This is a genomic window from Aliterella sp. E5.1, from assembly GCF_057473825.1.
In genome coordinates, this window is record NZ_JBYCCV010000011.1 from 1 (window position 1) to 56,547 (window position 56,547).

The following is a 56,547-nucleotide window of genomic DNA, read 5'->3' on the forward strand; positions in this document are numbered from 1 at the left end:
CAATCGCTAGTTCCGAGAATATCTCAAAAATCCTATCTCTAACTTTGCCAACTAATACCTTTTTTCTACGCTTAGGAATCCAAACTAAATGCACAACGCTTAACCCTACCGCGTGGTTGTAGTGTCGATATTCGTAAGATGTTTTTCGCATAGCCCAAAAGTATTGACGTTGTTTTCGTTGTAGTTTACTTTAAAAATAACTACAAAATAAAAACGATGCAAGTACGCTGGAATTACAAGTTACAACCAAATAAGGGGCAACGAACCCTAATGGCTGAGTGGCTTGTGACCTTGCGGAAACATCGTAACTATTGCCTGAGAGAGCGACAAATCGGGTTTGAATCGAATAATCAAAACTGCGACCAAAGCGTAATGTATGAGTACAAAGCATTCTGCGACATTGATACTCGCATCGAGTACGGTTCTTTTTGTCCGCTAACCTGCCCAGTAGTTAAACATGGGGTAATGTCGGCTTTAGTTTTAACTAAAAAAGATGGCAAATGGCTTACCGTTAGTGGGGTACAGTCTGCTAAAACAACCGAATTAAGGGCGACTAATCCGTTTTATGGTCGTATTAATGCTGATGTTTTGCAAGGCAATTTAGCTAAATTAGATACTGCTTATTCTGGTTTCTTCACCCATAAACGAGGTTTCCCAGCCTTTTGCAAAGCAGCTAACTTTAACAGCTTTCAGTACAAACCAACTCAAGCAAAATTAACAGTTAATCGTACTTCAAACCATAAAAGATGCTACTCGCATATTTATCTTCCTGGATTGGGGAATATGCGATATTTAGACAGCCGTACAATAGCTGAAGATGCCGATATCAGAACCGTTACGGTGTTAAAAGAAGCAGACGGATGGTACATAAGTGTACTGCTTAATCTACCCGAACCCTTGCCAGAAATTGCACCAATTGAAACGGTCACTTCTGCTGTAGGAATCGACGTTGGCATTAACAAACTGATTGCTCTAACAGACGGATCTTTTATTGAAAACCCTTTTCTTGCAACTAATAAAAAGACCCGCCGCCAACTAAGAATTAGACAACGCCGCGTTAACCGTAAAGTAAAAGGTTCTAATAATCGCAAAAAAGCAGGTATTGCTGTTGCTGTTCTTCACAAAAAAATAGCAGGCAAGCGCAACGATTTGGGCTGGAAAGCAGCTAAAAGAGTAGTAGAAACGGCATCGGCTATTGTCCGTGAAGACCTAAATATTAAAGGTATGAAATCACGCTGCAAGCCCAAAAGAATAAAGGGGCGGTTCATGCCTAACGGTCAATCGGCAAAGCGCGGTCTAAATCGGTCTATTTCTGATGCTAGTTGGGGAGAACTGTTTGCAAAAATTGCTTGGTTAGCAACTAAAGTTGGTAAACCTGTATTATCGGTTAACCCAAAACATACATCCCAAGAATGTTCTGATTGCGGTCATATTAGCAAAGCTAATCGAGACGGTGAAAAGTTTGTATGTGAGGAGTGCGGTCATATCGACCATGCCGATACTCAAGCATCAAGAACAATATTGAAACGAGCCAATTTGAAATTCGTCAGCAAAGACGTTAAAAACCTAGGGGCGGACTGTCCCAAAGTTACGCTTGTCAGTTATGATGCCGCCCCAACGGGCAAACGGCATCAGGGCAAGAACTGTATATCTAAGGCATTGCCTGAAAAACAGATATTATTTGAGCCGTTGCAATTGCGACTGTTCAATTAAGAATCCCCGTCTCTTTAGAGCGGGGAGTGTCAATAACATTGCCCTAGGTTCTTAACAACTACCTATCTAAATCGATAGGTGTAAATAAAATTTGCCTAGTGTTTTTATAGATGCGATCGCCTTTCCTAGCCTTATTGTTAGGCTTGCAACTTTCGTAGGAATGAATACAAAACCCTGACTTAGGTAGCACTTAATCTAGCAGGACGATCAGAGTCTAGCAAATAGTTATACCAAGTTGCGTTCTAAAAAATCATCCTTAATTCAGGAAAAGTGGCTATACCCCAGGAACCCTGCTGCTATGTCGGAGCGCAACTTAGTATTAGCACTAAGTTCTGCGAAGGAGAATATTATGCCTGAAGTTACAACGCCCGCACACAAAACTGGTGACTTTTTTGTAGATTACGAAGAAAAAGTATTTCCCGATGTCAAAGCCGAACCTGGCGAAAAAGCTTTAGTTACATTTCATACTGTCGCCTTTGAAGGCTCGATTGGATTTATAAATTTATTGCAAGCAACCCGCTTGCTGCGTAAGGGATTTGAAACAGCAATTTTGCTCTATGGCCCAGGAGTAACTCTCGGTATTCAACGCGGATTTCCTAAGCTTGGCGATGAACCATTCCCCGGTCAGCAAAATTTTAACAATCAAATTACTAAATTCATCTCCGAAGGTGGCAAAGTTTATGCTTGTCGCTTTGCCTTGCAAGCTTTGTACGGACATGGCGAACCGTCTTTAATTCCTGGGATTCGTCCGATTAACCCCCTCGACGTTCTCGATCTAATTTTGATGCACCGCAAAGATAATGCCTTTATTCTCGACACTTGGACGCTCTAAATAGGAGACATAGTGGATTATTCGCGCACAACCCGAGCCGCCGCCGTCCACGGTGCGGGTTTAAAAGTTTTAGATACCGCCGTTGGGAAGTTGGGTGCTTTGGCTTGTTGGGAACACTACAATCCATTGGCGCGATTTGCTTTAATAGCGCAGCACGAACAAATCCACTGCGCGCAGTTTCCAGGTTCTTTAGTAGGACAAATTTTTACCGACCAAATTGAAGTAACAATTCGCCATCATGGTTTAGACGCGGGCTGCTTTGTCGTCAACGCCACAGGTTTGCTATCAAAAGAACAAGTCGCTCAAATTACCAGCGATGAGAAGCTACAAAAGGTTTTGAGTGGAGGTTGTAATACTGCCATTATTAGCCCTGAAGGCAATCATTTATGTACGCCAATTACCGAAGGAGAAGGCATGGCGATCGCCGATCTAGATTTCTCTCTAATTACAAAGCGCAAGCGGATGATGGACAGTGTAGGTCACTACTCCCGCCCAGAATTACTGCAATTGCAAGTAAATTTGGATACTCAAACAGTAATGAATCCTTCAGATTTACCTGTTAACTTCGAGCAGTATCCCCTAGCTGAACCTGCAAGTCAAAACAAATAGTGAAAAAACTAGATATTATGGAAAAACCGCCTTTACCGCCATTTACGCTCGAAACCGCACTAATCAAAGTTCAAGCGGCTGAAGATGCTTGGAACACTTGCAACCCTCAAAAAGTTGCCTTAGCTTATACAGAAGATTCCCAGTGGCGCAATCGAGATGAATTTTTTAGCGGACGGGAGGCGATCGCTGCTTTTTTACAGCGCAAGTGGGCAAAAGAGTTAGACTATCGGCTCAAAAAAGAACTTTGGAGTTTTACCGACAATCGCATTTCTGTCCGTTTTGAGTATGAATGGCATGATGCTGCTGGCAACTGGTATCGCTCCTATGGCAACGAACAATGGGAATTTGCCGCTAATGGTTTGATGCAAAGGCGAGAAGCTAGTATTAACGATGTTTCGATTCAAGAAGTGCAAAGAAAGTTTCGCGGGCGGAGCGTAAACCCGAATGAATAAACAGCAGTTGATTGTAGAGCTTCAGTCTAAGAGTTTGAAATTAGCCAGCGTTGAAATCGGTGCGGCGGGGCGCATTGGTGGGGCTGGTCCTTCCGATCACCAAAGCTGTAACTTTAGATGATACTACGGTGATGGCTCCTATATTTAACAGTCCCGCAGCAAATTCGCCCTACACAGTTAAAGAACAAAGATTGCAACTAAATGGTGTAGATATTGGTGCGGTTTCTTTTCCCCAAGAGCCTAAATTTTACAGTTTGACTACATCAGACGGCATTCCTTACAAGCAAATTGCTCTATTACACAGTAAGGATGTATTGGCGACAACCGTTTTACAAACTTGTATCCGTTACGGCGATACGTCAACATCTTGTCAGTTTTGCGCGCTCGGGCAATCTTTAGTAGCAGGGAGAACTATCGCCAGAAAAACCCCCGAACAACTTGCAGAAGTAGCCGAATTATTAGCAGGTTTGGGAGATAGCTTAAAGTCGCTGGTAGAAATGAGCGATCGCTTAATTCAAATCGGTGTGTACCCTTTTGTCGTGCCTTTTGTGCCGATTACCGGAACTCCCTTAGCAAACTATCCCACCCCTAGCAGTAAATGGATGTTGGCGCTTTATCAAGAAGTAGGGGAATTGTTACAACGATCGGGGATGTCTGCCACAGACATTAAGGCAGGTTGCGCTAAGTGTGGGGCTTGTTCGGCTATCCAAAGTTTTGCCAGCTAGAAAAGGCGACTAGAAGAAAGCTAATTTTTTATTCATTAACATCTATGTCACATTATCAATTCAAATTAGCAACTACTTCTCAAGAAATTAATGCTTATTTCGCCCTGCGTCGTGCCATCTTTGCTCAAGAACAACAGCTATTTTCCGGTGACGATCGCGATGAAATCGATAAAATTGCATATCCCATCGTGGCAATTTCTCCCCATAACCAAGTAGTCGGTGTAGTGCGAATTTATGAAATAGAACCGGGCTAAATGGTACGGCGGTAGGCTAGGGACGCATCAAGACTACCGTAAAGGCTGGCAAGTGGGGAAAGGATTAATTTATAAAGCCGTAGTTACGGCTAATACTTGGGGTTGCAAACAGCTTCTCGCTACCGTACAACAGCAAAACGTGCGCTTTTTTCAACGTTTGCACTGGCAATCTACTCAAGAAATGACAATTTGCGATCGCCCTCATCATTTAATGCAAGCCGATCTCAATTTTGCTCCTCCTAGCACGGAAGTGCGATCGCTTACATATTTTCAAGCAACTGTTGCCTCCTGATGTTATCTTCCCTTGCAGCGCAACTAAATCAATCCCTCAGTCTTTTGCAAAAGCAAGATATCCAAACCGCCGCTCAAGCCTTGGATAGAGAAGAATGGACTTCTTCTCAAGTTCTGCTTGGAGATGATTGTGCGGCAATCCCTGATGGTGATGGATATCTACTATTAGCCGCCGAAGGTATGTTGCCTTTATTAGTTGATAGCGCTCCCTGGTTTGCAGGCTGGTCGGCAATTATGGTAAATGTCAGCGATATCTATGCTATGGGCGGTACTCTGATCGCTGTTGTTGATACTTTGTGGAGCAATACCCGCGATAACGAAGCTATTTGGGCGGGTATGAAAGCAGCTTCAAAGGCTTACAATATCCCCCTATTGTTGGTGGTCATACCAACTGCCACAGCCTCTATAATGCCTTATCTGTAGCTATTTTAGGACGGGCAAAGCAATTAATATCTAGCTTCAAGGCGCAACCAGGCGATCGCATTCTATTAGCAATAGATTTTCAAGGTACGCCTCACCCTCAATACAACTTTTGGAATGCGGCAACTACGGCTAATCCCGTGCAGCTACGCGAGAATTTGGCTATTTTACCCCAATTAGCCGAAAATGAGTTGTGGGATGCGGGTAAAGATATCAGTATGGGCGGAATTATCGGCACATTATTGATGTTGCTAGAAACTTCTGGCACTGGTGCGGTGCTGAATTTAGATGCAATTCCTTGTCCCCAAGAACTAGCTTTAGATCGTTGGTTGCTGAGTTTTCCTAGCTATGGATTTTTGCTTAGCGTTCGTCCTAATAATGTGGCGGCGGGAAAATCTTGTTTTCACAACCAAAATTTAGTTTGTGCAGAAATAGGACAAATTCAATCAAATTCGCAACTTGTTTTAACTTCGCACCAAGAATCAATTGTATTTTGGGATTTAGCAAAGCAGCCTTTGACAGGTTTTTCCAATAAAAAGGCGCAATAACAATCAAAACTGCCTCCAGTAACAACTTATAGCTTCCTATACCAGCACTCCGCTTTCAAATTCAATGGTCTGACGGTTCTGAATCTCTTTGCTATTCTCCGTCTTCCGTTGTCAAAGACTATTTCACACCCAATACTGACTATGATTTGGAGGATTTTGTGACGCGAAGTCGCGCTGCTTTGACAATTGCTAGCGATCGCGTGGCGAAAAAATATGGCTATCCCACAGGGTTAGCCCTAGGACAATTAGCAGAAATTGAAGCTAAATCTGCAAAATACAAGGCTTTATTGCCGCAAAAAGTCCGATTTATTCAATTTATCGAGTAAATTTTCAGGCAAAGGCGATCGCAAACTCTACCGCCACTGCCAAGTCGCTAGTTTGCTGAGGATAGGCAACAACAGGTCTATCTACCAAAATCAAAGGAATATTCAATTGCTGTGCTACAAGGCGCTTAACGTCTTCACCGCCGGGACTACCAGAGGCTTTAGAGACAATAAGATCGATCTGCCATTGCTGCCAAAGACTGCGCTCTAAATCTGCCGAAATTGGCGGACGCAGACAAATTAGGCGATCGGGGGTAAAACCTGCCTCTAAGGCGGTCTGGAGGGCGATGGGGCTTGGTAAAATTCTGGCAAACAAAGTAGCTTTAGCTTGCCAGGTCTGAAATAATGGCAAAAATCTATAACCAACAGTTAAAAGCACCCTTGCCGCCGTCAAATAATCTCCAGTAAGTAAAGTATCAAAGCTATCTAGTTCAATTACTCCCTCGTTTGGCAAACTGTGAATCGCTGGGCGTTCGTAGCGCAGATAAGGAATTTGCAACTTTTGGCAAATAGAAATCGCCTTGAGGGAAATTTCCACCGCATAAGGGTGAGACGCATCTAAAACCGCCGTAATCTTTTGCTGTTGGACAAACTCCTCCAACTCCTGAGAATTTAAACGTCCTATCCAGACTTGGAGATTAGGAGTATCGGGATAAAGCCTCCGCGCTGAAACGGTAGTTACAGAAACTAAACAAGAAATATTACTATGACAAGAAATCGCTGCGGCTATGACGGCGCTTTCTTGAGTACCGCCAATTAGCCACAGGCGGCAAGCAAATTCTTCAGAACTTGACAATGCTTTTTAGCCTTTGAGCGCCTTTCTAAAATTTTGCCGATAAGATTTACTGTAGGCTAACAGAAAAGGCCATAGTAAAGATAGACGCAATCTATTGGTAAAAGCACCGTTAAAATTAGTGCGCGTAAAACCGTTCCAAAACTTCCATGCGCCGCCACCGTAGACGGCTAGTAAAACTAAAGTAATAAAACTACCCATCTTATTCAACCTCTTGAGAAATGACAAAATAGAAATTGAATCTGCCAATTAGATAATTATACATTTTTGGGATTGTGCCACTCCCTAGTAAGTTACCCGCGATCGCTCATCTGTAGCAATTATTTATAACTGCTTCTATATACCAGTGTATAGGAGCGCGATCGCCAATTGATTTTTGTTTCCTCCCCTGGATGTGTCTTGTGGGAGTATCTTAGAAGCAAAGAAAAATAAGAAAATAGATAATTAAAGTGCGATCGTTAGCTCTAAATTAGCGACGAATTGCCAACACCCAAAGGAGAAATCATGCGTGCAGTATTGATGGCTGGAGGATCGGGGACGCGGCTAAGACCGCTAACTTGTGATTGTCCTAAACCGATGGTGCCGATTTTAAATCGCCCAATTGCCGAACATATCATCAATCTCCTCAAACGACATCAAATAAATGAAGTAATTGCCACTCTCTATTATTTACCCGATGTATTCCGCGATTACTTTGGTGATGGTAGTGATTTTGGCGTACAAATGACTTATGCCGTAGAAGAAGATCAGCCGTTAGGGACGGCTGGCTGCGTAAAAAACATTGCCGACTTTTTAGATCGAACTTTTTTAGTAATTAGCGGCGATAGCATTACCGACTTTGACCTCACCGCCGCGATTGAATTTCACAAGCGCAAAAAATCAAAAGCGACATTAATATTAACTCGCGTCCCTAACCCTATCGAATTTGGGGTAGTAATTACAGATGAAGACTACCGCATTCGTCGCTTTTTAGAAAAACCATCCGCTAGCGAAATTTTTTCTGACACCGTTAATACTGGCACTTATATATTAGAGCCATCCGTCCTAGAATATTTGCCAGCAAATCAAGAGTGTGATTTTTCTAAAGATTTATTTCCCTTACTCTTAGAAAGCGATGAGCCAATGTACGGATACATCGCTCAAGGCTATTGGTGCGATGTCGGTCACTTAGAAGCTTATCGAGAGAGTCAGTACGACGGTTTGCATCGCAAAGTCAAGCTTGACTATGCTTACGAGGAGCAATCTCCCAATCTCTGGATCGGGCAAAATACTTTTATCGATCCCACTGCCAAAATTTCCACTCCCTGCTTAATTGGTGATAACTGCCGAATTGGCGCGCGAGTTCAAATTGATGCGGGAACCGTAATTGGTGACAACGTAACAATTAGTAATGATGCGAATATCAAGCGTCCGATTATTTGGAATGGAGCAATTATCGGCGAAGAAGCAAATTTAAGGGCTTGCGTCATCTCTCGCGGTACGCGCGTAGACCGCCGCGCGCAGGTGCTAGAAGGCGCTGTAGTTGGCTCCTTATCCACTGTAGGAGAAGAAGCTTTAATTAGCCCTGGAGTGCGTGTTTGGCCCAGTAAACAGATAGAATCGGGAGCAACTTTAAATATCAATTTAATTTGGGGTCACACCGCCCAGCGCAATTTATTCGGTCAGCGCGGAGTGCAGGGACTAGCAAATATTGATATTACGCCAGAATTTGCCGTCAAGTTAGGCGCAGCTTACGGTTCGACCTTAAAACCTGGCAGTCAAGTTACAGTATCGCGCGATCAGCGCAGTATGTCGCGGATGGTAACGCGGAGTTTGATTGCGGGTTTAATGTCTGTGGGCGTAAATATTCAAAACTTAGATGCTACAGCTTTACCCATGGCGCGGACAGTAGTATCTACTCTATCGGTAGCTGGCGGGATTCACGTCCGCTTGCATCCCGATCGCCCAGATTCGATCTTAATTGAGTTTATCGATTCTAAGGGCATTAATATTTCCAAGTCCAAAGAAAAGAAAATTGAGGGTTCTTACTTCAAAGAAGACTTGCGGCGGGTGCAAATTCATGAAATTGGTAATGTAACGTATCCAATTCAAATGATCGATACCTACTGCACGGCTTTTGAGAAAAATTTGAATGTAGGAGCAATTCGCCACAGCAATTCCAAGGTAGTTATTGATTACACTTACTCTGTTTCTGGGGCAATATTACCTCAACTTTTAGCCAAGTTTGGCTGCGATGCGGTAGTGCTAAATGCCAGTCTCAAACCCTCTGCTGTCTCTCCATTAGAAAGAGAGCAATTGCTCACCCAGTTGGGTCAGGTGGTAGAGGTACTAAAAGCTAGCTTTGGGGTGCAGGTGTCAGCCAATGGAGAACAATTAATTTTAGTTGATGAGTCGGGGATGCCTATTCGTGGTGAAATACTCACAGCCCTAATGGTAAATACAATTTTGACGGCTCATCCCAGGGGGACAGTCGTAGTACCAATTCATGCTTCTAGTGCGGTAGAACAAATTGCTCGTCGCCATGATGGTAAAGTAATTCGAACCAAAGCCAACCCCACAGCATTGATGGAAGAATGTCAAAACGATCCCAATGTAGTAATGGGGGGAAGCGGCGATATTGGCTTTATTTTCCCGCAGTTGCATCCAGGGTTTGATGCCATGTTCTCGATTGCCAAGCTAATTGAGATGCTGACTATCCAAGAGCGGAGTCTTGCTTCGGTGCGGACAGAATTGCCGCGCGTTTATCACAAAACTTACACCGTGCGTTGTCCGTGGACTGTGAAGGGATCGCTGATGCGACATTTGGTAGAAACGCACCCCGCCCAAGAGCTAGAGCTAGTCGATGGAGTCAAAATTATTAATCCTCAAAATGATAACTGGATATTAATTTTGCCGGATGCCAGCGAACCACTGGTACATTTGTACGCTAACAGTAATGATAGAGATTGGGTAGATAAGAGTTTAAGAGAGTACCGCACTCGCGTTCAAACATTCGTCGAACAAGAGCAAGAGGTAAGTACAGAAATCAACACTCAAGAAACTGTAGTGGGATAAGCAAAGGCAGGGAGAGCATTGTCTCTCCTTATTTATCTACTCAAACTCACCAAAAATTTGTTAGGAAGCAAATCTTTATGAATAGTTGCATTTTAATGGCTCAAATTGTTCAAGAACCGCAGTTGCGCTTTACCGCCGACCAAATGGCGATTTCCGAAATGTTGGTAGAGTTTTCCGAGCGCGGTCAAGACACGCCATCAAGACTAAAGGTAGTCGGCTGGGGAAACTTGGCTCAAGAGATTCAAAAATCTTACCATCAAGGCGATCGCGTAATTATTGAAGGACGCTTGACGATGAACAGCGTTCAATTAGATGGCTACAAAGAAAAAAGAGCCGAATTAACAGTACAAAAAATTCATCCCCTCGGTGCGGGGATCGATATGGGTTCTGCCGTCAGCAGCACGGAAGACGCAACCAATTATGAAACGCGATCGCCTGTAGCTGCCGGATCTAGCTATAATCCAACTACGACAAATGCTTACGAAGAAGAAAAAGAAAGTAGTGGCAGTACATTTACTCGCCCCGAACCTCCAGCACCGCAACCAGACTATAGTAGCAACGCTGATGTAGACGATATTCCGTTTTAAAACTTCTGTCAGCTACGCGCGTAGCTGACGGCTCAAAATACAAATATTAGTTAAACGTACAGAAAGCAACGAGAAGCACTGTTAAAATCAGTTAATTTTCTGTTGTGCGCCCAACAATTCCTATGAGTGAAACTGTTTTAGATGTTCGCAATTTGCAAGTTGAATTTATTACAGACGAAAAGGTAATTTCCGCCGCTCAAGGTATCTCCTTTAAGTTGGAACAAGGTCAAACTCTAGGAATTGTCGGCGAATCAGGATCGGGTAAATCCATCACATCTTTAGCATTGATGGGTTTAGTTCCAAGTCCAGGAATAATTAGCGGCGGCGAAATCTGGTTTAAGTCTGAACAAACGCCGAGGATAGATTTATTAAAGCTATCCCAAGAGCAAATGCTGTCCTACCGAGGCGGCAAAATTGCCATGGTGTTTCAAGAGCCAATGAGCGCCCTCAACCCAGTCTACACTTGTGGATTTCAGTTGATAGAAGCTATATTGCGCCATCAAAAAGTATCAAAAAAAGAAGCGCGACGCATAGCATTAGGTTTGCTTCAAGAAGTTAAGTTATTGGCTAGTGACGAAGAATTAGCAGCTCAATTAATTGCGACTAAAGCAGCTTTAGGACAAGATAAACGCAAGTTAGAGCGAGAAATTGCCGAGCAAAAACAAGCCTTACTTGATCGCTATCCCCATCAACTTTCTGGCGGTCAATTGCAAAGAGTAACGATCGCTATGGCAATTTCTTGTAACCCCGCCGTTTTAATTGCCGACGAACCTACTACTGCCTTGGATGTTACGGTACAAGCTACTATTCTTGACTTGCTTCGAGAATTGAGTTCAAGCCGTCAAATGGCGATGATTTTTATTACTCACGATTTGGGATTGGTGGCAGAAATTGCTGACACAATCGCGGTAATGTACCAAGGGCAAATTGTGGAATGTGCAAGTGTGGAATCTGTATTTACTAAACCCCAGCACCCCTACACTAAAGGTTTACTCGCTTGTCGCCCAGACTTGGAAGTGCGATCGCAATATCTGCTCACAGTTGCTGACTTTATGGAAGTTGTAAAGGCAACAAATAGCAATGAGGTGCAAATTAAAGAAAAAAGCCCCTCTCCACCCCCAGAAGTCACCCCAGAGGCATTACAGCAACGTTTAGCCCACCTCTCTGAGCAAAAGCCTTTGCTAGATGTCCGCGACTTGCAAGTAGGTTTTTCTCAAGCTGGGGCATTTGGTCAAACCAAACGCTATGTAATGGCAGTTAAGGGGGTTTCTTTTCAAGTTTACCCTGGGGAAACTTTGGGCTTAGTAGGCGAGTCTGGCTGCGGTAAAACGACCTTGGGACGGACTTTGCTGCGCTTAATTACTCCCATAAGTGGCAGTGTCATGTTTGAAGGGCAAAATGTCGCTGCACTCCGAGGTCATGCTTTGCAAAACCTGCGGCAGGAAATGCAGATTATTTTTCAAAACCCCTTTAGTTCTCTCGATCCCCGCCTAAAAATTGGCGATGCGGTTATTGAGCCATTGGTAATTCATGGTAGGGGATCTAGCGATCTCAATCGACGTAAAATTGCCAAAGAATTATTAGAAAGAGTGGGACTAGATCCTGCTTTAGTAAATCGCTATCCTCACGAATTTTCGGGCGGTCAACGGCAAAGAATTTGTATTGCGCGGGCGTTGGCGCTGCGACCTAAGTTTATCATCTGCGATGAATCGGTTTCGTCCTTAGATGTCTCGGTGCAGGCGCAAGTATTGAACCTACTCAAGGAGTTGCAACAAGAATTTAACTTGACGTACATTTTTATCTCTCACGATTTGAATGTAGTTAAGTTTATGAGCGATCGCATTTTAGTCATGAATCAAGGACAAATTGTCGAGCAGGGGTCGGCTGAAAGTATTTACCGTTCGCCTCAACAAAAATACACTCGCCGCCTGATTGCATCTATTCCTACAGGCAAAAAAATGCGATCGCGCTAAAATTGATTTTAAATTTTCCCTAGCAATTTTAGAGAATTATGGTAATATACTCAAAAAATTAACTCCTCGTTCTGTTCGAGCGGGGAAAATTTAGTTTTAGAAAAAAGTATTACTTGCCAAGCAAGGAAATAAGCCAGCTACACTAATAAACTAAATTGTAACTTTAGTATGAACAATATTGCCTCAGTTTCTCAAGGAGAATTGGCTCAGCGCCGCTTGATTCTGCGCCGCCATAGACGACTAAAACAAATTAAATCAGTGTGGAGAACTTTGGCAATTGGCGGGCTTTTGGGGGGATTAGTTTGGGCTGCAACGCAACCGATTTGGGTAGTGAGAGAATCTAGGCAAATTAATGTTGTGGGGAACAAACTGCTATCAAAGCAAGCAATTCAATCGTTATTAAAAATTTCTTACCCGCAAACTTTATTAGAAATTAAACCTGAAGCTCTAGCTCAATCTTTGGAAACCCAGCCCACAATTGCCGATGCCAGCGTGACGCGCAAGCTATTTCCACCCAGCTTGACAGTGCAAGTTACTGAAAGAATCCCCGTGGCGATCGCTTTAACCAAAAGTTCGACTCCAGGGTTAATCGCCGAAGATGGAGTATGGATACCTCAGCAAAGTTATGCCTCGCCTAATGGTAAGTTCAAAATGCCTAAACTCAAAGTTGTGGGGCAAGTAGAACAGTATCAACCTCATTGGAACCAACTTTACCAAGCTGTGAGCAACCTCAATATTAAAGTCAGCGAAATTGATTGGCAAAATCCCAACAATTTGATTCTAAAAACCGAACTAGGAACCGTACATTTGGGTGCTTATAGCTCGCGCTTAAGCGAGCAACTCCAGGTGTTAGAGCAAATGCGACGACCCTTACCTAAGCAAATAAATCCTCAAGAGATTGCTTATATCGATCTTACCAACCCTGCAAAACCATCCATACAAATGACTTCTAGAACGCCAGCAGAAAAGTCAGCCAAAAAAACCGCTCCCCGCGCCCAATAACCTCCGTTACGAACAAATATCAAACAAAAGTTAAGCCAAATTCTCGTAGGTAGTGTAACCTAGGGACTGTAAAGCATATTGCAGCATTCATGTTAGAAAGTCACCTCAGTATTAGACTTCCAGAAACAGAAATGAAAGTTTTAGAGCAATATTGTCACAACGCCCAAAGAACCAAAACTGATGTGATTCGAGAGTTTATTCGCTCTTTGAGTCAAAAACTATAACAGAGTTCAAAGAACCTCAAAAAAGAAGCAGCCTACTAAAAAATAGCTCGATTGTTGCGGCTAATTGACTCGTTTTGGTTCAAAATTACCTTGTTTGTTATCTAGCAAAACTTTAAGCTAAGGAGTAAATCTCTTGACTCGTGTGTATCATCCTCAAAGCTGCCTAAAACTTGTTTCTATACTCCTAGATTGTTCTCTGTCCTAAAATAATCTGAATGCGCTCAGACAGATTTCTTGAAAGTACCGGGTTGTAGTATCTTAGCCAAATTGCCCAAAGTCGTTTATATAAGTAGTTTGAAAATTGCAATGTCGCTCAATAATAAACAAGGGCTTGCCCATAATAATTCCCAATCACCAGGACAGTCAGCATTTACACTGGCAGTAAATTCTAACAATCCTTTTAACAGCACAGGGCTTCATTTCGGTCACAACGACGACAAGGGAATGCCAGCAACAGACGACGACTTAATTAATAATATTGTCCCCGGTCGAGTAGCTAATATCAAAGTGATTGGTGTTGGTGGTGGCGGTGGCAATGCCGTTAACCGCATGATTGCTAGTAACGTATCGGGAATTGAGTTTTGGTCAATTAACACCGATGCTCAAGCTTTGGTACAGTCTGCCGCCGTCAAGCGCTTGCAAATAGGGCAGAAGCTAACGCGGGGTTTGGGAGCAGGCGGCAACCCAGCAATCGGTCAAAAAGCCGCAGAAGAGTCCCGCGATGAAATTGCGGCAGCCTTAGAAAATGCGGATCTCGTATTTATCACTTCTGGAATGGGCGGCGGTACAGGTACAGGAGCAGCCCCAATCGTTGCAGAAATAGCTAAAGAAATGGGAGCGCTGACTGTGGGAGTCGTGACTCGCCCCTTTGTGTTTGAAGGTCGGCGGCGTACCAGCCAAGCAGAGCAAGGAATTGAGGGGCTAGAAAGCCGAGTAGATACCCTAATTGTCATCCCCAATGACAAATTATTAGCAGTAATTTCGGAACAGACCCCCGTCCAAGAGGCTTTTCAGTTTGCCGATGATGTTTTGCGTCAGGGCGTGCAGGGAATTTCGGACATTATTACCATTCCTGGTTTAGTAAACGTGGACTTCGCCGATGTCCGAGCAATTATGGCAGATGCGGGTTCGGCTTTGATGGGAATTGGCGTAGGATCGGGCAAATCTCGCGCCCAAGAAGCCGCCAACGCAGCGATTTCTTCACCACTATTAGAGTCTTCTATTGAAGGGGCTAGAGGGGTTATTTTTAATATTACTGGTGGCAGTGATTTGACGCTGCACGAAGTCAATGCCGCCGCCGAAAGAATATATGAAGTTGTAGATCCCAATGCCAACATTATCTTTGGGGCTGTGATTGACGATCGCCTGCAAGGAGAAGTTAGGATCACAGTTATAGCTACGGGGTTTACTGGGGAAGTAGTCGCTGCACCACCCAAAGCTGCCAAAGCATCAACAAAAGCAACAGCGCCAGAAACAGCCCCGCCACCCGCAGTCACCTATGAACCCAAAGAAAAAACAGGCTTAGATATTCCTGATTTTCTGCAAAGAAGAAGACCGCCACGCGGCTAGAAACCTAGTTGAGAGGAAGGGAAAATAACTTAAATTTTTCCCAACTTCTGCTGTTCTACCCATTTAATTACTTGTTGTCCCAAATGAGTAGCGTCCAAGCGGTCGATTTCTCTGATCCCTGTGGGACTGGTAACATTGACCTCGGTTAAATAGCCACCAATTACATCAATTCCCACAAAATACAAGCCATCAGCTTGCAGTTGGGGCGCAAGTTCTCTGCAGATTTCTTGCTCTCGCTGCGTAATATTTGTAGTAGCTACAGTCCCTCCGGCTGCCATATTATTGCGAAATTCATTGCCGCTAGAAAGTCGATTGAGAGCGCCAATCGGTTCTCCGTCAAGCAAAATAATCCGCTTGTCTCCTTGCTTGGCGGCGGGTAAAAAGGTCTGTACCATTACTGGAATCCGACCTTGGAGCGTGCTGAGTTCGACGATAGAATTAAAATTGCGATCGCTTGGATCTAAATACAGTATTCCTTCCCCAGCTTTATTACCCAAAGGCTTGAGAATTGCCGCCCCTTTTTCCTGCATGAATTCCCTAATAATTTCTTTCTCTGGGCTAACAATAGTTTCGGGAATCGAATTTGTAAACTGCAAGGCGTACATCTTCTCATTAGCTGCCCTTAGCCCTTGGGGATGATTGACAACTAAGGTTTTGGCTTTATCTATATAGTCCAGAATATACGTAGCGTAAAGGTAAAGGGCATCTACCGGGGGATCGGTACGCATAAAAACAGCATCCATCGTTTCTAGCGGGGCAAAAATGCGATCGCTTAGTTGATACCAAGGGTAATTTACTACCCAATGTTTTTCTACCAGTTCCACTGGTTGCAACTGCACTCGTTCTAATGTCGCCCAAGCTTTGCTTGCCACTACACTTAATAAGTTGGCTTGAGTTACCCAAACTTGATGACCAAGAGATTGCGCGGCTTCCATGAGCGCGACGCTAGTATCGTGACTGGGATCTAGTTTGGCAATGGGATCGATAATAAAAGCAAGTTTTAACACAGCTATTGTCTTGTGATTAGTGGACGGGCAAATTTTATTAGACTTGTCTCTGGAGCAATTAAACCAACTTAAACGGTGTTATTAGCTCCTAGCAATTCGTCAAGCTCGCCTTGAAAGTCCAACTCATACATATCATCGCAACCACCGATATGTTTGTCGTTGATAAATATTTGCGGCACAGACCGTCTGCCATTAGCACGTTTAGCCATTTGGCTTCGTGCTGCTTCATCACCATCAATACTGTATTCTGTAAATTCTGTGCCTTTGCTCTTGAGCAACTGCTTGGCACGAATGCAATAGGGGCAAGTTTTCCAGGTATAGATTTCCACTTTAGTTGCAGCCACGATCGTTACCTCCACGGTGAATAATTTTTAATTTTAAGCCTTCTAAGCCGTCAAAAGCAGGAGTTAGTCTCCCTCTTCATCCAACTTTTGCAGCCCCTGCTGTTGACTGCGGCGCGATGTCCGGCGATATTTTTTTGTTTCTAGCTTGGGTTCATACTGATTTTTGCCACGCTTAGTTTTTAACTTCATACTAGCTTCGGGGTCGCTTGTGCGACCCTGCGCAGTGGCACGAATAGTCGCCTCTGCCAAAAATTCTAAATAATGCTCGTAGCGTTCCCAATCGCCCCGCACCACACAGTTTGGCTCATCTCGGTGCAAGCAGTCGTTAAACTGACAATGGGCAACGGCTAAACGCTCTCTTGCTTCAGGAAAATAATTAACTAATTCCTCCGGCTGACAGTCTAAGTCTGGCTGGTTAAAACCTGGTGTATCGGCAAGCAAGCCCCCACTAGGCAGTTGAAATAGTTCGACGTGGCGCGTAGTATGACGACCTCTACCCAACTTGCCAGAAACTTCTCCTGTCCGCAAGTTAGCATCAGGAATTAAGTAATTAATTAAGCTAGATTTGCCCACCCCCGAAGGTCCGGCAACTACGGTAATTTTATTATCTAGTTGGGCGCGGATTTGTTCAATGGCGGCTTGATGAACGCTAATAAAAACCGGATTGTAGCCCCATTGGTTTAGGCGTAACCGCCAAGAAAGCAACTGTTCGGGGGTCAATAAGTCGCTTTTATTTAGGTACAGGTACACTTCTAAGCCTGTAGTTTCCGCCTTCACCAAAAAACGGCTTAATTGATAAGGTTCGATCTTCGGTTCTTCTAGGGCAAAAACTAAGAGAATTTGCTGGGCATTGGCTACTGGGGGACGATCGAGTTCTGTCTGTCTGGGAAAAACTTGAGATATTGCACCTCTCCCCCCTGCCCAATCTGGTTCGACCACTTCTACGCGATCGCCTACCATTACCTTTTGTCCCATTTTCTTTAACAATGCCCGGCGAGTGCATAGCAACAGCAACGGCATCTCTTGTTCTGGCTGTAACAACTTTACTTGATAGTAATTTGCCTGGACGGCAATTACTGTGCCTATCAAGGGTGAATCAGAGGTTACTTGCCGATCGTCTGGCTTCATGCCGTAGCAAGGGGACGGCGAACCAACAAGCAATAGTAGCTGGCAACGGCGGCTATTTGTTCGACGCTGTAACCTGCCATAGCTAGACTATCGGGGACTTGCTCAATTGGTTCTCCAGGGTCTAGCCATACCTCCAACAATGCCCCTGGGGGCATTTGCTCAAGACGCAGTTTAGTCCGCACAAAGTTGATCGGGCAAGGAGTTCCCCGCAGGTCAAGCTTATCGTCAGCAGCAGGTAAATTACTCATTACTGAAACAACTTGCCAAATAAGCCATCTCTACCGCCTTTCCCCGTGCGATCGCCTTTAATTTTTGCCAATTTCTCTAACAATTCCCGTTCCTCGCTACTCAGTTTTGTCGGAATATCAATTAAAACTGTAACTAAGTGATTTCCTCGACTTACCGGATTGCCCAAACGCGGTACGCCCCTGTCTTCCAGGGTCAAAACTATATTTGGTTGAGTTCCTGGGGCGATCGTTTGTTCCACTGGTCCATCTACGGTATTTATTTCGATTCGAGAACCTAAAATTGCCTGCAAATAGCTAATTTTGATTTCTGACAGAATATTGATGCCGTCGCGCTTAAACTCCGCATCTTCATTAATGAACAAATACACGTATAAGTCCCCTGGCGGTCCGTTGCGCTGACCAGAATCGCCTTCTGAGGAGATGCGCAAGCGCGTACCGTTATCAACTCCCGCCGGAATAGTTATCTTCAACTTTTTAGTTACTTGGTGCGCTCCATTGCCAGAGCAAGTTTCGCATTTATCCTCAATCATCTGTCCCGTACCGTTGCAAGTAGGACAAGCCGATACTTGAGTAAAACTTCCAAAAGGCGTTCTCGTTACGCGGCGCACTTGACCCGACCCCGTACAAGTCGAGCAACTGCGGGGGCGAGTACCGGGTTTTGCTCCCGAACCGCTACAAACTTCGCAAGTTTCTAGGTGCGAGATGCGAATTTCTTTTTCTCCCCCAAATACGGCTTCGCGAAAGTCTAGTTTTAGGTCTAAACGCAGGTCATCGCCGCGCACGGGCCCATTGCGCCGCCGTTGACTTTGCCCCCCAGCGACACCGCCAGCAAAGTTATTAAATAAGTTTTCAAAGATATCTGCAAAACCGCCCACATCGCTGAAGTCTTGAAACCCAACTCCACCAGCACCTGCCGCTACTCCAGCTTCGCCAAAGCGATCGTATCTGTCGCGGGTTTCTGGTTCCGATAAGACTTCATAAGCACGACTAATTTCTTTAAAGCGGTCTTCGGCTCCAGCTTCTTTATTTATATCAGGATGATATTTCCGGGCTAGGCGGCGGTAAGAGGATTTTAGTTCTTCTTTGTCTGCATTACGAGAGACACCCAGAATTTCGTAGTAGTCGCGGGCCATAGAGCGCTGCTTCGTTTATAGATAAAGTTTACGGATGGGGAGCGGAAATCTAATAACGACTAGCAGGATTGCTAGTTAGTTCTATTATTAAATGTAGACAAATTACTGCAAGTACAACAAGCCTAATTTATTCAATTGCCTCATAATCAACGGTTACTGTGTTATCTTCTTCAGCAAAATCTAGATCAAAGTCTCCTTGTGTTGCTGGTACAGAAGTCTTGGGTTGAGCGGTTGTTTCTTTATTGTGCGGTAGAACTGTCGTTTCAATGAAGTCGTGCGCTCCTGAAGAATTAACTTTTTTGTAAACGCTTGTGCCAATTTTCAGCAATAACTGCTGAAAGCTATCTATCTGTTGCTGGACTTTTTCTATAGTAGTTTCTGGGTCGTCAAATAGTCCTTTTAGCTGAGTTATGCTTGCGTCTGCTTGGTCTTTAAACTCTCGATCGATCAAAGTGCCGTTATCTTTTAACGTAGATTGGTAGCTGTAGATCAAATTTTCTGCTTGGTTTCTTAAATCGATTAATTCAATCCGTTTTTTGTCTTGCTCGGCATAGGTTTCTGCTTCTTGGCGCATCCGTTCTATTTCGCTATTACTTAATCCTCCGGTATTTGCGATCCGAATGCTTTGTTCCCGACCCGTCCCCTTATCTTGGGCTGCAACTTTCAATATACCGTTGACATCAATTTCAAAACTTACTTCAATTTGCGGCATTCCACGCGGAGCGGGGGGAATCCCTGCTAAAACAAATCTTCCTAAACTATGGTTGTCTGTTGCCATCGCGCGTTCGCCTTGGAGGACATGAATTTCTACAGAAATTTGCCCGTCGGTAGCGGTAGAAAATATTTGCGCTTTACTGGTCGGAATTGTCCGATTGCGTTCGATAACTTTAGTAAATACTTCTCCCAAAGTTTCAATTCCCAGGGATAAGGGGGTAACATCTAGTAGCAATACATCTTGAACTTCGCCGCCTAAAACTCCTCCTTGAATTGCGGCTCCTAGAGCTACAGCTTCATCTGGATTAACAGATCTATCGCTGGCTTTACCACCAAAGAATTTTTGGAGGGCATTTTGTACTGAAGGAATTCGAGTGGAGCCTCCTACTAATATTACTCGGTCGATGTCTGAGGGGTTGAGTTCGCAGTCTTTAAGAGCCTGTACCATTGGTTCGACAGTTCTTTCTACTAAGTGAGCGACTATTTCCTCAAATTTGGAGCGGCTCAGTTCCATTGCCAAATGCTTTGGACCTGTGGCATCGGCGGTAATAAAGGGTAAGTTAATTGACGTTGCCCCAAGGGTAGAAAGTTCTATTTTGGCTTTTTCTGCAGCTTCCCTGAGTCTCTGGGTTGCCATTTTATCTTGAGACAAGTCAATTTTTTCTTGTTCTTGGAATTGAGAGAGCATCCACAAAACTATACAGTTATCAAAATCATCGCCCCCTAAGTGATTGTTACCGGAGGTAGCTTTGACTTCAAATACTCCATCTCCAAGCTGGAGAATGGAGACATCAAAGGTGCCGCCGCCTAAGTCAAATACCAAAATTTTTTGTTCCTGACCGAGCTTATCCAATCCGTAGGCAAGGGCGGCGGCGGTAGGTTCGTTAACAATTCGCAATACTTCCAATCCAGCAATGGTGCCAGCATCTTTAGTTGCTTGCCTCTGAGCATCGGTAAAATAGGCAGGTACAGTAATGACTGCCCTGTCTACAGTTTCACCCAAAAAAGTCTCCGCATCTTGCTTGAGCTTGTGCAGAATCATCGCCGAGATTTCTTGAGGAGTGTAGTTGCGCCCACGAATTTGCACATCTACCGTATCATCTCTCCCCTTGACACATTTATAAGTTACTCTTTGGCGTTCTGAGGCGGTATCATCCCAGCGCCGACCAATAAAACGCTTGATACTATAAATGGTATTTTCGGCATTGGTCACTGCTTGGCGCTTTGCCAATTGACCAATTAACCGTTCGCTACCCTTGCCAAAGGCTACTACACTAGGGGTAGTGCGTCCGCCTTCGGAATTGGCGATTACTGTTGGTTGACCACCTTCTAAGATGGCAACACAACTATTTGTTGTGCCTAAGTCGATGCCAATGACTTTTCCCATGCTTAGTAGTAGTTATTCTCAAGGGTAGGGGTGGAAAATGGTTTTCACCGATCTTAAAAAATCAGTTAAGTTGTAAAATTATCAATTTTTTAAAGAAGTTTAGCTTTCTTCTTGTGAAGTTGCAGAGTTTTCTTCTGAGATTACCACGGGTTCTATGGGAGCCGCAACTTTAACCATGGCGTGGCGCAAAATGCGATCGCCCAAAAAGTAGCCTCGGACTAATTCCTCCAATACCGTACCTTCTGGTTCAACGCTTGGAGCGCGCATTACAGCTTCGTGGAGACTTGGATCGAATTCCTGCCCCTCTGGACGCATAGGCGCGACTCCTAGGCGTTTGAGACAATCTACCAGTTGTTTGTAAACGCTTTGATAGCTTTTATGGATGCTCATTTCCGCCTCAGTTTGGGGTTTAAGCTGCGACCTTGCCCTTTCAAAATTATCTACAACTGGCAATAGTTCGGTAATTGTGCTGCCTTTGATTTGCTGGTCTAATTCGTCTTTTTCTTTTTGAGAGCGCTTGCGGAAATTGTCAAAATCCGCCACAAGGCGCAGATACTGGCTGGTGCGTTCTTCAATTTGGCTTTTCAGCGCTGCAATTTCCTGGTCCTTTTCCGCCAATAATTGTTGGTAATTATCATTACTTTCCATCGGTGGATTGGCAGAATTTTCGTCTGGGACGATCGTATCGCTGGCTAAGTTAGCAGTTTCTGCTACTTGAGGATTTTCCTCGCTATTAACATCAAAGTTAGAATTCATTGTTTGTGCTGTCGTCTCCATTATTACTTTTGAGACCTCTATTGGATCGCTTTGTTGATTTGGTGGTTTGTTAGTCTGTTTTTCCTCGTCAACTATTATGCACTAATCCTAGATGCTCAAAACTGTGCTTCAAGAGGCATATTTAATTCATTCACTTTCTCTAGGATGCACCAATTAACCCTGAAATAGCAAAGTTTTAAAAATAAGTTGCTTATTTAAGACATTTTGCTGCTATCTAATAGTTAGAAAGTGGCTTTTTAGCGGTGCCTCACGCCTAAATTAACACTCAGCCCAAACGATGCGCGGAAATTTTACTTTTATCTCAAAATTTGCCACTTCCGCCAGCACCCAGCACCCAAAAATTCTCCCGCAACATCTCCACTTAGATTTTTGCCACAAACTGTTTTTGGATAGCAACTCTAACTTAGGGTTTGGGCATAATCTATCTATAGGAACTTTTATCACAAATATTTATGACCTACCCATTATCCCAGCGACGGGCGCTAATCGTTAAAAATGACTTATCTCCTTTTGGCAACAAGGTGGTTGAAGCGGGTTATGCTAACCGCGATCAAGTGCATCAAGCTCTAGCAGAAAGCCGCCAGTCGGGAAAGTCTTTGACAGACGCTCTAGAATCCATAACGGGAAAACAACTGACCCCAGATTTAATTAGACACTATAAGAAACAGCAATTATTTGAACTAAAAATTCTTTACGGAGTTGAATTTCTCGATCCAGAAGTTAGCGAAACTAATATTACGACCGCCGAAAATCTAATCAATACTCTAATTCCTGTTGATGCTTGTCGTCGCTATCGTCTCATTCCACTGGCGCAGAACAATACTTCACCTCCTTCGGTGCTAGTAGCTATGGTAGATCCTGACAACTTAGATGCTCAAGATACCCTAAACCGAATTTTGCGTCCCAAAGGATTGGGTTTACAGAGGATGGTCATCACTCAAGAAGACTTTCAGCAAATTCTCTCCAAATATCTAGATGAGCAAGTTGAAAAACAAAAGCTGATAGATATAGAAAAGTCCGTTGATGTAAAGTCCGAGCTAGAAAATCTTGACTTGCAAGACGCACCTGATGAAGTAGACGCAGATTTAGGTGCTGCTGTACAAGATGCGGCAGCCGCTCCAGTAATTGCGTTAGTCAACAAAATTCTTGTCAAAGCTCTGCAAGAAAATGTTTCTGATATTCACATTGAGCCTCAAGAAGAAAATCTCCGCATTCGGTTTCGTAAAGATGGCGTATTGCGTAAAGCTTTCGAGCCTCTGCCCAAGCAAATTGTTGCCGCCGTTACCGCCCGCTTCAAAATTATTTCTGACTTAGACATTGCCGAACGCCGGATGCCTCAAGATGGACGTATTCGCCGGATGTTTGAAGGAAGGAAAGTAGACTTTCGAGTTAGTACCCTCCCTAGCCGCTACGGGGAAAAAGTCGTACTGCGGATTTTGGATAATACTTCTACTCAACTTGGCTTAGATAAATTAATTAGCGATCCAGTCAGCCTCCAAATTGTCAGAGATATGGCTAGTCGTCCGTTTGGGTTATTGCTAGTTACAGGACCCACAGGTTCGGGCAAGTCTACTACTCTATACTCCGTACTAGCTGAGCGCAACGATCCGGGGGTAAATATTAGTACCGCCGAAGACCCCATTGAGTATTCTTTGCCTGGAATTACCCAAGTACAGGTAATTCGAGAAAAAGGGATGGATTTTGCTTCAATTTTGCGCTCCTTCTTGCGCCAAGATCCTGATGTGATATTAGTGGGCGAAACGCGAGATAAAGAAACAGCTAAAACTGCAATTGAAGCGGCTTTAACCGGACACTTAGTCCTAACTACTCTACATACTAACGATGCCGCCGGAGCCATCTCGCGTTTAGATGAAATGGGTGTAGAACCATTCATGGTATCGGGTTCGCTACTTGGTGTAGTCGCTCAACGTTTGGTGCGGCGTGTTTGTTCGCAGTGCAAGATTGCTTACACGCCAACGGCTGCTGAACTTGCTAGATTTGGGCTATCAACTTCCTCTCAAGAGGTCGCTATTAGTCTCTACAAAGCTAATACTTTACAACCAGAGCAAATTCAGCAAGCTCGAAGTAAGGGTGAACTTTGCTCAAACTGTGGTGGAGTAGGTTACAAAGGACGTTGTGGTGTTTATGAAGTTATGCGGATCACCGAGCGGTTGCAGACTTTGATTACTGAAGGAGCGCCCACCGAGAGGCTCAAAGAAGTTGCCGTAGAGGAAGGAATGGTTACTTTGTTAGCTTATAGCCTCAACTTGGTACGGGAAGGAAGTACAACCTTAGAAGAAGTAGAACGAGTAACCTTTACAGATTCAGGTTTAGAATCTGAACTCAAAGCCAAGCGTAAAAGTTCTTTGGAGTGCCGTACTTGTAACGCTCAGTTACAACAAGAGTGGCTAGATTGTCCTTACTGCATGACCTGTCGTTTTCAAGAATAGGTAGTAGACCTAAGCTTTGAACTAAATAAAAGACGACATTAATATTTCCAGATCTAAATATATCTAAATAGGAGAAAACGCATGGAATACATGATTGAAGACTTAATGGAGCAAGTAGTTGAAAGTGGTGGCTCCGACTTGCATTTATCGGCTGGTTTACCTCCCTATATTCGTGTCAGTGGCAAATTAACTCCGACAGAACACGAACCATTGACCCCAGAACAATGTCAACGTCTGATCTTTAGTATGCTCAACAACACCCAGCGCAAAAACTTAGAGCAAAACTGGGAACTCGATTGCTCTTATGGCGTAAAGGGATTAGCCCGCTTCCGGGTCAACGTGTACAAAGATCGCGGTGCTTATGCGGCTTGTTTGCGGGCGTTATCTTCCAAAATTCCGGCAATGGAATTGTTGAATTTGCCCAACATCGTCCGGGAGATATCCGAGAAGCCCAGAGGACTTGTATTGGTAACTGGACCAACCGGATCGGGTAAAACCACAACTTTAGCTTCAATGATCAATAACATTAATATGACTCGCTCCGAGCATATTTTGACCGTTGAAGATCCGATCGAATTTATCTACGAGCCACTTAAAAGTTTGATTCACCAACGGCAAGTAGGAGAAGATACCAAAAGCTTTGCTAACGCCTTGAGAGCAGCTTTACGAGAAGATCCAGATGTGATTTTAGTCGGAGAGATGCGCGACTTGGAGACTATCCAGTTGGCAATTTCGGCGGCGGAAACTGGTCACTTAGTATTTGGGACTTTACACACAAGTTCTGCCGCCCAAACCGTTGACCGGATGGTAGATGTTTTTCCTCCCGAACAGCAACAACAAATCCGCGTTCAGCTATCTAACTCATTAATTGCCGTATTTAGTCAAACTTTAGTATCTAAGAAAAAGCCCAAACCCAATGAATTCGGACGGGTAATGGCGCAAGAAATTATGATTGTTACTCCAGCTATTTCTAATCTAATTAGGGAAGGCAAAACCGCGCAAATTTACTCAGCAATTCAAACGGGGGGTAAGCTCGGAATGCAAACCTTGGAGAAAGTATTATCAGACTTGTACAAAGCCGGAATTATCTCTTTTGAAGCAGCAATGTCTAAAAGTTCTAAAACTGATGAGTTGCAGCGATTGATTGGCGGAGTATCAGGAACTGTAGCACCGGGGGCAAAACCAGGAATGGCAGGTATGCAGGCTCGTTAGTTTCCTGTAGAGATGTTTGCTAGAGCGTCTCTATCTACTACTACTTTAAAAATCCTCAATTACAAATTATTTGGAGATGGTTATGCCTACCTATGTCGCCCGCGTTCGAGATTCTAAAGGAAATGCTAGAAAAGAAAAAATTGTTGCAGCTTCCCCATTTATAGCCCGTTCCAGCTTGCGAGAAAGAGGTCTCGTAATTCAAGACTTGAAGCAGGCTCAAGAATTTAAACTGAGTGGAGATTTAGACTTAAGTCAGTTTCAAGCAGCTTTAGCAAAGGTTTCTGTTAAGGACAAAGCGATTTTTTCCCGTCAATTTGCGGTGTTGACGAATGCGGGAGTCGCGATCGTTCGGAGCCTTGGCGTACTAGCAGAGCAAGCTCCTAACCCAAAACTAAAAAAAGCTTTAATTGAAATTAGCGAAGATGTGCAGCAGGGGGTAAATCTTTCTGATGCAATGCGCAAGCACCCTCAATGCTTTGATACTTTGTACGTCAGTATGGTGCAAGCAGGCGAGGTTGGTGGTGTACTTGACGAAGTAATGAATCGTTTATCTAAGTTGTTGGAAGATGTTGCTAGACTACAAAATCAAGTCAAATCAGCTTTAGCTTATCCTGTGGCGGTAGGAATTTTAGCTTTGCTGATTTTCCTTGGTATGACTGTATTTCTCATTCCAATTTTTGCGGATATCTTTAAACAATTAGGTGTAGAATTGCCACCATTAACGCAGTTCATGCTTACAGTTAGCGGCATAATTACAAGTTGGAGAGTTTTTATTCCGGTTGTTATATTTATGGGTGGTAGTTTCTTTCTGCAACAATACTATAGAACTCGGTTGGGTAGAGAAACTATAGACCGTCTTTCTTTAAAAGTACCTTTATTTGGCGATCTAATTCAAAAGTCTTCGGTAGCTCGTTTTAGCAGGACTTTTGGAGCTTTGACTCGTTCTGGTGTGCCGATCTTGACTGCGTTAGAAATTGTTCGCGATACTGCTGGAAATCAAGTCATTGCTAATGCCTTGGATGCTTCAAGATTAGAAATTCAACAAGGTGGAATGATTAGTCTGGCTTTAAAGAAAGATGCAGTTTTCCCACCTATGGCAATTCAAATGATTAGTATTGGTGAGGAAACTGGGGAATTAGACCAAATGCTAATGAAAGTTGCGGATTTTTATGAAGATGAAGTAGAACAGTCAGTGAAGGCGCTTACCAGCGTCATCGAACCAATTATGATTGTGGTTTTGGGCGGAATGGTAGGGGTGATTTTGCTGTCGATGTACCTACCAATGTTTAAAGTGTTTGAAACCTTGGGTTAAATCAAAAAAGTTGTGGAGGGCTATTAAAATAATCAATCCATTAGAATTTTTTAGTCTAATGCCCTAGCAGTTCTTTACTAAGCAAATAAAATTTAAGCTCTATTTAGTTTTTGCTCGTAATCCAGTTGCAGTAATTGAACTACCAATAATAATATAGCTAATTTAATTAATATGACGAGTAAAAAATCAGATTACGAACAGTTATTGGCAGAATATAGCAATCCAAGATCTGCGATCGCACTTCTCAAGCAACATCGTCCTTATCTAGAGGCAATTCCTAGTCTTCGTCGCCCAGAAGAAAGCCTAATTACTATCCCTTTCCCGATTGTACGCTTGCGTCAGCCTGCTTCTACCATGTCTGATAAAACTACCGAGGCGAGAATGCTACCTTGTGAAGTAGCAATTTTGATGTGCGATCCGGAGTGGAAAATCAAGACGGGTATTGAGCTTTTTATCTTTATTCATCGTCCTGATGAAGACTTTTCCGATTTACTCCGGCGCTGGCGACAAATTCAAGTTTGGCTAGATAAAGACTATGAATGGGTAATGCCTCCTCGCTACAAACATATCTTTAGTGAAGGGGCTAATGCTATTTATCCTTTGTTTGTTGTCTTTCCAGAAACTCCAGAAAGAATAAAAAAAGGTTTGCAAGGTGCGAATTTGCCCTTTGTGCCTCAAGAAATTATCGCGGATAGGGAAGAAGTAGTTGATTTGTCCAGAGAAAGTCCTACGGTTTAAGTTGGGGCGCACTTATAGCTGCGCCCCAACAATTTTATCTCACAAACTGGGGCATAATTTCCGCCGCCGTAAATAAGCCGTAAATACCCCGGCGTTGCAGTCCGATTCCGGCTTTGAGATAACCAAAAGCAGTACCACAGACGTTTGCTGCCATACTGGTTTCGTCTCCTAGGGTAAAAGTATGAGTAGAAATTTTCCCTTCAAAAGTTCTCCCTGTTACCTGGACATTGGTACTGAGTGGCTTTTTGGGGTTGCGAGTATCGACTACGCCCCCGACAGTCACGCGATCGCGATCGCATATCCCCGCCAATTCCAGCATTATATCGTCGGCGTGTTCCATATTTTCTAATGTCAACACTCCATTCGTCTCATCTAGTAAGGCTTCTACTTGTGCGTCAGTCATTGCTCTTGCGCTTTCGACGCTGTAGCCTGGTAAGTGGGCAATATCTTCTCGAATAGTTGCTCTGTAAGCTTCCCAGTTGGCGATTCCTACACCAAAGGTAATTTTTACACTATGAATTTCGGCGTAGCTTTGGGCGGCTAAGACGGCGGCGGCGGTTAGCAATCCTGGAGTTGCGCCACAGCCTGTTAGATAGGTAATTTGAGCGTCTTGGAAGTCTGATTTTAATGCCAATAGTTGCTCTACAGCGCTCGTGCGTTTGATCGCGTCTACTAATACCCCTTGCCAATGCGATCGCATAAACATTTGGGCGACAGACGCTATAAATGTATTAGGTAAATTGGGCAATGCTAAAAAATAACCATCTACTTCTGACTTTTCGATCAATTCTTGAATGCTTTGGTTACTCAACGTCCCCCCAGCTTCCAAATATCCTACCGAACCATGCGTTGCATAAGCTTCTACACACTTATCTACATTTAATCCCGCAGAAGCGTAAGCATAGCCTTTAAGATCGGCTACGGCTACCAGCAACATCTCGCTTTTGGGAGCAATTAATTTAGCCGCCGCTTGTCCTAATCCACCAAAACCTAACACTCCTACACGCATTGGGGTAGAAGTAGCAAAACTTTTAATATCGGCACTCATGCCTATTACCTACACTAAACGAATTTTAATTATCGTAAACTTTTGCTTGTTTATTTTGCCCCAATACTCGCAAAAATTCCTTTATTTATACCGTTATGGAGCGATCGCTCTAATTGTAAAGTTTTTTACCTCTCTTGACGGCAGCGTATAGTTAAGGGAAACTTACATATAACTAATGCAACCGCTCAGTAATTTATAAGTTTTGTAACTTTTGATTATATATAATTCGATAGATGAAACTTTAAGTTAATAACTGACACATTAGTTATAAGCAATTTTTGCTTAAATTATGTAAAGTTTTAGTACAGTTATCTAATTCTATGCTGTAGGAAATTTAACGATATATGGAAACGTTAGAATTTGTTATTTATCCAGACGGTAGAGTTCAAGAGACAGTTACCGGAATTATTGGCGCTTCTTGTGCAGAAGTTACGGCAGCCATTGAAGCCCAGTTAGGAACAGTAATTGATACTGAGCAAACCTCAGATTTTTTCACGGCGCAAGTTTATCAAACTAATGTTACTACAACTCAAAATGCCTTGAGTCAGTGGTAGTTGATATTTTTTTATCTAGTTTAGGCTCCTTTACTCACAAAAACCATGTCACATTTTAGCCAAATCAAAACTCAAATCCGCAATTTAACCTCCTTACAAGCTGCGCTTACAGACTTAGGCATTAAATGGAAAGCTGAACCTGAGATGGTACGCGGTTATCGCGGACAAAGCCGGGAAGCAGCGATTTCTATCGAACAAGAAAACGGCTACGATGTTGGATTTAGCTGGAATGGCAAAGAATACGAATTAGTGGCTGACTTGCAATATTGGCAACAACCGCTATCAGTTGAAGGATTTTTGCGCCAGGTAACGCAACGTTATGCTTACCATACTGTGGTTAATGAAACAGCAAAACAAGGCTTTCAAATTTCCGAACAACAACAAAATACTGATGGTTCAATTCGCCTCTTAGTACAGCGTTGGAGTAACTAATGGCTGAATTTGGACAAGAGCGCTCGGAAAAAGAACCAGAATTAGGGGGAATTTTTCGGGATAACCCGGATCGTTCGGGTTTAGAACCAGAACTTGGGGGTATAGTCCGGCAAAATGGCGTGTATGTAGATGAAGTTACCTGTATTGGTTGCAAGCATTGCGCCCATGTAGCCCGTAATACCTTTTATATTGAGCCAGATTATGGGCGATCGCGGGTAATTCGCCAAGATGGAGATTCCGAAGAATTAATCCAAGAAGCGATTGATACTTGTCCTGTCGATTGCATTCACTGGTTAGACTATACAAAAGTCAAAAACCTTGAAGAAGAACGCCAGTATCAAGTAATTCCGCTTATTGGGTATCCGGTGGATGAAGCAGTAGTTGCGGCGCATAGGCGACGCAATAAGCAGCAAAAATTAGCTCGCAAGAAAGCAAAATATTAGAGTAATAAAAAAGCGGTTGTTGACTACAGCCGCTTTTTAATAATTATTTTAAAGGATGATTTTGACTCAATAATTTTTCTACATGAGCTTCATCGATTCTAGAGACAATTTTTGTTGCTTCGTGCAAGTCTCTAGTAGTTTTTGCCAACGTAAAAGTTGAGCCGACGCTGAAAGCCAAACCCATGCCCATAAAGCCTTTGACCCAGTTATTTACAGGTAAATTGACAATTCCTACGCTGGTAATAGTGATAGAAAGACCAAAAGCAGCCCAAGTTTGAGCAATCCAAGCATTGCTATCTTTCTGACGACTGTAATTGTGCATATTCATCTAACCTAAGTGAAAGCTACAGAAATTTATATATTATTGATAGCTTGAAAATAATTGCTTGAATTTTGTTGATAGACAGTCGGCAAATTGGCAAATCAAACGTGAAATTGCTAGGTATTTAAGCAAAAGTCAAATTATTGCCGATTATCTGGCGAATTTTGGTACTTAATTGTTGATAAGCATCTCCAGTAAGAACTGGCTGGGTATGATCGAGATTAATAGCTGAAGCAAGATCAATCCACGAGGTGCAACCGCCATATTGGGGTAGATAATCGATAACTTGGGGAGTTGGTAGCTTGTAAGTGCGTAGTAAAAGAATGTAGATAGGTTGACGAGGTTTCCATTTTAAGCGAATTCTTATAAATTGCTCGTTCCAGATATGAAAAGGTAAAAGCGCTTTTACAGTATTTTCTTCACTTACAGGCAAAACATCGGTAATTTCTGCCCAGCTAGATATAGTAACGCGATCGGGATGCCAACCAGAATTTACGGGAGTAACGCGACTTTGGTATTCAGGCTTTAGCAGCGTTGGTTGTTGATGTTCGTAAGTGGGATAAAGGAGAATGCGATCGCGAAGCGGGCGCTCTGCGCCATCGCGCGGTACTTGAAACTTTCCTTGGCTTTCTTTAATACCGCCTTTACGGAGCAGCATAATTGTTTTACCTTGTTCTAAGGCTTCAGTAGCGATCGCCCATTCTTTAAGCGCGTGAGTGATTGAGGACATATTTTAAGATTGGTTCGTTTCTCAGTTTATACTGACGCTGGAAAAGCTCTAATAAAGACAGTTATGTGGCGGTTAATTTTAATTTTAGTATTGTTGCTAACTGCTTGTAGCGGTGCAGGGACAGAACCTAATAGCCAAATAGCTGAAAAAGCGATCGCTTTGCAAACTCGGCTTTTTCAGCAGCAGTTACAGCAAAACGTTAGTAAATTGGATATTTCCCAAGTAAATATTACCCAAAAGCAGCCTCTAAGCATTGACAAATTAATAGGATATCGAATTCAAGGCACTTATGACTTTACAATTAGGCGAAAACTTGGGCGCGGGAGGATTCCTGCGCCAAGGTTTTCAAGATGGCTGCCAAAACAACGACTGAATAAGCAGAAAAACCCCTTTGATATTTATTTGCAGCGCCAAAAAGAAGGTAAAACCTGGCGTTTGGCATTGCCTAGAGTGGCTAAAAATGGCGTTTTTACCTGGCTTACCTATGCGATCAATTGAAAAAATGTTCCCAATAATTAAATGAATCAGCAAAAACCGCAAGTAAATATTATTTTAGGTACGCGCCCCGAAGCGATTAAACTTGCTCCCGTAATTCAAGCATTTCAGCAGGCGAAATCTGTAGACGTGGAGGTGATTTTAACAGGTCAGCATCGGGAAATGGTAGAGCAAGTCATGCAACTATTTGACCTCAAAGCCGATAAAGATTTAGAGATTATGCAGGCGGGACAATCGCTTACAGATATTACCGAACGCACCTTACGCGGCTTAGAAAAGTTATTTGGGCAAAATAAACCAAATTTTGTCATCGTCCAAGGCGATACTACTACAGCTTTTGCGGCGACTTTAGCGGCATTTTATCAACAAATTCCCGTAGGTCATGTTGAAGCAGGATTGCGAACAGACGACTTATTTAATCCCTTTCCAGAAGAAGCCAATCGGCGGTTGATTTCCCAGCTTACGCAGTTGCATTTTGCGCCCACAACTTTAGCTGTCGAAAACTTACAACGTTCGGGAGTAGTAGGGGAAATTCACCATACAGGTAATACGGTTATTGATGCTTTACTCACCGTAGCCAAAGGTCAGCCAGCTTGCGATATTAAAGGCTTGGAATGGTCAAAATACCGCGTTTTACTTGCAACCGTGCATCGGCGAGAAAATTGGGGCGAACCACTCCAGGATATTGCTCAAAGTTTTTTACAATTATTAGAGTTATTTCCCGATACAGCGTTACTTTTGCCTTTGCATCGCAATCCTACCGTCCGCGAACCTTTGCAGCAATTATTAGGTAGTCATCCGCGAGTATTTTTAACCGAACCGTTGGATTATGCCCAATTAGTAGGCGCAATCGGGAATTCGCACCTATTGCTAACTGATTCTGGCGGATTGCAAGAAGAAGCCCCAAGTTTAGGCAAGCCTGTATTAGTATTGCGGGAAACTACCGAACGCCCGGAAGCTGTAACGGCTGGTACAGCAAAGCTTGTAGGCACTAATCCCGATGTCATTGTCTCGGCGGCGAAGGAATTATTAAGCGATGAAGTTGCTTATCAAAAAATGGCGACAGCAATTAATCCTTTTGGTGATGGTCATGCTTCAGAGCGAATTTTACAACTTGTGGAAAATTATTTAGGCAAAATAACCTCTAATTGAGCAAAGCGATCGCGCAGTAAGCCAGACAATGCCCGCAAGCCCCATTCTTCACTGCGTCTGTGTCCAATTGCGACCCAACTAATCCCTGTTTCTTCTAAAGCTGCTTTGGCGCTTTGTCTCAATTGCCCAGTAATGTAGATATTTGCGCCGCGATATTTGGCTTCGCGTACCAGCACATCAGTCATTGCACCGACGACAGTCACCCGCGAAATCTCGCCTGTAGTACCGGGAATTAGCTTATCGTAGCCTTGAAAAACTTGGTTTAGGCGATCGCAATATTTATCAAAACTATCGCTTGCGACTTCTCCTAGCATCCCAATCGCACGCCCTTCTTTTTCGCCTAGCACTTCTAAATTCGACATCCCTAGTACCGTTGCTAGGCGAGGATTGAAACCAAGGGTTAAAGATTCATCAAAAGCCAAATGATAAGCAACTACGCCAATATCAACTGTTTGCAGTTGCCAAGGACGATGTAGAAACAACCCATCTAATCGCTCTTGCTGCACCCAGGCGGCTATTTCTGACCAAGGTTCTAGGGCAATTCCCAAACGGGCGATCACTTTTTCTGAAGGTACATACACACCGTTTTGATCGTTAGTAAAACGATTTGCCCCAAAAAAGTCAGACAAAAACCGGGCAATATCATCTAGATAAATCTTCTTCTCTAAAGAGTACACTTTGTTCTTTTTTTACTGAAACCAACAAATTCATTGGCAGGTTTGCGCCTCCCAATAGGCTAAATTGCCGCACACTAAGGGTAATTAGTGCGTTTATTTATGCTGATGTTTAACTCTGACTTCTATTTAGCTGTAACTAACACTCAAAATTTACTAACTCTATTACAGTTTCCTTTTATGCAAAGGGCGATCGCTGGTGGGGTATTAATGGGACTATTAGGCGGCTTGCTAGGGAGTTTTGTTACCTTGCGTCAGCTATCGTTTTTTAGCCATGCAGTTGGTCATGCGGCTTTGATAGGGGTAGCAATAGGTGTATTGCTGCATATAGAACCAACTTTAATGCTTTTGCCCTTTACTTTAGTATTTGGCTTAGTTGTGCTTTATCTAATTGACCAAACCGATTTAGCCAGTGACAACGTACTGAGTATTGTTTTATCTGGTGCTTTAGCTGTCGGTGTAATCCTAACTAGCTTAATTAAAGGCTATCGTGGTAATTTGATGGCGGTACTATTTGGCGATATTCTTGCCATTAATACTACAGATTTAATTTTGACTGCGATCGTGCTTGTAGGCGCGGCGGTTTTTTTGCTATCTACTCTTAGACAGCAAATATTATTAACTCTCAATCCTGCGGTGGCGCAAGTTCAAGGTATTCCCGTCCAGTTGTATCGTTACTTGTTTGTAGTGCTGCTATCTTTAGCTGTAGCGGTAGCAATTAAAGCTGTAGGAGTGCTGCTAGTCAATGCTTTTTTGGTCATTCCAGCCTCTAGTGCCAAGCTTCTCAGCCACCACTTTACGCGATTTTTGATTTTATCTGTATTTCTTGGGGCAATAAGTAGTATTGCTGGGATGATAGTATCCGGTTTATTTAACTTTGCTTCTGGTCCTAGTATTGTTTTGGTGCAATTTGTGCTATTTTTGGCTATTTTTGGCGTTGCTAAGTTGATAATCAAGACAGCCTAAGTTTTTTTGAGTATATGCTTGCCAAAACAATCTATTTTTGTTAGCTTAATAAAGCACTCAAAACGCAAGTTGCCGTGCGCCGGGATAGCTCAGTTGGTAGAGCAGAGGACTGAAAATCCTCGTGTCCGCAGTTCAAATCTGCGTCCTGGCATTAAGTAAAACCAAGCAATTCAGCTACTTCAAGGGTTTTCAGCCCCTCTTGAAAAGCTTGCTCTATAGTAAATCAGTACTATTATTGGTGCTTTTTGGGTACGTTTGGGTAAGTAATTGGTGTAAAGATGGTGTAAAAGATCTAGAATAGAGGAGTCTTTACACCAAAAGCTCTATGTACTCAAAAACCTCTACAGGCAAAGCATCTAAGGGATCTGTCTCAGTTCTTAGTTCCAATAGTCGGTTGCAGTTACGGTTTAACTATGGTGGCAAGCGCCACTATATCTCTACTGGTTTAGCTGATACACTCGCTAACAGAAAGCTTGCAGAATTTAGGGCTGCGGAGATTGAGAAAGATATTCTATTTGAACGGTTCGATCCAACTCTGGAGAAATATAATCCTAGAAGCGTTCTGAGTACAGTTACACCAATTACACCAATTACACCAAATCAGAAGTTGCAACCAAAGCTCGATGAGCTTTGGGATAAGTACAGTGAGTTTAAGAAGCCTCAAGTAAGTCCCAGTACCTACGCTAAGGACTTTATCAAGCATCGGAATCATATTGCGGCGTTGCCGACTCGCTCGCTAGATGATGCCTCTGCCATTAGAGATTACTTATTATCAACTTTGACCCCTGATGCAGCCAAACGTTGTCTTACCCAAATTAAGGCTTGCTGTAATTGGGCAATGGAAGAAGGGACGATCGCGACGAATCCTTTTGTTTTAATGAAAATTAAACTCCCAAAGGGTCTATCTGAAAAACAGGATGTTAACCCGTTCACTAAGGAAGAGCGAAACTTAATTATCCAGACCTTTGAAGGCGATCGCCATTATTGTTATTACACTAACTATGTCCGCTTCCTTTTCTTTACGGGTTGTAGACCCTCGGAGGCAATTGGTTTAAAGTGGAAGCATATTACTAATAACGTCGTTCAGTTTCGAGAAACTGTTGTAGTTTCAGAAGACGGGTTAGTTCTCAAAGAAGGCTTAAAAACACAAAGAAAACGGGATTTTCCTATTACTTCGGAATTACAGTCGATCTTAGATGAGATTCGACCAGAGATAGTCAATCCTGAATCGTTAGTATTTCCCAGTCCAAAGGGAAAATTTATTGACCATCATAACTTTGCCAACCGTGCCTGGAAATCAGTTTTAACTAAATGCGCTACTCCCTACCGTAAGAGTTATCAGACACGCCATACCTTCATTAGCTTATGTGTAGAAGCACATATTAACAGCACTGCCATTGGTAGATGGACGGGAACATCAGCCAAAATGATTGACAACCACTACGGTGCTACCAACTTTACTAACCTTAGACCACCCAATTTGTCATAAATGATTAACGGTTAGAGAGGTAACGATCGCTCTAAGTTGATCGGAGGCGATCGCCCATAAAAAAGAAAAATATAAACTATCAAGCTGCAACAGTGTATATATTCTTGCCTCGATCTTGGTAGGAATCATATATGTGCTGATAAACGCGATCGCACTTTTGCTCGTAGATTTCGGCAGAGTAAGATTGTGGCAACTGGTCTAATGCCTCCTCGATCGCTAGTTGAACTGCTGCCCTTGACTGTTGCCGTTTGCGCCAGTCCAGCACTAATTTTTCTCGTTTCAAGTTCTCTAGTAATTCTTTGGCAACTTGTTTAACGTCCTTTTCTTCTTGTTTGGTTAGGTTAACTTCTGGTTTGGTTAGGAGATCGAAAATAGCTAATTCTTCTTCGCTTAGGTTTTCCGTGATCGCGCGCTTATCTTCCACTTCCAACTCTTGGGCAAACGTAAGTAGATCGTTGAAGAATAATTCTACATTGCGCGATCCGCTATTGTAGTTTTCGATCATCTGTTGGAACTTCTCTAAGTAGTTAGTCCGACTCTTGTTTAGGCTTACCATGCTTTGCAGTTTGCGGTTGAGAGTACCTTTAAGCTTTTCGGCTTCAGTGCGTTGGTAGCCTGTGGCAAATTTTGCTTTTAGTGCTTCAAAATCAAGCTGGCTGAGGTCGATGTATTGTCCTTGTGAGTCAGGAATAATAAATTCTCCTGCCACGATTGAAGTATCCAATAGTTCCTCTACTTGTGCTTTGACTTCGGAAATATCAACATCGGGGATTTCTGCACGAATTTCTTGGGTTAAGCGGCTAAATAGCGCTTCGGTGGCAGTAAATTCGTTGGCATTTGGATCGGGCAAAATAGCTTTGTAGAGTCGAGTGATATTTCCGGCTAGAGAAAAATAAGTCCGTTTTGAGTCATCGTTGAGTAAAATTGCTTCTACGGCATCTGCCCATAGCTTAGTCCGCGCAAAGGCATCCTGAGTTGATAGGAGTTTGGGTAAGTCAATTCCTTTAGCAGTACAAAAGTCTGTGGCTTCGGCGCTCGCGTCCCTGAGTTGTTCGACTAAGGCAGTTTTAGCTTTAACTGGTGTATCTCCTTCCTGGATGCCTCCACCAGCCGCAGATCCATAAATCGCCAGAGCTTTTTGGAGGTTGCGAAATACGCCGATGTAGTCCACTATTAGCCCGTTTACTTTGTCTTTAAATACTCGGTTTGCCCTAGCTATAGTCTGCATTAGGGTGTGGTTCTGCATCGGCTTGTCTAAATAAATAGTGGAGCAACTAGGCACATCAAACCCCGTCATCCACATCGCACAGACAAATACAATCCGTAGGGGGTGATTTTCATCTCTAAATTTTTCATCAAGTCCTGGTGACTCATTCATCATCCGGTGGCGATGGGGCATGATGTCTAGCCCTTTTTGCTTAAAGTCCTCGGCTTCGTTTTGAGAGGAAGAAATAACCGCCGCCATATCTGTTGATTCCATATAGGCAATTTGGGCGGTTAGTGGCTGCTTATCCGATTCGCTGCTGTTGGACAATTGGACTTTGAGGTTTTCTAGATACTGCTGCCAGTAGTGCTGGACTTTGTTATACATTTTGCCCTAGCTATAGTCTGCATTAGGGTGTGGTTCTGCATCGGCTTGTCTAAATAAATAGTGGAGCAACTAGGCACATCAAACCCCGTCATCCACATCGCACAGACAAATACAATCCGTAGGGGGTGATTTTCATCTCTAAATTTTTCATCAAGTCCTGGTGACTCATTCATCATCCGGTGGCGATGGGGCATGATGTCTAGCCCTTTTTGCTTAAAGTCCTCGGCTTCGTTTTGAGAGGAAGAAATAACCGCCGCCATATCTGTTGATTCCATATAGGCAATTTGGGCGGTTAGTGGCTGCTTATCCGATTCGCTGCTGTTGGACAATTGGACTTTGAGGTTTTCTAGATACTGCTGCCAGTAGTGCTGGACTTTGTTATACATTTTGAGGGCGGTAAAGCGATCAATAGCAACAACCATTGCTTTACCCTGGTAGCCTCTAGCTAGAAAGTGATTTACAATGTCTTCTGCAACTTTTTCTAGGCGATCGCCTCTAGTAATTAAATGATGTTCGCGGCTAAATTCTCGCTGGAGTTTGTTTTCTTGGTCTTCGTCTAGGATGGCTTTCTCGACGATTTGATAAACTTCTTCGTTGAGGTCTTCGTTAGTTAGTTGCAGTTCGGGGATGCGGTTTTCGTAGTAAAGCGGTACAGTTGCCCCATCTTCTATGGATTGCCTAAAGTTGTAGATGCTGATGTAGTCGCCAAATTCTGCTCTTGTCTTTTCTTCTCCGCTCATTAGCGGCGTACCTGTAAAGCCAATAAAGCCAGCATTGGGTAGAGCATTTCTGAGGTTGAGAGCGAAGGTGTCATACTGCGATCGATGGGCTTCATCGGCAATGACAATAATGTCTGAGCGATCGCTTAATTTTGGATAGATATTGCCTTTTTCGGTACGGAATTTCTGAATTAGAGTGAAGATGTGGCGATGGTCTTCTTGTAATAGTTGCTTGAGATGTTCTGCACTATCTGCTTTGACGTTCTTTTCTGGTTCGGTGACGGCTCCAGCGTAGGCAAAATTTTTGTAGATTTGATCGTCTAGGTCTTCGCGGTCGGTAATAATCAAAAATGTCCAATTTCCCAGCAGTTTGCGGAGAACTTTTTGGGAGAAAAACACCATTGAGTAGCTTTTACCACTGCCTTGAGTATGCCAAAAGACCCCTAGTTTGCCTTTGTTTTGGCGAATTTGGCTAACGGCAGTGACGGCGCTATTTACCCCCAAAAACTGGTGATTTTTTGCTACTACTTTAATCGATTTGCCTTTGGCTTCGTAGAAGAAAATGAAGTTTTCGGTAATGTCTAATAAACGATCGCGATCGCAAGTTCCCCGAATCATCGTATCGAGAGAGATAATCCCCTCCTCGCCTTCGCTATTAATCTTTTTCCATTCGGAGAAATGCTCCCACTGAGCGGTTAGGCTGCTAATCCGGCTCTTTCTACCATTGGACAAAATAATAAAGGCGTTGTACCAAAATAGTTGAGGAATACTGCTTTTGTAGTCGGTTAGGTTCTTTTTGTAGGCAAGCTCTAGCCTTTGGTGGTGTGCTTTGAGTTCGATAAAAACTAAGGGTAAACCGTTGATAAAACCGATTAAATCTGCACGTCTAGTGTAAATTTCTCCGGTAATTGAGAATTGGGAAGCCAACAGAAAATCGTTATTATTTGGGGTGTTCCAGTCGATAACTTTGATAGTTGCCTCTAAATCTTCATCGTCATCGGTTTTGAAGCTAACCTTGACTCCACTTTTTAGCAGTTGATAAATTTCTCGATTGGCGTTTGCCAAGCTTAAGGTACTGCGATCGCGCGTTAGTTCGTCAATGGCAAGCTCAATAGCCATCTGGGGTAAGCTAGGATTCAACTTTTCTAGGGCAGATCGCAGGCGGGGAACTAAAACTACCTCACTTCTGGTTTGCCTTCCTAGAGTGCTATTTGTCCCGCATACTTCTTGATAACAATTTATGGTTTCCCATCCCAAGGTGCCAAAAAGAGCGATCACAGCATTTTCTAGGGCGGCTTCGGAATCGGGATGGGGTTGGCTCATGGGGGTATTAATTATTTGTAGTCAGATCCTACTTTTAGGTTTCCCGAATACAGCCAAAAATCACCATGCGATCGCTTTTGCTGTCCATTCAACTTATGGGGCTTATCCAGAACGCCATGCTGCATAAGCGATCGCTGTACAATTAGGCAGAATAGAGGCGTAAATTTTGCAGGATCTCTGATAGTTGGGGATGTCTCATACTGCTGCTACCTCAGTTTCAATATCTAGGTTTTCTACATCTATTTCGCCTGAAATGAGTTTGGGTAATAGTAAGTCACGGGTGCGGCGAAGGTTAACATTTCTTGCTTTTAAATTCTTCTTAATTGCAAATAACGGATTAACAAAGTAATTGAACTGCTCAAGCATTAGATGAGACGGAATAACTACTTGCAAACGATGCACATCATTTCTATTAAGAGTTGGAACTGCTGCGCCAGAATTAAATTGCTCTAATCCTAAATCACTCAATAAGTAGAACGCATAAAGCGGTGTAACCCGGCGAAATTCTTTAACCCAAAGTGTCGTATTTAATGCCCAGAAGTCTTCATCAACATAAATCACCGTTCCAAGAGATCCACTTCGTCCTGTCACTACACCTGGAGCTTTGACTTTGGCTTCATTATGAGTACCAGCAACTCCAGTAGATGCGTAAATTGGAACATTCCCTTCTCGTCGCTGTTTTGTAGGTAAATCGAACCCTCTTTGCAGAATCAATACATCATCTAATCTGCCAACTTCCCAACCTTCAGGAATTAGCCCTAATTCTGAATCAACCATTTTAGTTTGTTCATGTCCAGGGAAGCGGAATTTAACAAACCACTCATCGTAAAGCGATCGCGCCATCTCCTCCAATATCTCAATCCGCCGCGTGTTGTTTTCGATTAGGCGATCGTAGTTTGAGAGAATAGCAACAATTTTGCGCTGAGTGGGCAACCTTGGATAGTACAAAGGTAGATTTCTGATCATCTCAAGGCTTACATAGCTTTGTGCTACTCCACCTTTGATTCCATACAGGGCATTCTGGAAAATGTGACCTTGAATCCAGTAATAAAGATATTCAGGGAAGATAACTGATTTATCAGATCGTAATATTGAAACACTACTAGATAATCCAAAATTATCTTGAATCTTAACTAAATAAGGTTCACCTATAGTTCCAATGATGCTAAAGACAACATCATTTACTTGAGGCTTTGATAAAGCCTTTGAATTTTCTCTAAAGTATTTGTTGTAATCTACCTCTGATATGTAATCAACCTTAGATAAATCTAAACCTCCATTCTTAAAGTTTTTTGAAGTTAAATACATCTTGCCTGTTGGTTGTCTTTTAATTGATGCGTGTGCGCCATCTCCAACAAGGCAGTGATCGCCAATTTGTTTTTCTGCCCAGTAAGTTTCACTATTGGTGATATTCATAGCTCAAATCTTCTAATAAAGTCACCACATTTTCAGTAATTCTTTTTGACAAAGCGATCGCTTCACTATTGAATGTCTCAAACTTCTTCATTTGCTCCTCATAATTATCCTTCTTATTTACTCCATACCTTCCAACAATTTTGCTACTTGCTCTTGTGTAGGCAGCCGATCTTTCAATTCTTGAGGCAACGTTGAAACCATCCGATAAGTAGCAACACCAATCGGTTTATTAGACTCCTTCAGCGCATATTCAACAATAGTTTTATTCTTAGACTTACAAAGAATAATTCCCAAAGAATAGTTTTCATCTTTCAGCCGTACTTGGTCATCTAACACAGCTAAATAAAACTGCATCTTGCCCATATACTCAGGCAAAAACTTTCCTATTTTCAATTCAATTGCTACCAAACATTTCAAACTGCGATGATACAGCAATAAATCAATAAAGTATTCCTCGTCTCCAACTTTTAATCGATACTGACTGCCTACAAAAGTAAACATTCCACCCATTTCTTGCAGAAAAGGTTCAACACGAGCCAGAATTGCTTGCTCTAACTGGCGTTCGCTATGTTCATCTGCTAATTCCAGAAAATCAAAAGTGTACTCATCCTTAACTGCCAACTTCGCCTGGTTGCGGACTTCCTCTGGTAGAATCTGCTCAAAATTAGTCTGATTCAGTAAAGTTTTTTCATAAGTTTGATTTTCGATTTGGTGAATCAAAACATTTTTTGTCCAGCCAAACTTGCGAGTCATGCGAAGATAAAATTCGCGCTCCAAATCATCCTTACACTTCTCCATAATTACCAAATTATGACTCCAGCCAATTTCTGCCACCATTGGTGTCAGTTTCTCCTTTTGGCTATAAGTCAAATAAAAATTTCGCATTCTCCAAATATTACGAGCCGAGAAACCACTGATACCCGCAAACTCTGCTTGCAAGTCTTTCGCCAATTGTTCCACTACTGACATCCCCCAAGTTTCGCCTTGCTGACGAATTGCGATCGCTTCCCCAATATCCCAATACAGAGCAATCAATTCTTTATTAACTGCTTTTAGTGCCTCGTATTGAGCAGAACGAATGCGCTGCTTGACTTCTACCAGAAGTTCGCCATAATTGCCCGGAGAAATAGAACTCATTAACTTGAAACCCTTAGCAGCATTACTGTTTGTGTAATTGACTTAAACTGTGCGATCGCTTGTGCCTCCTCTACTCCCTCTCCTGCGAAACAAACCCCATGGAAGAAATGTAGCAATAAACGTTTTTATACTCTTCAAGCGCGTGTATCAACAACAACTCTCATGCTCCCCTACGATAAGCCTCTATTTCTGCTGCAATTTCTTCCCCACGGATCGGATTGTCTGCGTGTAGCGCTTGTGTTTCTTTGAATAGCTGACGTAATTTTTGCGCTAAAGCTGCTCTATCACTGTTCTCTGCCAAAATAATCACCTCTACTCGCTGCCCTGGCTTAAATGGTAAATCGGACAAAACAACATGATTTGGATCTTCAATCGTGATGTATTTTTTGTAAGCATTCATAGCTAATTATTTCTAAATTTAGTTTTTAATCTGATAGAGCTAAATTTTTGTTATTCTCTCAAACTTTTGACGAGCAAACGCAGATATTAATTATTGAGGCGATCGCTTAGTTAATAGTAAATTTTTTCCTAAATGCGATCGCTTTATTCATCTGGTTCTAAAAATAGCGCCCCGATATCTCGATAACCGTTGACTACTCGAACAATTACGATTCTATCTTCTAAAGCTCGATAAAAAATAATATAACTATCTAAAGGAAGCCCCCTTAGTGAAAAATCAATTTCGCCATAACTTCGCCCCAGATTGGGAAAACTTACCAAATTTTTGCACTTCTTGTTAAACTCTCTAACAAATCGTTCTCCTGCTTCGATATTTCGACTGGCAAAATAATCAATGATTTCATCTAAATCTTGGCTTGCCTCCTGAGATATTACATACTGTGTCATTCCTTAGCCTCACGAGCTTTACGCAGCTTTTCCTGTAGCCGTGCGATGACAACATCACCATCAATCACTTCTCCCCGCTCAATTTGATCTAGCCCAACTGCTACTTTTTTGCGAGTTACTTCGAGCCATTGCTCATAACCCTGTTCCCATTCTTCTAAAAGTTTAAATGCCTGACCAATAACTTCATCTGCATTTGTATATTTACCTTTGGCTATTTGAGTTTGAATAAACTGCTCGTGTTCTGGCTTCAAGTTAACATTCATTGCTTTGACCTCTAATGCCTTCATTTTTCATTTGAATTCAGCCTAATGTTTCTTCCAACAACTTCGCCACATTAGCAGCAATTTGTTCCTCTAATTCTCGCGCTTCCACATTAAGAACTTCCAATTCCTCATTCAATTCTTCCAATCGCTCCGCAAAAACAAAATCTTCAGCTTTCTTTTCTGCCACTCCCACATAGCGCCCAGGATTCAAACTCCAACCCTGCGTCTCAATCTCCGCTAAAGTTGCGACTTTACACAATCCCGCCACATCTTGATAACTTGCGTGGGGAAAGTTTTGTTTCAGCATTTCATCGCTGCCATTTGTAACTACTGGCTGTTCTCCACGATACAGCCGCACAATATTTGCCAAAAACTCCATCTGTTCGTCAGTAAAATCTCGATGAGCGCGATCGATTTGGCGGTAAATATGCCGTGCATCAACAAACAGCACTTTATCTTTTCGGGCTATGCTCTTTTTGCCCTTGTCCAGAAACCACAACGTACAGGGCAGCGTTACCGTGTAGAAAAAGTTAGAGCCAATAGACACCATCACATCCACCGCTCCCACTTGAATTAGCTTGCGGCGAATCTCCAGTTCCGAACCCCTAGCATCACTAGCAGAATTTGCCATGACAAACCCAGCCCTTCCGGTTTGATTCAAGGCACTATAAAACAGGTGAATCCAGATGTAATTAGCATTATCAGCCCTAGGCAACCCCAATTCCTCAAATCGCGGATCGCCTTGTATCTTTTCCTTATCTACCGCATTTACATTAAAAGGCGGATTTGCCATTACAAAGTCAAATTTACCCAAGCATTGGTGGATATCTTCGTAATAGCTGTTACCTTCCCGAACGCTACCCAAACCTGACAACCCATGCACTGCTAAGTTCATTTTGCACAGGCGGATTGTTTCAGCTACTCGTTCCTGCCCGTAAATACTAATTTCACTATTTGGGTTTGCCTGCTTTCGCCTTTCCACCAAAGCAGCACTCTGGACAAACATTCCGCCCGAACCGCAGGCAGGATCGAAAATTCGCCCGTAAAATGGCTCGATAATCTCCACAATTAATTTAACTAAAGAAATAGGAGTAAAAAATTCGCCGCCTTTTTGTCCTTCAGTTTTGGCAAACTCACCCAAAAAATACTCATAAATCTTACCGAAAACATCCCCTTCCAGTTGCTCTAAATCTTGAGTAAAATTAAGCCTCTTCAGCAGCGACACCAGTAAATCGTCATCAAAGCGGCTGTAGTTTCTAGGTAATACCCCATCTAGTTCTGGGTTCTCTTGCCCGATCGCTTTCATCGCTTCGTTGATCGCCGTGCCAATATCCGATCCTTCCGGCAGATTCAATAAATAAGAAAACCTAGCCTGTGCTGGTAAGTACAACACGCCCCGCGCTTGATAATCCAGCTTGCCCACGCTACGCCGCCGCCGCGAATCCTGAGCTTGAGCTAATGCCTTCTCTGCCTGAGTAAACTTAAAATCCGCGTAACATAGAAAAATCAGCCCCAATACAGGAACCGAGTATTCCGAGGATTTCAGTTTAGAGTTCGCCCGTAGTGAGTCTGCGGCTTCCCAAAGTCGCTTCTCGATCGCGGAATAATTTGCTGCCATCCGAAACTTTTATCTATATTTATCTATTTATATCCATGCTCACCCGCAAAGGTATTTTTGGGCATAGATAGGCATAGTACAGCAGTCTTGGCGCAAACTGGAAATGCGATCGCCTTTATTAGACCTCTTGCGTGAATCAGGAGGCAGATGTCAGTTCGTAGTTAAGGATCGCTGCAATCAAATTAAACCTTAATCCAAAACGTTTACGGCAGTTATCGTAGGGTTCGACTAAAATGCGAAAAATCTTCAGTCATCGATTAATGCGTTCAGTAACCACCCGCAATAGAGCTAAAGATATAGAACTCTATGAAGTAAGTCTGCCAAAGGGCAGACTTACTTCACAGTTTTTATGGGATTTAATGAAGATTGAATCAAATGACCTATCACTTGTTAATCTACGTGGAATTGATTGATGTCCTTAGCAATTAGCAACGCCAAACCCCATCCCATTAATATGAATGCCCTAATTCTGCCTCTGCGAGAGTTGTATGGGCTGACGCAAGAACAGTTTGCTGCCAAATTGGGGGTGACGGTGGTAACGGTCAATCGCTGGGAGAATTATCGGACTAAACCGATGCCTTTAGCGCTACGACAACTGCGAAGGTTGCTAATTGAGATGAGCCAGTCTGAAATTGGGGCGGAGCAAGAGAGCGCTCATCACTTACTAAAGCAGTATTTTCCGCAAAAGTATTAAATTAACAATGAATCCATGACCTCTGACTCGCCTTCGCCACAAGATACATCCGAAGTAATCGCCGATGAAGTTAGCCCAGCGCTCAATCCGCTAGGCAAAACCGATGCTCCTTTTCCGGTAGTAGGGATCGCCGCTTCCGCCGGGGGGCTAGAAGCATTTACGGAACTCATCCGCCACTTGCCGACGGATACGGGCATGGCATTTGTGCTGATTCAGCATCTATCCCCCGACTACAAAAGCCTGCTGTCCGATATTTTGGGCAAAGTGACTGCCATGCCTGTGTGTCAGGCACAAAACCTAATGATGGTCGAGCCAAACGAGATCTATGTCATTCCGCCCGATACCCAAATGACTTTAGTAGGTGGACTGCTCAATCTAGCTCCCCGTCAGAAAATCTACGGTAAATATCTGCCAGGAGATATCTTCTTTGAGTCGTTAGCCGCCGATCGCGGCAACAAAGCGATCGCCGTCGTGCTGTCGGGGGCGGATGGCGACGGCTCAGGAGGGTTGAAAGCTATCAAGGTGGTTGGCGGCGTGACCTTTGCTCAATGCGAAAGTACAGCCAAATTTGACAGTATGCCCAATACTGCCGTTGCTACTGGAAATGTGGATTTTATTTTGCCGCCTCAAGCCATTGCTACCGAACTAACAAACCTCAGTCGCAGTCCCTTTTTGTTTTACTCAAAGCCGCTTGCGAGCGTCAAAAAGTTGTCGCCCGAACCGGGCGATGCTTTGACTACCATTTTTGCGCTCTTGCGAACAACGAGTGGCATTGACTTTACCCACTACAAACCGACGACGTTAAATCGTCGCCTACAGCGACGGATGCTGTTGTATAAGCTGGAGAGCGTGGAAGAATACGCTCAATATTTGCAAGAGCATTCAGAGGAAATTCAAGCGTTGTATGAAGAAATTCTGATCCACGTCACCAGTTTCTTTCGTGATCCCAAAGCCTTTGAGCAGCTAAAGGCGCAGGTTTTTCCCACGATTAGCCAAAGTAAATCAGGGAATGCGCCAATTCGGATTTGGGTTGCTGGCTGTTCAACGGGTGAAGAAGTCTACTCGATCGCTATCTGCTTATTAGAATTTTTCGACGACCGAGCGACCGTCCCGCCGATTCAGATTTTTGCCACCGACATTAGCGAAGGGGCAATCAGCAGAGCCAGGGCAGGCTTCTACTTAGAAAGCCAGATGGAAACCGTTTCCCTTGAGCGCCAAAGTCGTTTCTTTGTTCCCCTAGCAAGCGGTGGCTATCAAATTAGCAGTGCCGTCCGCGAACTATGTGTGTTTGCGCGACACAATTTGGGCGGCGACCCGCCGTTCTCGAATCTCGACTTGATTAGCTGCCGCAACGTGCTGATTTATTTATCAGATCCGTTGCAGGAACGTCTTATGTCTCTGTTTCATTACAGTCTCAACGAAACTGGCTTTTTACTGCTGGGTACTTCCGAAAGCATCAAAACCTCCTCAGACTTGTTTACCTCCATGGATGAAGCCTGCAAAATCTATGCTAGAAAATTGACTTTGACTCGTCCCTTATTTTCGTTTACGACAAGTTCTCTGTCAGTCTCCGGTGTCAATAGTCCGCAGCAAGTCCCTACAAGCCTTGTTATTCCCCGCGATTTAGCGCAAGAAGTTGACCAACTAATCTCAAACCGTTACGCCCCTGTGTGTGTTGTGGTCGATGACCAAATGCACATTTTACAAATGCGAGGAGACCTCGATCCCTACTTGAAACTGCCCCCTGGAACTACGAATTTAAACTTGCTGCTGATGGCACGAGAAGGGTTAGCGATCGCGCTTCGCACGGCGATTTATCAGGCACAAGCAAAAAATGTTCCAGTGCGACAAGAACAAATTCAACTTGAAGCAGGCGAGCGATTGCTCCTGCTCAATCTGGAAGTGAGACCATTCTGTCCAGCGATGACGAATGCAATCTATTTTTTGGTGCTTCTGGAGACAGTTTCAGCGCCAGCCCCTGCCTTCAGCCCGGCGACGACAGAAAGCCTAGAATCCGTAGACTTAGAGCGTGAGATTGGGAATCTCCGTCAGGCGCTGGTCGCTGCCAACCAAAGAGAACTCTCGACTCAAGCGCATCTCCAAGCAATGATTCAAGACCAAAACCATCTCAACCAAAACCTGCAGGTGGCAAACGAAGAAGTCATATCGAGCAACGAGGAGTTGCAAAGCACCAATGAAGAACTCCAAACTGCTAAAGAAGAGCTTCAAGCCACAAATGAAGAACTCTCAACCACCAATGACGAACTTCGCAGCCGCAATCTGCAACAAAACCGAGATAATAGCGATCTCAACAATTTTCTTGCCAGCATTAGTGTCCCCATCGTTATGCTGACTAATGAGTTAAATATTCGCCGCTTTACACCAACCGCCCAGCGACTCTTCAATCTCATTCCCACCGATATCGGACGACCGTTCAGCGACCTCAACGCCAATTTTGACTCCCATCTGCTAGAACCGATGATTTTGGATGTTCTGGAGACGCTCAACACGCAAGAACAAGAGATTCAAACGCAAGCGGGTCACTGGTTCAGCCTCCGCATTCGTCCCTATCGTACGACCGAAAACCAAATAGACGGCGTGACGCTGGTGTTTGTAGATATTGACGCGCTCAAACGCTATGCTGCCACTCTAGAGGCGGCCCGCAACTATGCGGAAATGATCGTCGAGACTGTGCAAATCCCGCTTGTCGTGCTTGATGCCGATTTACGGGTGCATACCGCTAATAAATCGTTCTACGAGATATTTCAGGTTTCTAAGGTTGAAACCAGGCAAGCTTTCCTGTTTGAGTTAGGCAATGGGCAATGGAATATTCCTCAACTGCGATCAATTTTGGCAGATATTCTCAGCGATGCTCGTCAAGTTGAGAATTTTGAGGTGGAGCATGATTTCGAGCAGATTGGGCAAAAAACAATGCTGCTCAATGCTTGCAAGCTGCAACACGAAGACAATACTGACATGATTTTGCTGTTGATCGAAGACATTACCGAGCGCAAGCAGTTTGAAAAGGAGAAGTCGGGACTATTAGAGCAGGAGCAAACTGCCCGTCAACAGGCAGAAGCTGCCAATCGAGCCAAAGATGAGTTTCTTTCAAACCTCTCCCATGAACTCCGTAACCCCCTGAGTACGATGCTGGGATGGGCGCAACTGCTGCGTACCCGCACCCTCGATGAAGCGGCAGTAAATCGTGCCTTAGCCGTGATCGAGCGGAGTGCCAAGGCACAAAATCAACTAATTGAGGATATTCTGGATGTCTCGCGGATTACGAACGGCAAGCTAAAGCTTGTCAGCCGTCCAATCGACTTACGTTTAGTTGTACAAGCTGCCCTCGATACTATTCAATTATCCGCAGCCGCGAAAAATATTCAGGTTGTGGCAACGTTAAATTCGATAATCATTATTGGGGATGCTGAGCGCTTGCAGCAAGTTCTATGGAATCTGCTATCAAACGCCATCAAGTTTACGCCTACGGGTGGACGAGTTGAAATCACGATGTTGATTGTTGACAGCCAGGCTCAAATTAAAGTCAGCGACACCGGGCAAGGCTTTTCAGCCGACTTGGTGCCACATATTTTCGAGCGGTTCCGTCAAGGCGATTCTAGCAACACCAAAGCTAGTCAAGGACTAGGATTGGGCTTGGCGATCGTGCGGCATCTCGTCGAACTGCATGGTGGCACGGTGCAAGCGGCAAGTCCCGGCAAAGGACAAGGAGCGACGCTGACTATGTGGTTGCCCTTACACTCCCCGCCCCAAACCTCGACCTTATCGGTGGAAACGACTTTAGAACCGTCCTTAAACGCCTCGCAGACCAATCCAACTCTTACAGGCTTACAGATTCTAGTAGTCGATGATGAAATCGATACGCTTGAACTATTGAAGTTTGTACTAGAAGATTACGGCGCTCAAGTGCAGACCGTGACAACGGCTAAAGACGCGATCGCCGCTCTCAGCATTACCCCTACCCGATATGATGTCCTAGTTTCTGATATCGGTATGCCCAAAGAAAATGGCTACTTCCTGATTCAACAAGTGCGATCGCTCAGTGCTGAAGCCGGAGGTCAAATTCCCGCGATCGCGCTGACTGCCTACGCCAGTGAGGCAGAACGACAACGGGCGATCGAGTCGGGGTTTCAAAGGCACGTGGCAAAACCCGTCGAACCCGTTCAACTAGGCTGGACGATTGCGAACCTGGCTCAAGAAGCGCTATGAGATTATAAAAAAAGTTTGGGGTTATAATCTAGAGCCGAGAATTAATACGCGGATTGTTGATGTTCATATTTCCCGCCTGCGCTCCACTCTGGAAAAAGACCCCAAAAACCCAGAGTTTATTATTACCGTACGTGGAATAGGCTACTTTTTTCCATGCTTTGTTCAACCAGCGTATGCTTAAATAATCCTAAATCATCAATATTATGCTGGGACATGACATCATCGTTATCGGGACTTCGGCCGGCGGACTCAAGGCACTGAACGTAATCATCGGCGCGTTCCCCACTGACTTAGATGCGGTGATCTTCATTGTGCAACACTTGGCAGCCGATAAGCCCAGCATTCTCCCGAACATTCTTACCGATGTTGGCTCTCTGCGGGCCGCTCACGCCGTCGATGGCGAGACGATTCAAAAAGGGCGAATTTATGTTGCTCCACCTGATCACCATTTGCTTGTAAATCAAGGCTCAGTACGGGTCGTGCGCGGGCCGCAAGAAAACCGATTTAGACCCGCGATCGATGCGCTATTTCGTTCTGCGGCTCGCGCTTATGGTCCGAGGGTAATGGGTGTAGTACTGACGGGCTATCTCGATGATGGAACCATCGGGTTGCAGGCAGTCAAGAAACGGGGCGGCGTGGCGATCGTCCAAGACCCGCAAGAAGCCGAATATCCCAGCATGGCAAAGAGCGCCTTGCAGTTTGTTAAGGTCGATTACTGCCTATCGCTTGCCGAAATTCCCGACCTTTTAGTGCGCCTATCGCAAGAACCCGCAGCCTCGGAAGATGCTTATCCAGTGACGGAAGATATAGAAGTCGAATCTAAGATTGCTGAACAGGAAATGAACACCCAGGAATTTTTGAAGAACGTCGAAGCGATTGGGACTCGAACGACCTACACCTGTCCTGAGTGCAATGGTAGTATTTGGCAGATTGGCATTGAAGCGCCTCTGCGGTTTCGCTGTCATATTGGGCATTCCTTTACAGCAAACATCTTTCTGTCAGAGCAAACCCAGAATATAGAAAACGCTCTTTGGTCAGCAGTTCGGGCAATGGAAGAAAAGGTAACGTTTTCGCGTCAAATGGCAGAGCGGATGGGAAGTTATAAACTCCAAAAAGCCGCCGCAAAATATGAAGATCATGCAAAGAGCTTGGACGAGGAGGTGTCTCTGATTCGAGACATCATTCTTAAGGGCTTTGCGACAAAACGAACCATTGCCGAAGACGAGGAAGGTCAACCAGAGTAATTGGGATCGGGATGTAAGTAGTAACCGATAATGTTGGCGGAGTCTAAAATAGAAAAAAGTTCTATAGAATCCATTTGGCATCTATTTACCCCTCTTTTGTCACTTTCCGAAATCAGCAATTAGTAGATAAACTAAATCATCCAGAAGAATAAAAGGGTTTGAATTGATTCATTGCACTAATTAGGTGATTAAATCCCAGCAATAAATTAGAATTGGGAAAAATATCTAACCAAGGACAAATCAGCCAAAACAGTAAGAGTGGTTGGACAATTAATCGCAGATTATTTAGAACATTCTTCCATCCGCTTTCATGATTCCATTGTTGATGATTAGAAAAATTTACAGCCTTACTTTTTTGTCCCTCAGTTTCAATTTGAGGTGATTGATCTAAAGCAAAAAAAGCTGGAGAATTTAAACTAATCATTGTGTAAACGCAAAAAATAATCTCCCACCCTTCGGGTTCGCCAGTCGCTACAACGGGGGGAACCCCCGCAACGCGCTGGCTCACCACTTCTCAATCTGCTTGAAATTAGTAAAACGATAATCTGTCCGCCCCAATTCTTGTTTACATTGTCGAAAACCATATTCTACCCATGTTCTTAATCCATATAAGTTGCCTAAAGTCTTTTTTAAATTCCCTTGAAGGTTAGTCATGATAAATGTTGTAGAATTCTCAGGTAGTGTTTCTGGGTCGGTCGTTATTTCCCAGTAAGTTATGGTTCTTTTTTTACCATAAATTATTTCCCTAATGTATCTAATTTCTGAGTTTGTATTATTAAACTTTCTCTCGAAAGGACTCCACTTATTAGCTCTAACGCTTTGATTAGCTGGCAACCAGACTCCATGATTACTCCTAATTGCTACAACATAAGCTAGTTGGTATTCAGTTAATTTTTGATTGAATTGGCTACTCTCACCATATAAACTATCTGCTAAAACCAATTTAATATTAAATCCTTCATCAATTAGTTCTGCAATAGACCGCTTGCACGAATAGCGTAAGGATGAAAAAATCTAGGTCAAAAAAGTAAAGAGCGATGAGCTACGAACAGATACTAGACCTGCCGTCACCAGAATGCAAAAGGTTATGCGGAGTGCATATCGCCACTTTTGGGCGGATGGTAGAAGTACTCAAACCAGAATTGGTGCGGACTGGGAAAAAAGGTGGTCAGCCAAAGTTAAACGTGGAAGACCAGTTGTTAGTCGCACTCGAATATTGGCGTGAGTATCGTACATACTTCCATATCGGTAACAGTTGGGGTATCCATGAATCAACAGTATGCCAGATAGTACGGAAAGTAGAAAATATTTTGATTAAGTCCGGAGTATTCCGATTGCCCGGCAAACGAGAACTGCATTCTTCTGCCTATGAGGGGAAAGTTGTAGTAGTCGATGTTACGGAAACACCTATAGAACGTCCAAAAAAAAACAACGTCGGTACTATAGCGGCAAGAAAAAGCGTCACACCTTGAAAGCGCAATTGGTAGTTGACTAAGCTAGTGGCAAAATCATCTGTACTGCTTATGGAATTGGTCGCATTCATGACTTCCGTTTACTGAAAATCACGAAAGTAAGATTTCATGCTTCACAGTTGTGTTTAGCCGATAAAGGCTACCAAGGAATTGCTAAACTCCATACTCCTAACTGCATTCCCACTAAAAAACCTCGTCGTGCTGATTTACAGCAGTTCTCATTCCGATAAAGTACAGCTTTAGGATTTAATTACTGTGAGGTCATGCTTAAGGTGTACTGCACTCAAGTGCGAACCGCTATATCCCTCTTTTGTCAGACTCCGAAGTAAGTCTTGCTATGAGAGAATTACAGCCATTTCTTGAGCGAGCTAATTGTTATTACTAAAAAATCGAGCTATTGCTTTCTCTAGATGGCTTATAGGATTTAGAAATGACTAAAGTTTTCGGAGTCTGACAAAAGAGGGATATCTACTCCTGAACGCCAGCACAATCGCAATTTAGCTCAACTACGTGTTGTTGGCGAACACATTAACCGCCGATTGAAGATTTTTCGCATTCTCAAAGAACAGTATCGTAATCGGAGAAAACGTTTTGGCTTGCGATGCAATTTGATTGCTGGCCTTATAAACTATGAACTTGCTCTGTTTTCTTGATTCATGCAAGAGGTCTATTCTTCATTGCTTTGACTAAACGAACCCATAGAAACCTTTTGATTTCGTTGCGTGACGATTGCCTCAAGTCGATCTATCGCCTTGTATAGTTCGCGGCTGATGTTGCTTTGATACTTATTAAATAGCTCTGACGGCTGCAATTGTTTACTGTTTGTTTCAGATAGAGCGATCGCTCTTTCAGATGCTGCTATTTCAGTTAGTGGTTGCTCGATTTCTACCAAGCGTTGCCCTGCCAACTTTCGCAGCTTTTCTATACAAGACTTCACTTCTGATACATCAGCTTTATTCTTTTTCCTGGGTTGAGCGCAGATTTCGCACAGCCATTCATTCAGTTCATCCTGATACTTATAAACCTCAAATGTTCTATTTTCGTGATAGTAATTCTGCCCTAGAGAATCTCTAAAGGCTTCTAAAGTTTCTGTCTTATTCCATTCCTGTGAATTGGATAAGTCATAGTCAAGATCGAAAATTAGTCTCTCTAAAATTTCCTTTTCCTCTTGCAATAAATCTTTTAGGGAAGTGCGCTGCGCCTGATAGTCATTAATAACGTCCAGTTTCAACTTAGGAGGAGTTACGACATCAGGAAATTTAGTCGAGTTCTGCGCTCGTAAAATTTCAATGTTGGCAATCGCAGTTTCCACATTCCACAATCGATACTGCTTGAGCATTCCCATTGCTACCTGCTGAACTAAGAAATGCTCAACCGGGCTTTCTGGCTGATAGTAGTCAATCAAACCCTGAACTAATTGCTCAAAAGTAGTTAAATCTTCAGTAATTAGTAGAGGAGGCTTTTGAGCTAACAGTCCATGTTTAGTAGCATTACGACAAGAAGTTGCTTTTCCCCGTTGGGTGACTGCGCCTTGTGATTTAGCACCATTCATCTTACTAATTTCAGGACTACATACCATTTTTTATCCTCAGTTTGTATCAAATTCAGTTCATTTCTAGCAGCCAAAAGGCGATCGCGAAATTTTAACTTAAATTAGCAGTATTCTAAGATTTACCTCCATTGCTTTTTAACCGCAGATCGCATAGCGCAATAGTAGAGGGGTATCTCTCCAAATGCCATAGTACCTCTGCCAAGTCGCCATTAATTGCTTGTACAACTCCTGTCCATCCATGCTTATGACGCTTATGAACTGTAGCGCCAACTTCAATAGTTTCGGGTATTGAGACGGTTGAGGGACAAGATGATGATTGGTCTGGGACAGTTGTATCTGTAGGTACTGCTGGCTTAGGGACAGTTGTAGACGGTTGAGAAGGTAAATCTTTCTCTACTACATAAGGGCAATCGTCTTCCCGTGTTTCATCTACTTTTAAATTCTTAGGCTCAAACTGTCTACAACTATCCCTATCCCTGTCTGGGTCTACATTCAAACTGTCTCGGTAACTATCTTCTAACTGTCTACCAACTATCCCTAGATGAACTGCAACATCAAGTTCCGCCATCTTAGGAATAGTGTAGAAGTAACACCCGTTGATCTTTCCAGTAGACCTTTTGCAGCCAAGCGTCTCAATTGCAGGTCTAAACTTCACCTGGCTTTTAGGTTGATGCCCATTCTCTTTACACCACTGCTGGTAACTCTGGTAGAGATCGCCAGCCTTAACAATATCTCTGCCATCTGGAAAGACCTCTGACAAAAACCTGTACTCAGCATTGTTAGCTTCAAACCGATCGATGCTAGCTTTTGCTACCGCCTCAATTTTGCCTGCTGATAAAATTCGCCTTTTCATCTCTGGAATGGGAACTTGCCACGCCCAAGCAAAAATCATTGATAACTCTGCTCTCAGTTTCTCTCCTAAATTGACATCAACCGATCGCGGGGTATTTTGAAATGGCACAACCGTTAAGCGCCGATCTAGCCCTTCAGAGCCATCTGGAACTGGAACAAAAACGTTATATGCTCTAACAACTACTACACCCAAACGAGTAACATAGGAATCCTTGTAAAGCTTTTTGACCTCTACAGGCTCGTTAGACACTACTTTGTTGTATGCCCCGACATTTTCTAGGAATCCAGAACAATCCGTATCAATTGCCAAGTCTTTATCAATCAACTGCCCCAAACCCACTGCACTTTTAAAGATGTCTGGGCTGGCAGAGCCAATATTTTCTTCACCAACTAGCTGAATCAAGGTTTCCAAAGAAGTACCCTTGCCAGTTCCTTTGGAACCAAAGAGATCCAGAGATTTCTCAATTTCTACTTTCCGATCCTTGGGTCGTGGTAGGGTTGCGTACTTAAACCAGGCTTGCAGCAAATCTTGGATCTGGCGATCGCCTCCTGTTGCCTCGTTTAGATACCTCATCCAGTTAGGACAGATTTCTCGCCAGTCAGAAACATTCTTTAATAAGACAAACTTGTAAGGGCGAAGCTTAGTAATCCGATCGAATGGATCGTGCTTCGGTTGGAATTCCTCTGTATCAACTTGCAAAGTACCATTTAAGAAAGCCAGCTTATTATCTGGACTCCACGCCTCTTCTCGAACCAATAGACGCGATCGCAATTCTCTAACTACAGAAGATATCAACCCAGAGCCACGATTTTTCCATCCCTGAGCATCCATAAAACAAGTCAGAATTTGCTCAAACTCATCTACAGTTTTTAGCTTCCAATGGGTTTTTTGCCATTCGTACCAACCTATTCCTGGTCGATAAGCCCAAGCTTCTTTAAGCACCGCCCAAGCCATTAGAGCTTTATAATGACTCTCCGGCTCATCCAGCTTTAGGAATACTGTTTTCTTATTATTTCGCTTATCCTCCTCTACCCGAAATTCTGTACGCTGTGCTTTTTTTCCTAAAACCCTTAATGCCTCGATTCCATGCCTCACAACAAAATCATCGAGTCCATTTTTAGAGCCGTCAATTTCATTAGGTAGCAGCACAAGATAAGGATAAGCCCCAAGTTTCGTCAACTCATAAGCTCGTCTAGCCAGAGCTAACTGTACAGGAATCTTATCTACAATGTCAGAATCAAAGCACTGGTAAACCTTACGATTTTTCCATTCAATTGCGGATAATTCAGGCAACACCCGCGATTGTTCCAAATTCGCTTCACCGACACGCGGGCAACTATCAACCCAGCCATCTACACCACTAAAAGCGATCGTTGCCAATCCATTAGCACAGCCACAGTCTCCTTTTTTCTCTCCTTCTCCATCCCATAAATCGATCTTGGTAGACTTTGCTGCCTGTCGCCAATTG

At 43.4% G+C, this 56,547-nt stretch carries 54 protein-coding genes, 1 tRNA gene and 5 pseudogenes (1 of these 60 only partly in view); 34 read left to right on the forward strand and 26 right to left on the reverse strand.

All coding sequences use genetic code 11. The features are described 5' to 3' along the window. A partial coding sequence (locus tag AC2VE5_RS06305; RefSeq protein ID WP_486886998.1) for a transposase occupies nt 1–151 on the reverse strand: 151 nt, incomplete at its 3' end. A gap of 65 nt (nt 152–216) precedes the next feature. On the opposite strand from AC2VE5_RS06305, the gene AC2VE5_RS06310 reads away from it, so the two are divergent. From AC2VE5_RS06310 to AC2VE5_RS06350, 9 genes and pseudogenes are all read left to right on the forward strand, one after another. Next, a complete protein-coding gene (locus tag AC2VE5_RS06310) occupies nt 217–1,713 on the forward strand; it encodes an RNA-guided endonuclease InsQ/TnpB family protein (RefSeq protein WP_486886924.1) in 1,497 nt (498 codons plus the stop codon). Nucleotides 1,714–2,062: 349 nt separating this feature from the next. Then, the gene (locus AC2VE5_RS06315; protein ID WP_486886925.1) at nt 2,063–2,545 is read left to right on the forward strand and encodes an MSMEG_0572/Sll0783 family nitrogen starvation response protein; all 483 of its coding nucleotides are present in this window, start codon (nt 2,063–2,065) and stop codon (nt 2,543–2,545) included. Between the two features lie 51 nt (nt 2,546–2,596). Then, nucleotides 2,597–3,154: pseudogene (locus AC2VE5_RS06320) on the forward strand (nitrilase-related carbon-nitrogen hydrolase); the annotation flags it as partial. Nucleotides 3,155–3,171: 17 nt separating this feature from the next. Continuing rightward, nucleotides 3,172–3,606 carry a nuclear transport factor 2 family protein gene (locus AC2VE5_RS06325; RefSeq protein ID WP_486886999.1) on the forward strand — a complete coding sequence of 145 codons (435 nt, stop codon included), beginning with the start codon at nt 3,172–3,174 and terminating at the stop codon, nt 3,604–3,606. After that, nucleotides 3,599–4,331: pseudogene (locus AC2VE5_RS06330) on the forward strand (hypothetical protein). Before AC2VE5_RS06325 ends, AC2VE5_RS06330 begins: the two are co-directional and overlap by 8 nt. A gap of 44 nt (nt 4,332–4,375) precedes the next feature. Continuing rightward, nucleotides 4,376–4,877, forward strand: a pseudogene (locus AC2VE5_RS06335) (MSMEG_0567/Sll0786 family nitrogen starvation N-acetyltransferase). Further along, entirely contained in the window at nt 4,877–5,299 is a 423-nt protein-coding gene (locus AC2VE5_RS06340; protein ID WP_486886926.1) for an AIR synthase related protein, read from the forward strand. Before AC2VE5_RS06335 ends, AC2VE5_RS06340 begins: the two are co-directional and overlap by 1 nt. Next, complete coding sequence (locus AC2VE5_RS06345; protein WP_486886927.1) at nt 5,203–5,844, forward strand: AIR synthase-related protein; 642 nt, start codon at nt 5,203–5,205, stop codon at nt 5,842–5,844. Before AC2VE5_RS06340 ends, AC2VE5_RS06345 begins: the two co-directional genes overlap by 97 nt. A gap of 38 nt (nt 5,845–5,882) precedes the next feature. Further along, nucleotides 5,883–6,170, forward strand: a complete 288-nt coding sequence (locus AC2VE5_RS06350; RefSeq protein WP_486887000.1) for an MSMEG_0570 family nitrogen starvation response protein — start codon at nt 5,883–5,885, stop codon at nt 6,168–6,170. A gap of 4 nt (nt 6,171–6,174) precedes the next feature. On the opposite strand, the gene AC2VE5_RS06355 is transcribed toward AC2VE5_RS06350, so the two are convergent. Beyond that, nucleotides 6,175–6,963, reverse strand: coding sequence for a cobalt-precorrin-6A reductase (locus AC2VE5_RS06355; protein ID WP_486886928.1), 789 nt, complete (start codon nt 6,961–6,963; stop codon nt 6,175–6,177). 6 nt (nt 6,964–6,969) lie between these two features. Next, entirely contained in the window at nt 6,970–7,161 is a 192-nt protein-coding gene (locus tag AC2VE5_RS06360) for a hypothetical protein (RefSeq protein ID WP_486886929.1), read from the reverse strand. Between the two features lie 303 nt (nt 7,162–7,464). Between AC2VE5_RS06360 and AC2VE5_RS06365 the strand changes: the two genes are divergently transcribed. From AC2VE5_RS06365 to ftsZ, 6 genes are all read left to right on the forward strand, one after another. Then, on the forward strand, nt 7,465–10,014 hold the full coding sequence (locus AC2VE5_RS06365) for a sugar phosphate nucleotidyltransferase (protein WP_486886930.1): 2,550 nt from the start codon (nt 7,465–7,467) through the stop codon (nt 10,012–10,014). A 77-nt stretch (nt 10,015–10,091) separates the two neighbouring features. Next, a complete protein-coding gene (locus tag AC2VE5_RS06370) occupies nt 10,092–10,601 on the forward strand; it encodes a single-stranded DNA-binding protein (RefSeq protein WP_486886931.1) in 510 nt (169 codons plus the stop codon). 122 nt (nt 10,602–10,723) lie between these two features. Beyond that, nucleotides 10,724–12,574 carry an ABC transporter ATP-binding protein gene (locus AC2VE5_RS06375; protein ID WP_486886932.1) on the forward strand — a complete coding sequence of 617 codons (1,851 nt, stop codon included), beginning with the start codon at nt 10,724–10,726 and terminating at the stop codon, nt 12,572–12,574. Between the two features lie 168 nt (nt 12,575–12,742). Next, nucleotides 12,743–13,576, forward strand: a complete 834-nt coding sequence (locus tag AC2VE5_RS06380) for a cell division protein FtsQ/DivIB (protein ID WP_486886933.1) — start codon at nt 12,743–12,745, stop codon at nt 13,574–13,576. Nucleotides 13,577–13,665: 89 nt separating this feature from the next. After that, on the forward strand, nt 13,666–13,800 hold the full coding sequence (locus AC2VE5_RS06385) for a CopG family transcriptional regulator (RefSeq protein ID WP_486886934.1): 135 nt from the start codon (nt 13,666–13,668) through the stop codon (nt 13,798–13,800). Nucleotides 13,801–14,106: 306 nt separating this feature from the next. Next, nucleotides 14,107–15,369 carry a cell division protein FtsZ gene (ftsZ, locus tag AC2VE5_RS06390; protein ID WP_486886935.1) on the forward strand — a complete coding sequence of 421 codons (1,263 nt, stop codon included), beginning with the start codon at nt 14,107–14,109 and terminating at the stop codon, nt 15,367–15,369. A gap of 29 nt (nt 15,370–15,398) precedes the next feature. Here the strand turns inward: ftsZ and gshB are convergent, their stop codons facing one another. The 7 genes from gshB to grpE form a co-directional block, all read right to left on the reverse strand. Continuing rightward, nucleotides 15,399–16,376, reverse strand: coding sequence for a glutathione synthase (gene gshB / locus AC2VE5_RS06395; protein ID WP_486886936.1), 978 nt, complete (start codon nt 16,374–16,376; stop codon nt 15,399–15,401). A gap of 68 nt (nt 16,377–16,444) precedes the next feature. Next, nucleotides 16,445–16,720, reverse strand: a complete 276-nt coding sequence (gene grxC / locus AC2VE5_RS06400; protein WP_486886937.1) for a glutaredoxin 3 — start codon at nt 16,718–16,720, stop codon at nt 16,445–16,447. 63 nt (nt 16,721–16,783) lie between these two features. Then, nucleotides 16,784–17,848 (reverse strand): small ribosomal subunit biogenesis GTPase RsgA, encoded by a 1,065-nt coding sequence (gene rsgA / locus AC2VE5_RS06405; RefSeq protein WP_486886938.1) that lies wholly within the window; start codon nt 17,846–17,848, stop codon nt 16,784–16,786. Then, on the reverse strand, nt 17,845–18,096 hold the full coding sequence (locus AC2VE5_RS06410; protein ID WP_486886939.1) for a sulfurtransferase TusA family protein: 252 nt from the start codon (nt 18,094–18,096) through the stop codon (nt 17,845–17,847). The genes rsgA and AC2VE5_RS06410 overlap by 4 nt, the downstream gene beginning before the upstream one ends. Beyond that, nucleotides 18,096–19,229, reverse strand: coding sequence for a molecular chaperone DnaJ (gene dnaJ, locus AC2VE5_RS06415; RefSeq protein WP_486886940.1), 1,134 nt, complete (start codon nt 19,227–19,229; stop codon nt 18,096–18,098). Before dnaJ ends, AC2VE5_RS06410 begins: the two co-directional genes overlap by 1 nt. Nucleotides 19,230–19,356: 127 nt before the next feature. Further along, complete coding sequence (dnaK, locus tag AC2VE5_RS06420) at nt 19,357–21,330, reverse strand: molecular chaperone DnaK (RefSeq protein WP_486886941.1); 1,974 nt, start codon at nt 21,328–21,330, stop codon at nt 19,357–19,359. Between the two features lie 99 nt (nt 21,331–21,429). After that, nucleotides 21,430–22,182 (reverse strand): nucleotide exchange factor GrpE, encoded by a 753-nt coding sequence (gene grpE / locus AC2VE5_RS06425; protein WP_486887001.1) that lies wholly within the window; start codon nt 22,180–22,182, stop codon nt 21,430–21,432. Between the two features lie 377 nt (nt 22,183–22,559). Between grpE and AC2VE5_RS06430 the strand changes: the two genes are divergently transcribed. The 4 genes from AC2VE5_RS06430 (at nt 22,560) to AC2VE5_RS06445 (ending at nt 27,819) form a co-directional block, all read left to right on the forward strand. Beyond that, on the forward strand, nt 22,560–24,557 hold the full coding sequence (locus tag AC2VE5_RS06430; RefSeq protein ID WP_486886942.1) for a GspE/PulE family protein: 1,998 nt from the start codon (nt 22,560–22,562) through the stop codon (nt 24,555–24,557). An 81-nt stretch (nt 24,558–24,638) separates the two neighbouring features. Further along, the gene (locus AC2VE5_RS06435; RefSeq protein WP_486886943.1) at nt 24,639–25,769 is read left to right on the forward strand and encodes a type IV pilus twitching motility protein PilT; all 1,131 of its coding nucleotides are present in this window, start codon (nt 24,639–24,641) and stop codon (nt 25,767–25,769) included. An 82-nt stretch (nt 25,770–25,851) separates the two neighbouring features. Continuing rightward, nucleotides 25,852–27,081 (forward strand): type II secretion system F family protein, encoded by a 1,230-nt coding sequence (locus tag AC2VE5_RS06440; RefSeq protein ID WP_486886944.1) that lies wholly within the window; start codon nt 25,852–25,854, stop codon nt 27,079–27,081. 171 nt (nt 27,082–27,252) lie between these two features. Continuing rightward, the gene (locus AC2VE5_RS06445; protein WP_486886945.1) at nt 27,253–27,819 is read left to right on the forward strand and encodes a hypothetical protein; all 567 of its coding nucleotides are present in this window, start codon (nt 27,253–27,255) and stop codon (nt 27,817–27,819) included. Nucleotides 27,820–27,853: 34 nt separating this feature from the next. Here the strand turns inward: AC2VE5_RS06445 and bioU are convergent, their stop codons facing one another. After that, a complete protein-coding gene (bioU, locus tag AC2VE5_RS06450; protein ID WP_486886946.1) occupies nt 27,854–28,867 on the reverse strand; it encodes a (S)-8-amino-7-oxononanoate synthase BioU in 1,014 nt (337 codons plus the stop codon). 344 nt (nt 28,868–29,211) lie between these two features. Between bioU and AC2VE5_RS06455 the strand changes: the two genes are divergently transcribed. The 3 genes from AC2VE5_RS06455 to AC2VE5_RS06465 are packed head-to-tail and all read left to right on the forward strand — an operon-like array spanning nt 29,212 to nt 30,296. Beyond that, nucleotides 29,212–29,421: a DUF2997 domain-containing protein gene (locus AC2VE5_RS06455; protein ID WP_486886947.1), complete on the forward strand. Its 210-nt coding sequence runs from the start codon at nt 29,212–29,214 to the stop codon at nt 29,419–29,421. Between the two features lie 45 nt (nt 29,422–29,466). Next, complete coding sequence (locus tag AC2VE5_RS06460) at nt 29,467–29,853, forward strand: DUF1257 domain-containing protein (protein ID WP_486886948.1); 387 nt, start codon at nt 29,467–29,469, stop codon at nt 29,851–29,853. Further along, nucleotides 29,853–30,296, forward strand: coding sequence for a ferredoxin (locus AC2VE5_RS06465; protein ID WP_486886949.1), 444 nt, complete (start codon nt 29,853–29,855; stop codon nt 30,294–30,296). The genes AC2VE5_RS06460 and AC2VE5_RS06465 overlap by 1 nt, the downstream gene beginning before the upstream one ends. 43 nt (nt 30,297–30,339) lie before the next feature. Here the strand turns inward: AC2VE5_RS06465 and AC2VE5_RS06470 are convergent, their stop codons facing one another. Together AC2VE5_RS06470 and AC2VE5_RS06475 are read right to left on the reverse strand one after the other, a co-directional pair. Then, nucleotides 30,340–30,618 carry a YiaA/YiaB family inner membrane protein gene (locus AC2VE5_RS06470; protein ID WP_486887003.1) on the reverse strand — a complete coding sequence of 93 codons (279 nt, stop codon included), beginning with the start codon at nt 30,616–30,618 and terminating at the stop codon, nt 30,340–30,342. A 124-nt stretch (nt 30,619–30,742) separates the two neighbouring features. Further along, nucleotides 30,743–31,348 carry a DUF1802 family protein gene (locus AC2VE5_RS06475; protein WP_486886950.1) on the reverse strand — a complete coding sequence of 202 codons (606 nt, stop codon included), beginning with the start codon at nt 31,346–31,348 and terminating at the stop codon, nt 30,743–30,745. Between the two features lie 63 nt (nt 31,349–31,411). Between AC2VE5_RS06475 and AC2VE5_RS06480 the strand changes: the two genes are divergently transcribed. Both AC2VE5_RS06480 and wecB read left to right on the forward strand, forming a co-directional pair. Beyond that, complete coding sequence (locus AC2VE5_RS06480; protein ID WP_486886951.1) at nt 31,412–31,846, forward strand: hypothetical protein; 435 nt, start codon at nt 31,412–31,414, stop codon at nt 31,844–31,846. 21 nt (nt 31,847–31,867) lie between these two features. Continuing rightward, entirely contained in the window at nt 31,868–32,995 is a 1,128-nt protein-coding gene (wecB, locus tag AC2VE5_RS06485) for a non-hydrolyzing UDP-N-acetylglucosamine 2-epimerase (RefSeq protein WP_486886952.1), read from the forward strand. On the opposite strand, the gene AC2VE5_RS06490 is transcribed toward wecB, so the two are convergent. After that, entirely contained in the window at nt 32,968–33,672 is a 705-nt protein-coding gene (locus tag AC2VE5_RS06490) for a Nif3-like dinuclear metal center hexameric protein (protein WP_486886953.1), read from the reverse strand. The two genes, wecB and AC2VE5_RS06490, sit on opposite strands and share 28 nt — an antisense overlap. A gap of 99 nt (nt 33,673–33,771) precedes the next feature. Here AC2VE5_RS06490 and AC2VE5_RS06495 point away from each other — a divergent pair, with 99 nt between their 5' ends. The 3 genes from AC2VE5_RS06495 (at nt 33,772) to AC2VE5_RS06505 (ending at nt 36,124) form a co-directional block, all read left to right on the forward strand. After that, nucleotides 33,772–34,635 (forward strand): metal ABC transporter permease, encoded by an 864-nt coding sequence (locus AC2VE5_RS06495; RefSeq protein WP_486886954.1) that lies wholly within the window; start codon nt 33,772–33,774, stop codon nt 34,633–34,635. Between the two features lie 78 nt (nt 34,636–34,713). Further along, nucleotides 34,714–34,786 (forward strand) — tRNA-Phe (locus AC2VE5_RS06500). A gap of 174 nt (nt 34,787–34,960) precedes the next feature. Continuing rightward, on the forward strand, nt 34,961–36,124 hold the full coding sequence (locus AC2VE5_RS06505; protein WP_486886955.1) for an Arm DNA-binding domain-containing protein: 1,164 nt from the start codon (nt 34,961–34,963) through the stop codon (nt 36,122–36,124). Between the two features lie 79 nt (nt 36,125–36,203). Here the strand turns inward: AC2VE5_RS06505 and AC2VE5_RS06510 are convergent, their stop codons facing one another. Both AC2VE5_RS06510 and AC2VE5_RS06515 read right to left on the reverse strand, forming a co-directional pair. Further along, entirely contained in the window at nt 36,204–37,715 is a 1,512-nt protein-coding gene (locus AC2VE5_RS06510) for a type I restriction enzyme endonuclease domain-containing protein (RefSeq protein WP_486886956.1), read from the reverse strand. Beyond that, the gene (locus AC2VE5_RS06515) at nt 37,676–39,757 is read right to left on the reverse strand and encodes a type I restriction endonuclease subunit R (protein WP_486886957.1); all 2,082 of its coding nucleotides are present in this window, start codon (nt 39,755–39,757) and stop codon (nt 37,676–37,678) included. The genes AC2VE5_RS06510 and AC2VE5_RS06515 overlap by 40 nt, the downstream gene beginning before the upstream one ends. Here AC2VE5_RS06515 and AC2VE5_RS06520 point away from each other — a divergent pair. Beyond that, nucleotides 39,756–39,884: a hypothetical protein gene (locus AC2VE5_RS06520; RefSeq protein WP_486886958.1), complete on the forward strand. Its 129-nt coding sequence runs from the start codon at nt 39,756–39,758 to the stop codon at nt 39,882–39,884. The genes AC2VE5_RS06515 and AC2VE5_RS06520 overlap by 2 nt on opposite strands. A gap of 68 nt (nt 39,885–39,952) precedes the next feature. On the opposite strand, the gene AC2VE5_RS06525 is transcribed toward AC2VE5_RS06520, so the two are convergent. From AC2VE5_RS06525 to AC2VE5_RS06555, 7 genes and pseudogenes are all read right to left on the reverse strand, one after another. Beyond that, the gene (locus AC2VE5_RS06525) at nt 39,953–41,173 is read right to left on the reverse strand and encodes a restriction endonuclease subunit S (RefSeq protein WP_486886959.1); all 1,221 of its coding nucleotides are present in this window, start codon (nt 41,171–41,173) and stop codon (nt 39,953–39,955) included. Between the two features lie 117 nt (nt 41,174–41,290). Continuing rightward, nucleotides 41,291–42,310: a PDDEXK nuclease domain-containing protein gene (locus AC2VE5_RS06530; RefSeq protein WP_486886960.1), complete on the reverse strand. Its 1,020-nt coding sequence runs from the start codon at nt 42,308–42,310 to the stop codon at nt 41,291–41,293. A gap of 160 nt (nt 42,311–42,470) precedes the next feature. Beyond that, the gene (locus AC2VE5_RS06535) at nt 42,471–42,710 is read right to left on the reverse strand and encodes a hypothetical protein (RefSeq protein ID WP_486886961.1); all 240 of its coding nucleotides are present in this window, start codon (nt 42,708–42,710) and stop codon (nt 42,471–42,473) included. Nucleotides 42,711–42,853: 143 nt separating this feature from the next. After that, entirely contained in the window at nt 42,854–43,156 is a 303-nt protein-coding gene (locus AC2VE5_RS06540) for a type II toxin-antitoxin system RelE/ParE family toxin (protein WP_486886962.1), read from the reverse strand. Beyond that, on the reverse strand, nt 43,153–43,419 hold the full coding sequence (locus tag AC2VE5_RS06545) for a type II toxin-antitoxin system ParD family antitoxin (RefSeq protein ID WP_486886963.1): 267 nt from the start codon (nt 43,417–43,419) through the stop codon (nt 43,153–43,155). The genes AC2VE5_RS06540 and AC2VE5_RS06545 overlap by 4 nt, the downstream gene beginning before the upstream one ends. A gap of 37 nt (nt 43,420–43,456) precedes the next feature. Continuing rightward, a complete protein-coding gene (locus AC2VE5_RS06550; RefSeq protein WP_486886964.1) occupies nt 43,457–45,037 on the reverse strand; it encodes a type I restriction-modification system subunit M in 1,581 nt (526 codons plus the stop codon). Nucleotides 45,038–45,173: 136 nt separating this feature from the next. After that, a pseudogene (locus AC2VE5_RS06555) lies at nt 45,174–45,287 on the reverse strand (IS5/IS1182 family transposase); the annotation flags it as partial. A 162-nt stretch (nt 45,288–45,449) separates the two neighbouring features. On the opposite strand from AC2VE5_RS06555, the gene AC2VE5_RS06560 reads away from it, so the two are divergent. Genes AC2VE5_RS06560 through AC2VE5_RS06575 form a run of 4 tightly spaced genes read left to right on the forward strand, consistent with a single transcriptional unit; the run spans nt 45,450 to nt 51,202 of the window. Continuing rightward, nucleotides 45,450–45,731: a helix-turn-helix domain-containing protein gene (locus AC2VE5_RS06560; RefSeq protein ID WP_486886965.1), complete on the forward strand. Its 282-nt coding sequence runs from the start codon at nt 45,450–45,452 to the stop codon at nt 45,729–45,731. Nucleotides 45,732–45,746: 15 nt separating this feature from the next. Further along, on the forward strand, nt 45,747–49,958 hold the full coding sequence (locus tag AC2VE5_RS06565) for a CheR family methyltransferase (RefSeq protein WP_486886966.1): 4,212 nt from the start codon (nt 45,747–45,749) through the stop codon (nt 49,956–49,958). Next, nucleotides 49,930–50,139: a winged helix-turn-helix domain-containing protein gene (locus AC2VE5_RS06570; RefSeq protein WP_486886967.1), complete on the forward strand. Its 210-nt coding sequence runs from the start codon at nt 49,930–49,932 to the stop codon at nt 50,137–50,139. The genes AC2VE5_RS06565 and AC2VE5_RS06570 overlap by 29 nt, the downstream gene beginning before the upstream one ends. A 22-nt stretch (nt 50,140–50,161) precedes the next feature. Continuing rightward, a complete protein-coding gene (locus AC2VE5_RS06575) occupies nt 50,162–51,202 on the forward strand; it encodes a chemotaxis protein CheB (protein ID WP_486886968.1) in 1,041 nt (346 codons plus the stop codon). Nucleotides 51,203–51,338: 136 nt separating this feature from the next. Here the strand turns inward: AC2VE5_RS06575 and AC2VE5_RS06580 are convergent. Beyond that, nucleotides 51,339–52,180, reverse strand: a pseudogene (locus AC2VE5_RS06580) (transposase); the annotation flags it as partial. A gap of 59 nt (nt 52,181–52,239) precedes the next feature. Between AC2VE5_RS06580 and AC2VE5_RS06585 the strand changes: the two are divergent. Continuing rightward, on the forward strand, nt 52,240–52,674 hold the full coding sequence (locus AC2VE5_RS06585; protein WP_486886969.1) for a transposase family protein: 435 nt from the start codon (nt 52,240–52,242) through the stop codon (nt 52,672–52,674). 464 nt (nt 52,675–53,138) lie between these two features. After that, nucleotides 53,139–53,327 carry a transposase family protein gene (locus AC2VE5_RS06590; protein ID WP_486887004.1) on the forward strand — a complete coding sequence of 63 codons (189 nt, stop codon included), beginning with the start codon at nt 53,139–53,141 and terminating at the stop codon, nt 53,325–53,327. A gap of 14 nt (nt 53,328–53,341) precedes the next feature. Here AC2VE5_RS06590 and AC2VE5_RS06595 read toward each other — a convergent pair whose 3' ends face one another. Both AC2VE5_RS06595 and AC2VE5_RS06600 read right to left on the reverse strand, forming a co-directional pair. Beyond that, on the reverse strand, nt 53,342–54,253 hold the full coding sequence (locus AC2VE5_RS06595) for a hypothetical protein (protein ID WP_486886970.1): 912 nt from the start codon (nt 54,251–54,253) through the stop codon (nt 53,342–53,344). 85 nt (nt 54,254–54,338) lie between these two features. Next, on the reverse strand, nt 54,339–56,547 hold the 3' portion of the coding sequence (locus AC2VE5_RS06600) for a phage/plasmid primase, P4 family (RefSeq protein ID WP_486886971.1). 323 nt of this gene lie beyond the right edge of the window; 2,209 of the gene's 2,532 nt are visible here — the last part of the coding sequence; its start codon lies beyond the right edge, outside the window; the stop codon is at nt 54,339–54,341.

Bases quoted from the DNA above. Each gene is read 5' to 3' on its own strand.
- AC2VE5_RS06310 (WP_486886924.1), top strand. From the start codon at position 217: ATGCAAGTACGCTGGAATTACAAGTTACAACCAAATAAGGGGCAACGA.
- AC2VE5_RS06315 (WP_486886925.1), top strand. From the start codon at position 2,063: ATGCCTGAAGTTACAACGCCCGCACACAAAACTGGTGACTTTTTTGTA.
- AC2VE5_RS06325 (WP_486886999.1), top strand. From the start codon at position 3,172: ATGGAAAAACCGCCTTTACCGCCATTTACGCTCGAAACCGCACTAATC.
- AC2VE5_RS06340 (WP_486886926.1), top strand. From the start codon at position 4,877: ATGTTATCTTCCCTTGCAGCGCAACTAAATCAATCCCTCAGTCTTTTG.
- AC2VE5_RS06360 (WP_486886929.1), bottom strand. From the start codon at position 7,161: ATGGGTAGTTTTATTACTTTAGTTTTACTAGCCGTCTACGGTGGCGGC.
- AC2VE5_RS06365 (WP_486886930.1), top strand. From the start codon at position 7,465: ATGCGTGCAGTATTGATGGCTGGAGGATCGGGGACGCGGCTAAGACCG.
- AC2VE5_RS06370 (WP_486886931.1), top strand. From the start codon at position 10,092: ATGAATAGTTGCATTTTAATGGCTCAAATTGTTCAAGAACCGCAGTTG.
- AC2VE5_RS06375 (WP_486886932.1), top strand. From the start codon at position 10,724: ATGAGTGAAACTGTTTTAGATGTTCGCAATTTGCAAGTTGAATTTATT.
- AC2VE5_RS06380 (WP_486886933.1), top strand. From the start codon at position 12,743: ATGAACAATATTGCCTCAGTTTCTCAAGGAGAATTGGCTCAGCGCCGC.
- AC2VE5_RS06385 (WP_486886934.1), top strand. From the start codon at position 13,666: ATGTTAGAAAGTCACCTCAGTATTAGACTTCCAGAAACAGAAATGAAA.
- ftsZ (WP_486886935.1), top strand. From the start codon at position 14,107: ATGTCGCTCAATAATAAACAAGGGCTTGCCCATAATAATTCCCAATCA.
- rsgA (WP_486886938.1), bottom strand. From the start codon at position 17,848: ATGAAGCCAGACGATCGGCAAGTAACCTCTGATTCACCCTTGATAGGC.
- AC2VE5_RS06410 (WP_486886939.1), bottom strand. From the start codon at position 18,096: ATGAGTAATTTACCTGCTGCTGACGATAAGCTTGACCTGCGGGGAACT.
- dnaJ (WP_486886940.1), bottom strand. From the start codon at position 19,229: ATGGCCCGCGACTACTACGAAATTCTGGGTGTCTCTCGTAATGCAGAC.
- dnaK (WP_486886941.1), bottom strand. From the start codon at position 21,330: ATGGGAAAAGTCATTGGCATCGACTTAGGCACAACAAATAGTTGTGTT.
- AC2VE5_RS06430 (WP_486886942.1), top strand. From the start codon at position 22,560: ATGACCTACCCATTATCCCAGCGACGGGCGCTAATCGTTAAAAATGAC.
- AC2VE5_RS06435 (WP_486886943.1), top strand. From the start codon at position 24,639: ATGGAATACATGATTGAAGACTTAATGGAGCAAGTAGTTGAAAGTGGT.
- AC2VE5_RS06440 (WP_486886944.1), top strand. From the start codon at position 25,852: ATGCCTACCTATGTCGCCCGCGTTCGAGATTCTAAAGGAAATGCTAGA.
- AC2VE5_RS06445 (WP_486886945.1), top strand. From the start codon at position 27,253: ATGACGAGTAAAAAATCAGATTACGAACAGTTATTGGCAGAATATAGC.
- bioU (WP_486886946.1), bottom strand. From the start codon at position 28,867: ATGAGTGCCGATATTAAAAGTTTTGCTACTTCTACCCCAATGCGTGTA.
- AC2VE5_RS06455 (WP_486886947.1), top strand. From the start codon at position 29,212: ATGGAAACGTTAGAATTTGTTATTTATCCAGACGGTAGAGTTCAAGAG.
- AC2VE5_RS06460 (WP_486886948.1), top strand. From the start codon at position 29,467: ATGTCACATTTTAGCCAAATCAAAACTCAAATCCGCAATTTAACCTCC.
- AC2VE5_RS06465 (WP_486886949.1), top strand. From the start codon at position 29,853: ATGGCTGAATTTGGACAAGAGCGCTCGGAAAAAGAACCAGAATTAGGG.
- AC2VE5_RS06470 (WP_486887003.1), bottom strand. From the start codon at position 30,618: ATGCACAATTACAGTCGTCAGAAAGATAGCAATGCTTGGATTGCTCAA.
- AC2VE5_RS06475 (WP_486886950.1), bottom strand. From the start codon at position 31,348: ATGTCCTCAATCACTCACGCGCTTAAAGAATGGGCGATCGCTACTGAA.
- AC2VE5_RS06480 (WP_486886951.1), top strand. From the start codon at position 31,412: ATGTGGCGGTTAATTTTAATTTTAGTATTGTTGCTAACTGCTTGTAGC.
- wecB (WP_486886952.1), top strand. From the start codon at position 31,868: ATGAATCAGCAAAAACCGCAAGTAAATATTATTTTAGGTACGCGCCCC.
- AC2VE5_RS06495 (WP_486886954.1), top strand. From the start codon at position 33,772: ATGCTGATGTTTAACTCTGACTTCTATTTAGCTGTAACTAACACTCAA.
- AC2VE5_RS06505 (WP_486886955.1), top strand. From the start codon at position 34,961: ATGTACTCAAAAACCTCTACAGGCAAAGCATCTAAGGGATCTGTCTCA.
- AC2VE5_RS06510 (WP_486886956.1), bottom strand. From the start codon at position 37,715: ATGTATAACAAAGTCCAGCACTACTGGCAGCAGTATCTAGAAAACCTC.
- AC2VE5_RS06520 (WP_486886958.1), top strand. From the start codon at position 39,756: ATGGGGGTATTAATTATTTGTAGTCAGATCCTACTTTTAGGTTTCCCG.
- AC2VE5_RS06515 (WP_486886957.1), bottom strand. From the start codon at position 39,757: ATGAGCCAACCCCATCCCGATTCCGAAGCCGCCCTAGAAAATGCTGTG.
- AC2VE5_RS06525 (WP_486886959.1), bottom strand. From the start codon at position 41,173: ATGAATATCACCAATAGTGAAACTTACTGGGCAGAAAAACAAATTGGC.
- AC2VE5_RS06530 (WP_486886960.1), bottom strand. From the start codon at position 42,310: ATGAGTTCTATTTCTCCGGGCAATTATGGCGAACTTCTGGTAGAAGTC.
- AC2VE5_RS06535 (WP_486886961.1), bottom strand. From the start codon at position 42,710: ATGAATGCTTACAAAAAATACATCACGATTGAAGATCCAAATCATGTT.
- AC2VE5_RS06540 (WP_486886962.1), bottom strand. From the start codon at position 43,156: ATGACACAGTATGTAATATCTCAGGAGGCAAGCCAAGATTTAGATGAA.
- AC2VE5_RS06545 (WP_486886963.1), bottom strand. From the start codon at position 43,419: ATGAATGTTAACTTGAAGCCAGAACACGAGCAGTTTATTCAAACTCAA.
- AC2VE5_RS06550 (WP_486886964.1), bottom strand. From the start codon at position 45,037: ATGGCAGCAAATTATTCCGCGATCGAGAAGCGACTTTGGGAAGCCGCA.
- AC2VE5_RS06560 (WP_486886965.1), top strand. From the start codon at position 45,450: ATGTCCTTAGCAATTAGCAACGCCAAACCCCATCCCATTAATATGAAT.
- AC2VE5_RS06565 (WP_486886966.1), top strand. From the start codon at position 45,747: ATGACCTCTGACTCGCCTTCGCCACAAGATACATCCGAAGTAATCGCC.
- AC2VE5_RS06575 (WP_486886968.1), top strand. From the start codon at position 50,162: ATGCTGGGACATGACATCATCGTTATCGGGACTTCGGCCGGCGGACTC.
- AC2VE5_RS06585 (WP_486886969.1), top strand. From the start codon at position 52,240: ATGAGCTACGAACAGATACTAGACCTGCCGTCACCAGAATGCAAAAGG.
- AC2VE5_RS06595 (WP_486886970.1), bottom strand. From the start codon at position 54,253: ATGGTATGTAGTCCTGAAATTAGTAAGATGAATGGTGCTAAATCACAA.